The following is a 57671-nucleotide window of genomic DNA, read 5'->3' as shown; positions in this document are numbered from 1 at the left end:
TTACCGTTTGTGAATCAATTTTTGGATCAAAAACCAAGCCTCGGATCGCTCCGGGGCTTTTAAATTAGTTCAATTTATTTAAACGGTTAAAAATGCTATAATAAAAAGAACCTAAAAGATGTTGGGCCGCTTGCTTCCACATCTCTATAGGTTCTTGGTCGCTATTTCGAACGTTTATCAAATAATTTATCCAGAACACGCTGGATTAAGTATGCAATTACGCTCGAAAACACGCCAATTAAAAATTGGCCAATCGTATTGAACAGAGTTGTCACCCCCTGTGGCTTATAGAATGCGCTGGTCAACGCTAAGCCATTAATAATTTTACTATTAATCTGTAAATAAAAAAAGCAAATTCGATAATATGTTCTCGTTGACAGATATGCCTATGCTGGTATAATATTAGTTTGTATTGAACGGGGTTATTATCCCTATATTAAGAAGCTTGGTCACTTCTTAAACACCGTTATGTCAATCTTTGGTGTCGTTTGTCTAGCTCGTTATCGCTAGTGTCTTGCTCTGTGTGTTGCTCATACAGAGCTTTTTTGTATAAAAAATAAGCCCACCCCAAACGGAGTGAGCTTTGTTTGAGATACACTATAAGGGCATCTACTATTAACAAAACAAGTACCTACTAAAGGCAGGCACCAGGAGGCGATTCCATGAAAGAATCATTGTGATATTGCTAAGTATATCACGAGAAACAGTTTAACACTTTTCCAAATTTCATGCACAAAAATAAGCTCGAACATCACTGCCCGAGCCATTGTAGAGAATATTAAATAATCAATCCTCTTTCTCTTATTTTATTATAACTACTTTTTTATAAGCTGTACAGCATGGATTAATAATATATCCGTTAATCATATAGAAAGATTTTTTAAAGCACAAAAATAAGCCTCTGATTGCTCGGGGCTTTGGTATAAGTTGAAGTTTTTTATTTTCTACTCATCTTTTGAACTTTCTTCATCTGAGACATTACCACCTACAAATAAAGAAACCAAACTAATTACTGTAAAACCGCCAAAAATAGTTCCGGTAACCACATGGTCTTTATAAATCAATATGCAACTGATGATAATTGCAACTATTCCTATTATAAAACCCATCCAATCCCTTCGTTTATGATCTTGACGAGAAAACTCGAGCGTTTTACTTTCTAGATTTCTACGATATTTAGATTCATCAACACCATTTTCAATAATTAATTTTGCAGCACCTGGATCTAAGTTTTCATACTGTTCTAAATAACGAGGGTGGGGAATCGGGCCAGAATACATTTCTAGTTTGGACATTGTTATTTCTTTTTGATCGTCAGGCATTTCATTGACCTTATCAACAACCTGGTCCACATCATTACTACTTTCTCGTTGTGAGTTTGTACCCTTTTCTTCGTTCATAATTGTTTAACTCTCCAAACAAGTCGTCACCTATTTTTTGGTAATCTTTTTTTATTTTCTCATAATCGTTTTTTCTATTGACGTCATAAAAAGACAAATATTCTTTTAAATTAGCTTTTTTTCTTACACTTTTATTCGCTACCGACACAAAAACTTCTCTAAAAGAGCTAAATAAGTTATCGTTAACACCGCGAAAAAACTTTATATATAAGTTACCCATGGCTATTCCTCCCTTAACTAGCTATATTCTACCATAAGATATACTTCAAAAGGAAAGCATTTTGCACAAAAAAATAACGCCTGCCGGGTTGATGGCAGACGCGATACACATAATAATAATCTTTGGTAGGGGTTAAACTACCAAGAAACATTATATCATTAATATTTTAGTTTTTGACCAGCAAAAATCATATTAGCGTTCTTAATACCATTCTTACCTTGTAGATAACTAGTGGATACACCAAGCCTTTTAGCAATCACTGACAGGTTATCACCAGATCTAACGGTATAAACTCGTGTAACAGGTTTAGCTGCATTCTTGACTGTTGTTACATATTCTAGAGTATTAGAAGCTGGACCAGTTACAAGATACCCATATCCACCTGAACGTGGCTGACGTACCCAACGATAACCACCTTGGATAATAGCACGATCGGTTTTAACCACGCTACCAGCTGGTAAAGTAGTTAATACACTCGAACTAGTTGAAGCACCCTTACGGAGCTTAACAGCCGTTTTAAGCTTATAAGTTACATTATTATTAACCCATTGTGCTCGTGGCTTTGGTTTAGGCTGTGGTTTTGCAGCTATTCCTTTAGCGCCGCCAGTATAAAAGCCAGTAAAGTCATAAGAAACATCAGTCCGTGAACCATTGATCCTAAAGTTAGATGAATATTGCCATGCTGCTGCATCGTCAATGCCTGGTTGATTAACACCATATGCGGCACACCAGAATGAACGTGCAATTGTTTTACTGCGGTCAATGCGAGTAGTGAACCAACTTGTATTAGAATAGATTGCAATGTTAGGATAACCTTGCTTATGAAGTTCATCTGTAAAACTGTTGATATAACTGGTTAGTTTTGACTTATTATGTGTTAAGTTCCCAGCTTCAACATCAATAGCCATGATTGAGTCATCACCAATACCACGTGCTTTAGCTTGTTGCACATAATAGCGACACTCACCACGAGCGTCATTGTCAGACGTTGCTCTTAGGAAATGATACGTGTGAACGATCAAACCAGCAGCCTTAGCGTTCTTAATTTGCTTAGTTGCTTTCGGGTTAACGTACTTTGTACCAGTTCCACCCTCGGTCAACTTAACGATAACGGCTTTAATGCCTGATTTTTTAGCAGCTCGAAAATATGCTAGAGTGTCTGGCTGATAACTTGCAACATCAATAAATTTTGGATAGCTCATTTATTTATCCCCCTTATCATCGCTGTGATCATAGTCCTTTTGTAGTTTAGCTAATCTATTTTTTAACCAACTAGGAATTGGAATACCTGTTTGTCCTAAGTTTTCTGAAATGCTGATTGAATAATTTAGGATATAAAATGCTACAACTATATCAGCATAGCTTTCATAACCCATCGCAGTCATCAAAGGATACAAAACTAAAATAATCAAGATTACTAATCCATGTTTGATCAACCCGTTAAGCCCCTTAGTGCTTTGCGTCTTAGCCATTGTATCCGCGGCTAGGAATGATTTAGCATATCCAGTGAAAATGTCCAGAATAATCACAATTAGAAAAACGATTATCATTTTGTTATCGACCATACTTCTCATGTTTTGAAACAATAAATTGTGAAACGGTACTGTTGTTACTGGTGTCAATTTAATTCCTTCTTCCTTTTTTCTTAATTACATGACATCTTCTGGTGCTGGGCTCCAAGGAGTGGGTGTGTTACCAATTTCTAGCTTAGGTAGTTTGATATAAACGTCTAATGGACTATTAGTAGTATCAAAATACATGACAATTGTCTTCTGCCAAGGATGGCCAATCTGTCCAGTTTGACTGATACGAGACCATTCACTACCGACAGTACCTACTACTGGGTTTCTGCTACTAACTTCTAGACCAAACTTTTCAATATCACCGATACCTTTAATATCAGCGCTATAAGACCAATCTGAATTATCTGGTACTTTTCCCTTGCCATAATTCCAAAGATACATGCCAAAATTATCACCAATGCCTTGTGGAACCGCAATATGCCACATGTTAGTAGTGTCATCAAAAGGTTCTACCGTTACCTTCGCTCTATTTGCGTGATAGGTAGTTTCAAGTGCTTTAGAATTTAGGAAAAGATTTCTCCCATAAACTTGCCTACCATTGCTGAACACCTTGTCGACTGTCTTGCCATTAACAACGCACGCTTTACCATTAATAGTTGGCATTTAATCACCCCTCAATAAAGTAAACACCAGACTTGTCAGCCAATGAATCATACTGTGATTGGGTAACGACATTGATTACTGCGTCTTTACCGCTTTCACCTGTGTCACCCTTAGCACCAACGAGCGAGGTCAGCCACTCATCGACACTGCCGTGAAAGCCAGCATTCACAGCAACCTGATAAGCAGAAAGACCTTGTTCTCCGGTTTCGCCTTTATCGCCAGGGTCACCCTTTTCACCAGTGTCACCCTTGATCCCTTGTGAACCACTTAGGTCAGCAACATAGGTGAATCCTGTTCCGTTCCAAACGTAAAGCTTGCCATCGTCTGGGTCATTGACATCACTTGCAATCATGGTGAAGTCACCATCAGAAAAACCATCACCATTCATTTCAGCAATGGACGGGAATGTCTTCACAATTTGGAAGTCTTTCCCCGGATCTCCTTTGTCGCCAGTATCGCCTTTATCTCCAACGAGAGAGGCAAGCCATTCCGTTTGTGATCCTTGATAACCATTGATTACTGCAACTTGGTAAGCAGATAGGCCATCGTCACCCTTTTCACCTTTAAGACCATTGGCAACTGCGTCGGAAACTTGCTGTTTGAGTTGTTCGCTTAGGCTACTGAATTGCTGAACGAAATCATCGACAGTAATGCTGCTGACAATTCCCCCAGACAGACCAGTGACGTTCTCGTTGATTCGTAATGCTAGAAATCCCTCACTAGGATAGATTGCAGTACCACCATCTACGGTGTCCCACAATTCAATCAGATAGCTTCCAACTGGCAAATTAGACAATTGACCACTAGTGATAACAGCATGATTGTCCGTGATACTGGCACTTATCCCCAGCAGATAGCCAGAGTCGTTTTTGATTCTGACCTTTGCGCCTGATGTTAAAGTTGCTGCGCTACCATCATCGAACGCATTTAAGTGTATTTCAGTTGTGGTATCAGCAAATTTGAACTGCTTATTGCCGTTGCCAAGATATAGTTTCCTCATGGCTTATTTGTCTCCTTCCTTCTTTCTGCACAAAAATAGCACCTAGCTTGTGCCAGATGCCTTACTACTATATTCATAAAAATTAATTGATTATCTTTTACCACTCTCTCACGTCTATAATTGAAGTAATTCAATTTCTTTTTTTTACATTCTCTAAACTGTTGATTTTGTTTCTAATTTGGTCTGATTTTACTTGCAATTCAACCATCCTTGACAAATCGCTGTTTTATTGTCCACGGTTTCTCATCTGCCATATATACACCTTCTTAACCTTTTAGCTCACTTTCATCAGCGACTGCTTCATCTACTTTAGGGTCGTCATCTGAGCCATCAGACGCCACGCTGTCATCATCTGTGGTAGAATCATCCACATCTTCGCTATCGTCCCCAGAATCGTCTGTGTCGACTTCTGGCGGATAGTTAACATCGTCAGCTTCAACTTCAACCTTGCAAGCATTAAGGCTAATGCGATTCTTAAATTCGTCTCGCTGTTGCATTTGGTCGATGTCAACTTGCGTAAATTTTTTCTGATAAGCAATGCTAAAGTCCCATTTCTGAGTAAATTCTACTTTTCCATCGGGGTCTAAAGCAATGTACATTTGTGGAAACAATACCAAATAATACATGTCAAACTTGATCGTTATCAAACTAGGGTCTAACCAAACTTTTGCGAAATTATCTTGATTGGCACAATCATTTTCGCCACTGAATAAATACAGATATAAAACAGGATAGCCTAGCTCATTGCGTTGCACTTCTTGCAGTACGTCAAGCAATGTCATACTATTCCTTTTCGTGTATAGTTTATCGAACTCATTTTTTTGTGCTTGCGTAAATTTAACCAAATTAACACCCCCTTAAATGTGGTAGAACAAGTCACCAGATACCCAGTAATCACTGCTTTCATCATCTGGCACAGCGTCCCAGCCTAGACCACAAGACATTTCTGCAGTCTTCTTGTCAGCGCTAAAATTAATATCAACTGTGCCCATATCAACGCCACCAGACCTTCTAACTGCACAAGATAGCCATCTGTCATCAACTGGCTTTGCCCAGTCAGGCAGTGTGAAGACAACCGTCCCTTGCTTGCGGGTGCCGCCTTTGATATTGAACGCTATTTCAATCTCACCTGGTGCTACCTCGCGAACATAACTACTAAAGTGTGGGTTTTGAATGTTATACCAACCATGCCACATATCATTTTCGTTTAAATAGTGCCACATTAGTTCACCACTGCTAGCGTTTGTGGTAATGAAATCTACGCCTTTGCTTAACAAACTATTACGTGTGCTATCATCATTAGGACACCATACACCGACTTTCAAACCAGCCTGATGTGCTTTTAAGACATTGCCATTGGTTAGATTATCAGCCGAGTACTCAACGTCTAAGCCACTATTAACACCTAATTGTTGAGCTTGCGAAATTAGGCCACTAGTCAAGTCACTTGTTAAATATTGAACCTCAACTAAAGGCATGCGTTTCTTAACTTCTTTTAAGCTGTTGTAATCGAACGAAATAAAAATCATTTCGTCTTCAACACCAAATTGTTTAATTATATTAGTCAAACTATCAAAATTATCAGATGTGTAAACTTCTCCTGCATCTTTTTTAATTTCAATAATCGGTATCAATTGCCTTTCTTTACATATAATTAAAGCCTCTTCTAATGTTGGGATGAGTAAGTCTGAATCTCGCCAATGCTCAAAGAATTCGTTACCTACATCAATTCTCAATTTTCTCAGATCATTGAAAGTAAACGAGGCTATCACGCCTGTTCCATTTGTCATTCTATCGACTGTCCCATCGTGCATCACCACCCAGCGCCCATCGCTGGTTGCATGAATATCAATTTCGACGCCAGCAAAGCCAGTCGTACGCTTGATTGCAGGGAGTGAGTTTTCAGGAGCTTGTTTTGTGTTTCCCCGGTGAGCAAAGAAACGTGTGCCCTTCCTGAAAGCTTGGTGGTGGTGTGAGTCTTCTGGTGCTGGTGACCAGTCGGTAGCTTTAGTGCCTAGTTCGATTTTGGGACGACCAAATTTTAAATTTTTTCCCTTGATTCCTTTAGACTTCACTCCAATACTGCCTATGCGGTTAGTCCCTTCAGGTATTGTAATCGTGTTACTGATACGCTTCCCATGGAAACTATCACCTGTTTCAAGAGCTCTACTCCAGCAGTTATAGGTGCCAATCTTTTCATCATCTTTATAGAAAGTCATATTCATCAACATTTTGCTAAAACTAGATACTGAGGTTACCTTATCAACATCAAACTGAAAAGACAGCGTGAGGTGCTTACCCACGAAGGCAGCGATATCTATGCTCAAGTCATTATTATAAAATGTGATTTCGTCATTTGTCGACCACACGTCCGAATTGGTAAGCAAATTAGTCCCGCCGATTTCTAAGTCATCCACTGCCTGCTGCGGTTTCTTGTCCATCGCGTCTAGGCGGTCTTTCAATATGTTGTACGTCTTGCCATCTGCCTTGGAGACACGGGCGTCTTTACTTTCGTTATCCTTGTCCTGACCGTTGATTTGGGCGTCGAGACGATTCTGAGTGCCGTTTGCGATTAACTTAGCGCTTTTGCTATTATCATTAGCTTCCGTAGCAATCACACTACTAATATCAACACCATCTGCCATTGCCTCACGTATGTCACCACCATAACGCGCTGCTTTATAATCACGAATTGCATTACTTCTAATTTGTGTCCGTGAATCAACTTTTTTCTTATCATAGTCATTAGGGAATTCTATTTCTCTTTTTAAATTTGTCACTTAAAAACCTCCTAAATAAATGCCTCATTGTAGGACTTATCCACGTCAAGCGATATTCCATTAAACGTATTGTTATATTGCCAAGCGTCTGCACCTTGTGGTGGTGTAGAAACACCCCAACTAGCTATCCATTTGTACTTAGACTGTGATGTGAAGCGTGTGCCCATCCACGAGCTTGAGCTATAGTCGGCCGTATTAGTGTAGCCAGCGTCTGACAGAACTTTATTAAACGCTTTAACTTCATTAGTCAGCGCCGTTTTATCACTGGATAAAGTTCCAGCTTCAACATCACACGCCACGATGGTGCTTTTAGAAATGTTGTTTGCTTGAAGTTGCTTAAGATACCATCTAGCTTCATCTTGCGCATTAGCAACACTGGTTGAAGTGAGATAATGGTAAGTCCCGATGAACTTCATGCCGGCATTGATTGCATATCCTTTTTGGTTGGTAAAATACCCATTTACATAATCAGTTCCACTTTCCGAACCTTGCGTTAGCTTGATAATCACACCTTTAATGCCTTGCGAATAAAGTGTGTCAAAGTTCTGCTGGGTAAACGCGCTTTGATAGTCTGATATATCCATGAACTGTGTGCCGGCTGTCCAGCTTCCTTGATTAAGCTTGTCGATTTGATCTTGCAATTTTTTAATGTCTGTCGATGTTGCCTTGTTCTTGACTTGTTCAGAAATATTGGCAAGCGACCACTGATAAGCATTCAGCTTATTAAGAAAGTTGCTACTTTCAGCATTACGTTGTTTGTTCAACATAGCTTCATAAGTGGAACCATTCATCGCATTAGCGCCTAATGTGAGTGATGAATTAGCGACGCTCAAACAATCCAATGTTAGACCAGTTATGCGTTGCTCCATGTCGATGCCTTGAAGTTTGTTATTGACATGTACGGTGTCCCCACAATCAAGCATAGAAAATTTGCTGGGTGAGATAAATGCCAAATCGACATAACCGACTTGAAGCTGCATGTTGATGTTAGCTTGGCTTGCAAGGAACTTTTTGCCTTTAGAAAGTAGAGCACTTGTAGTCGTCACATCGTCCCACACCTGCGTGGCTGTTTTCCGTCCAAATTGTGCAATCAATGCTTTATCTTCCAAAAAAAGACTGCCGTTGTTGACACTTGAAATATTCAACCGAGGATAGGCAACTTCTGCGTTGTCTGAACTAGCTTCGCCCTCTGCTGGTTCCTGTGTGGCTCCTAAAGGCTTTAGCACCGTCACAACACTTTGCGCATCAACTGAACGAGCTAGTGAGACCATGTTTTGCGTTAAAACAATGCTTTGCTTGTTTGTACTGCCAATTTGAGGCATGTAATCTAAATAGAGGCCATCATTCTCATGACGGACTCTGATTTCGCCTCCAAGGCGATCAATTAACTTTCCTTTGATGTTTTCATATGTGTCTTTGGTCTCGTCGATAAATCGATAGACATTATCGGTGCTATTCGTGACAGTGACCTTGCCCAATTTAATTTTCTTGAAATCTTCGACTTGCTTGTTATGTTCATCCACAAGCCACTTTAGAAAGTTCTTAATTGTGGTGTTGTGAAACTCTTTAAACGGCGGTGTGCTGTCGTGTAAAAAGCCTTCTAAGCTCTCACATGTCACTTCTTTACTAATTGCCCCGGAACTATCCATTTGGTCATTTGAAGTTAAGACACGCCCTTCAAAGATCATAATTTGAGTGTCCGGTCGGTAAACCCTAACAAAAGATTGGTATGGAAAGATGTTCGCATACTCTCGATGTGATGGATCCAGTGAAAATGTAAAACTTGGGTAGCTATCCACACTTTTAGTGACAACTGCCGACATCAACCTCCGACCACTTGATGTGTCCGAGTTTAGAGAAAATTCTTGTTTAGCATTCAACCCTTGCCTTAATATTATCCAAAAGCCACGTGCCACTAAATTACCTCCTCTGTCCAGTCAAGTTTGAGCGTACCGTTGCCGGTGACTTTAATGTGATTCTCACCGGGTTGAAGTTGGACGTCCATGTTATCGGTCATGCCTGCTGAAATGGGACAAATGACACCATCAATATTTAACCTAAAGTCTGAACTGGCGTCGCAAATCAAGTTAATTTGCGCTTCGCCGGTGTTGACCAGCACAATGCTTTCAGATCCACTTATGTCATATTCAGTTGGTTGCATGACTCCATTGATAAGGTCAAATGTGTCCCAAAGCTCATTATATTCATTCGGATGGAACAAAAACGGATAACACTGGAACACAACTGCAATGGTTGAGTATACAGATCCTTCTGTGATCGTAGGCGCGGCTTCAACTTCAGCTAAATAAAAACGGTAAGGATCAGCGTCGTCAATTAACTTCGTCTTGCCCTTTGTACCCATTAACCAATCGGTAATCACGTGGTACATATTTTGTGTTGCCATATAATCAAGTCTGCCTGTATATAATCGGCATGAAACAGTCATTGTTCGCTCACCGTACGAGTTGTTGCCGTATATATCTGACAGGTCAATCAAGCCATTAGCATATGGCAATTGAACTGTGACCTTATTTTTAGCAGGCAAAGTAACAGCTTTATCGGACATGACTTTCAACCCAAAATCTGATGAATGATGCCCATTAAAAGTAAAGCCGTAATCTTTATTAGATGTTGGCATTGATTGCTAACCCCCTGTCATTAAACTGTTGACGTTGGACACGCTGAACTGATCCATAGTTCTCATATGCTTTTGAAAAACTTTGGCCGTCAACTGTGACACGCTTGTCAACGATAGCATCCAACTTCTTGCCGAGGCTATCCAGTTTCTCACCATAATCGTGCATGACGATCTCTTGATTGCTTGATTGACTGTTAGAACCAGTCAAGGTTGGCTGTGTCATTGTCCCATTAGAAGCCTGTACACTTCTAACCACACCGGCAATCTTGGCACTCAACGAATTAGGTGCAAACGCTGCACGCTCATTCAAGGCATCCATCAACAAACCATCAGCGCTGTCTTTTCGTGCATTGACTACATACTCAGGGTTATGTTCAGACAACCAAGCTAATTGTGGATATTTGGGATGTCCGCCCTCGTTGTAGCCGTGCCCATTGCCTAGAAACGACAGGCTAGAGCCATAACGCTTTTTCGCATAACGTAAAGCAGCAAGCAAGTTATCATACCCGTTAAAAATGTTGTGGTGTCCTTTAAATGCATTGGCGTAAAATGTAGTGCTAATTGTTTGCATCAAGCCTTTAGCAAGGTCACCAGTTTTATTGTTATTATCGCCAATATTACCCTGCACCGCTTTTTCATTACCACTAGATTCAGTAGCAATTTGACGTAAAACTTTGTTAACCATAGCTGTACTAGTTGATAAGCCATTAGCTTTCAAGGCATCTTTCACTTGGCCTTTCCAGCGTTGTACACCAGCGCCTTTTGGTGCATCTTTGTCTTCATCGTGTTTATTCTTCAACTTCTTGAGCATTTTAACGAATGCGCCAGAAATACCTTTGACTAAGCCATGACCTAAGGCCGGTGTAACTTTAGTAACCAATTCCGAGCCTCTGATACGTCCCATCGCATTAGTTACGATATTGCCCAGCGATTTAATCGGATGCTTGATAAAATTGACGATACCGTCCCACTTATCTTTAACCCAACCAGTCAATGAACTAAACCAGTTCTTTGAACCACCTGCATAATGTGCGATAGATTCACCAAACATCGAGCGAGAGGCCTCATGTGGGACGACTGTTTCGTCGCCTTCCAAATTGACATAAGCATTCTTACCAGTGACTTTATAAGCTTGGCCACCCTTGAGGATAGCCTCTTCACCGTTGCCGTCATTAACTTGTGCAATACCACGATAGCCAGAACCACCAGACTTCAATTTCTTGATTTTATGGATAGCGTTTTTAGATCCACCAAAAGTATGAATAATTGAATTAATACCGCCGATGCCTTTGTTTAACCACCCAATAGCGCCATTAATACCATTCTTAATATGTTTTTTAATCGAATCTTTGATACTTTTGAATATACCTTTGACGCTTTTACCAAAGTTTGTGAACTTGTCTTTTAAGACACCGAGCTTACCACCACTCAATTTATTAAGACTGTTATACATACCTGCAAAATGATCGTGAGCTGTTTTCTTAATACTTGCTCCAGTTCTTGACAGGTCACCTTTTAAATTGCCCCAGTGACCGTTGACAACATCTTTCATTGTCTTGGTAAGATTTTGGTTTACTTTAGAACCATTTTTAAAATCTCTATTTGCAGTTTTCCACATTGATTTAGCTGCCGAATTAGAATTCTTTTTCATATTTTTAAACTGATTGATGATTGCATTTTTGCCGTCACCAGTTAACTTTTTAACGCTTTTCCAACCACTTTTGAAATGACTTTTAGTTGATTTCCATTGGTATCTGGCGTGTTTGATTGAATTTTTTCGCATGTTATTAAAACCGCTAACGATATTATCCTTGCCGTTTTTAGTCCATTTTTTTACATTATTCCAACCGTTGGAAAAATGTTTTTTTGTACCATTCCATAGATTCTTAACGTGTTTAACGGCACCACGATTCATTTTCCCAAACCATTTTGTAACACCTGAGAAAATACCTTTAGCCGACTTAACAATGCCATTAACAAACTTGCGGAACTTTTTGTTGTGCTTATATAGTTCGACTAAAATTGCAATGACCGCAGCGATTGCCGACACGATCAACACAAACGGATTGGCCTTTAGAAAGTTGAACGCAAGACGTATGCCCCTACCAGTTGTTTTAGCAACAGTCACTAAACCACGCACCGTTTTTTTAGCAGCTTTAGCAGTGACTTTAGCTGACCATGTCAACGCCTTTTTAATGCCACCACCGGCTTTTTTAGCGTATGTGGCAAAGGTTGAAATAGCCTTGCGAGCCGGCTTCGTTTTCACATTAAGTTTATAGGCAATTTCACCGCCTAATTTGCCAATAGATTTTGGCAATCTTGTTAATGCACCAACTGCCGACGAAACGCCGGACAAGACTTTGCCTGCACCCTTTAATGCAAAAATGGAAGTACCAATGTATCCAATAGCCTTACCAACTAGTGACAAACCTTTTTCATGCTTTGATAAGTTAGTTAGAACTTTTGCGATAGTCCCTAACGGCCCTTTGCCAGATTTTGCTTTATCTGCTAATTCCCCAAACTGTTTTGCCACACCGCTTATAATATCTGCAAAAGTATCAAAGGCACTTTTGGCAATGATACCAATGATTTTGCCTAAGGGCTCATAAACTGCCGATAAATTATAAAACCATTCATTCACGGCATCAGATATTTTATTAATTGTGCCAGCAATGCCCTTGAAATTCATTTTCTTTTTAGTTTTATCAGCACTATCTCCGGTGTCTGTAAAGCCTTTAATTATTCCATCAAACAATGATGACCAAACGCGAACTGTTGCACCTGCAAACATACCAAAAAAATTTGACACTGCTTTAGCGACTGGCTTTAATGCTTTGCCAACAGATGAAAAGCCTTTGCCCATATCATCAAAGATGTTCGCAACCTCCATATCGTCCATTGGTGTAACAACATTGTCTTTGAAGGCTTTTCCAAAGTCTTTGAATGCCTCTTTAATAGGCTTTACCGAACTAACTACTAGGCCAAAAGCTTTTGATACACCACCAGCAAGACCATTAATTGCGCCGGTGATGTTACTTTTGCCAACCGCATCGATCATCGCTTGCACGCCATTAACCACTTCAGACTTCAAGTTACCAAAAGCACCCTCAAAGGCAGCAGTGCCTTTAGCATACTCTTTAGCCTTGTCAGTCATACCGAGCTCTTCAATCGCTTTATTAAACTCTTTAGCACTGATCTGTCCGTCTGCCATTGCGTCCCGGAAATCACCGGTATAAGCACCGTTTTTCTTCATTGCCTCTTGTAATTTGCCAGAAGCACCAGGGATTGCGTCGGTTAGCTGATTCCAGTTTTCTGTGGTCAACTTACCTGCACCAGCGGTTTGGGTCATGACCATGGTGACGGATTTGAAATCATCCTTCGTTCCGCCAGCAACCGCAGTTAGGTTCCCGGCTGCCTCGGTTAGTTTCTCGTAACCTTTGACACCGTTCGCAGCTAACTGAGCGGTTGTGTTGGAAACATCTTGTAGATCATATACTGTCTCATCAGCATATTGCTTAACATCTTTACCAACTGCTTTAATTGTCTTACTACTTTTACCAGCTAACTCCATTGTAGCTTGGAAGCCTTGCATAGCGTCAGAAGCATTCATTGCTTCCCCAGCTGTATCCTTTAGGTATCCACCAATAGCAGATACACCTTGCAAGACTGCACCGCCAATAAATGAACCCTTGATGATATCCTTTAATCTGCCAAATTTGTTTTTTGTTTCTTCGGCCTCATTCTGGATATTACGTAAGCCCTCACTTGCGTTGTCGTTCAATTCAAGTTCAGTTAAATACTTTGTGGGTATGCTATGCAAAAGTTTCTCATAGTCGATGACTTCATCTTCCTCAGCCATCGCTTCGAGCTTAGTTCGGACACTCTTAGGCAACTTTTGAAGTAATTTATCGAAATTGACAATGCCATGCTCTTCGGCATCAGCTTTTAAGTTGGTAGTCTTTTTCTTCGGAACTTCGTTGATCAGTTCATCGAAATCAATAACTTCGCCTTTTTCAGCTTTAGCCAATAATTTGGTGATCTCTTCTTCCGGCAAAGCTTCCAGTAATTTGTCGAAATCAGTAATGCCTGCATCTTCGGCATCTGCTTTCAAACGCGTTATTTCTTCGTCAGGGAGCTTTTCAAGTGAGGCCTTAGCGCTTGCTACTTTCTCACTTAAATTACTGTCATCGGCCTCTAGTTTTTGTTTAACAGGATCTGAAAAATCATCTTGGACTTTCTTAGAAGTTGAGCTTGATTTATCAGATACCTTTTCAGCATTCGCATTGAAATCTTCACTTAACTGATCGCCAGTGCCTTGACCGATTGATTCAAGGCGCTTGTCAACTTTGTTAGCCTCTTGCATGGCTTTATCAACGGCCATGTCTATATCAATTCTTATTCTTCCATCGCTTGCCATGTCTAACCTCCTTCCACTGCACCGACAATCCCAGCAAATATATCATCTTGTGATTGTGCTTGGTCTTCAACGGACATGCCTTCGGTTAACGCATAATAATCTTGTAATTCACGTATGTGCTGAACCTCTTTTTGATCTTCAATATCGTTTGTTTCTGTTTCACGAATCTGAATGATTTGCTTGAACAATGTCTTATCTGTCAAGCCGTGCAATAAGGCCTTGAATTTGTCCCAGTGCATTTTGCCCTGTTCTTCGACTAAATCAATACCGTACTGTTGCATAAAACCCGCATAGATCATTTCAGCATCCTGTATATAAGAAAAAGACCGGTTAGGTGTATCGCTACCCACCCCGGTCTGAAATTGTCCGTATGGATCCTCATTAATGTAATCAGTCACAATCTGCACCGCTTCAATTAAAAAGTCAGTATCTTCATTATCAACCACATGTTCAAGCGCTTCTTGCCCATAGAAAGACTCAAAAGCAAACAGCACTTTGTCCGATTGACTTACATCATCATCGTCCATTAACTTATAAAATTGTAGGACATTATCGAAACACAGGTTAGGCACATACACATGACCGTTATGTTTGATCTCATCTTGCGAATTGTCCGTTAGACTTAGCACTTACATCACCGCTTACTTTTAGCTTTACCGTTTTTCGTGTATTCTTTTTCTTTGGCACGACGAGTTTCGCGATTATCATTTGCCAACAATTCATCTGCCTGATCGCGTAAGATACCGATAGCTTTCATGATTGCCATGGTGTCTGAATGGTAATGTTCAAATATCTGCTGACCCGAGCCTTCACCTAAATAACGGTCAAAGAAAGCGATCGCACAATCACGCATTTGACCCATCATGCCATTATATTTATTTTTCTGCTCGTCAACTGAAAGATCATTAAATTTAGAATTGCCGTCTTTGTCTTCCTTCATCAGCTCATCAACATCTTTCAAGATCTCATCAATTTGAGTCAGTGTTTCAATGGCTGCTTCACGAAATTCATCGTTAAAAGCAACCGTACGGTTTTGACCTGCAATAGTAATCTCGGCTTCATTTTGAATCTGCTCGTCAATGTTAAGTTTTAAAACCATTATTTTGATCTCCTTTTTCGTCTCACTTCTACTCGTCTCTGTTTTTTTATTAAATTACTTTTCTAGCTTGGTCTCCCCGACCACGCCTTGGTCGACGATCGGGGTTGTTATTTTCCCGAGTCATCGTCCGGATGTTTGATGTCCGGCTTACCGTCAAAATCAGCGTTAAACGAGAATGTCTGCTTAGCCCCTGGTGCACCACCAGAAGGAACGATAGCAGACATGTTAATAACACTAGTCAATACTGTACCGTCTGTTGCAGTCCAGCGGAACAACGTCTTCAAATCAGAACCAATTGAATATTGCTTAGACACAACATAATCTTGACCTTCATCACCTTGTTTGCGGTGCCCCTTAAATTGCAATTGCAAACGCTTAGCGGTAACATCAGTTGTTTGCCAGCCTTCTCCATCATAATATTCATCATTGCTAGATGTTTCATTGTACGAAGGTGTAGCATCATTAACACCACCAGCAATAGGAACGAACTTTGCTTCCTCGACATCATCTAGTGTCTTGTGGGAAAGAACGTCAATTTCGTATTTATTTTCATAATTTAGGGTAAATTCGCCAGTACTTGTAGGCATTTCTTCAGCCATATTTTATTCCTCATTTCTATATTTGTTTTTTATGATCGTGACCCCGATTTCAAGGCCACATTTTACGTTTTGAATATCAATCGTTAGCTCTGCCGGCTCGGATTGGACTTCAATACCCACAAACTGAAAGCCTGCAGGTTGGGATTGCCCCTTTAAAGCCAAACTACTCAAGTCATCTAAATAGTTGCTGATCTTGATTAATTGGTCTTGCGCTTCTTGCAAGGCACTATAATCACCTACGGGAACCTGCCTCACGATCTCAAAATTATAAAGGACTTCTTGCGTACCTTCAAAGTCTTCATCGACAATATGCGAACCTGGCAGGCGAGTTAAGGCAAATTGCGTATCATTCTGCGGGTTAAGGAAGCCGGCGACTAATCGAACCCCTAAATCTTGTTGAATCTTATTAGCTAACTGTTCTCTTAAATCCGTCATTGTTTCCACCCCGCTCCACTGATAAACGCTTCATTGCATTTCTGCATTAAGTCTTTACGTGCTTTTAACCGTAAATCCCATCGCTTACTTGTTCCCAATGTCGTGTAATTGTGAACTTTATGCCCACTAACAACGCCATAAAACTGTGCTTTAGCGTACGGCATAACATAATCAATATATGAGCCATCTGACGCCATGACTGAGCTTTTGCGCAAGTTACCTTCTAACCTGGGTACAAACTGCTCCATCGCTTGATGTGCGTCATTCATATAGGCTTTACGCCCTCTAATAAGTGCCTGTCGGCTTAATTTACGATGCAAGCCGGTTAGGTCTACATGTACCTCAATAGCCATTTAAAGCACCTCCAGCTCATACGACCACAGTTCGTTACTAAACGGTTGGCGGTTATCTACAATCTTCTGTACGGTGTATTCTTCGCCTTCAAATGTGATCTTGGAACCAATGTTTGCTTTCGATAATTTAGGGATCGGTTGAGAGATGTGGTTGTACAAAAAAACAACGGCATTGGCAACTATCTGCCTGTCGTTGTTCGTCCCTGTATATATCGTTTGTGGTTGAAAGACTACTTTTTGAATCGTGATCGGATCATCGTATGTCGGTTCCGGATAAACCCCGCTCGATTGACCTGTGAATCGTTTTAAAGTGATCTGTTGTTTGGCCATACTTGTCGGTATCAATAGCATGAGCTAACACCTCGATACATGAGCCCTGTTTGAGCTAGTAAAGTGTATGCTATTCCATAAATACCTAAACGTCCTGCTGTGGACTTAGGCCCTCTACAGTAGTACGACCAACAGAAACACGCTGTACACTGCTTTGAGATATTTCATAAGGCGTTGTTAGCCCCGTATAATTTGAAAAACTGATCTGTTGAGCAAGAGCGCGTTTGAATAAATCCTTACGCCACTTTACATCACTTTCAAGGTCGTTCATACGGTAAAAGCTCTTGGTGGCAATGTCAAATAATGATTCAGCAACGACCTCTAATTTATTGAATTTGTCTTCAGTTAGATCATCAGCAATAAAACCTAACGCTTGATATTCTTCAAATGTTAAATAAGCCATTCGGCACCTCCTCGAAACCGCCAGAACTAGGCGTTCTCATTGTTCATTTTGTGGGCGATCGTACGTTTAAACTACTGAAACGCACTTGGAATGCGCCTCATAGCACTGTTATTTAGTAGCTTTATTAACAGAAAAGTCCACGGTTGTGTTATCGGTGAAAGTGACCTTTGCACCAGTAACTACGCCGTTCTTATCTTCGTTGATAACACCGACTTTGATTTGCTTGGCGTCAGCACCTTTAGGTCCAGCGACTTGTTGCATTTTATTCAACTTTTCGGATGTGATTAAATCATCTTTTTCCATTCAACTGCTTCAGCCATATATATTCACTCTTTCTTATTATGTTAATCTGGCAGCGCCGACCTTAACCTTGCCGACTGTCGGCGGTGTTATTTTCCCGAGCCACCATCACTTTTTGGTGTGATACCTGTATAGATACCAGCTTTAGCATTATCCAATACGATTGCATCATAGTAGGATAAGCCCTTGATCGTGTACCGGTAACCGCTGCGGTCTGTTTCTGGTGAAATAACTGAAACGTCATCATATTTTACAATCGGTGCAATAGCAGTTAATGGAGTTAAGGCAAAGTTAACTGTGCCCCCAATGTCCAAACCACTAATGCGATCTTTAGCCACGCGCAAAATCGGAACACCGCCGTCAAGCTGTGCAACACTCCGATCAATGCCGTTGATGTTTTGTGTATTTACAGAAAAGGAACGGGCGATGTCCTTTGCATTTTTCAAGGCTTTATAGAAGCCAGCAGATGCAAATAAGACATATCCGCCTGGGATCTCATGATCAAGCATATATGCTTCAATATCGTCGTATACATCCAACACATTTTTAGCCGTAACAGTATCAGTAACGTTTTTACCAGCATTATCGGCTAAGACCTGCATTGCCACCTTGTCACGGCGCGGGATAGTTACCCGGCGTTGATGTTCAGAAACAACATTGGCAACTTGGTATGCACCGTTTTCAGATGTGTCCAACTCATCAAGATCGTATCCAATCCAGTCTTCATGTGTAAGTTTGACTGTTTCTTTAGTCATGTTTACCTTGGAGCGAGTATTATCGCCGTTACGTACATATTCTTTAGGCTGCATTAAGCCGTCCATTTTGTTGATCCGTACTTCATTGACACCCACAAAATCAGCAGCAGTAACGCTCTTAGCGCCTGCCATTAGTGGTTGCCAGATTTGAGATTCGGCAGCAAACTTCTGATCAATTTCTGCCATATCTTTACTATCTAAAACAATACTCATAGTTTAATTCCCTCTTTCTATTTTTCTCCGCTCATACGTTGAGCAATCTTCTGAACCATAGTCGGTTCATTGCCACCATTGCCACCGCTGGGATTACCTAAAGAAGTAACCTGAACACCTTTAGGCCCATCGGCTTCCTGGTTGCTTTTGGTATCGAACAAATATGAATCGTTTTTCTGTACTTCTTCTAACTGGTCATTAAAGTTTTCAAGTTTACCATCTTTTCCCACTGTGACCTTGTCCAAATCCAGTAAACCAAGCACGGCTTTCGGGTTACGCGCTTTTGAGTCACGTAATGCTTCGTTGATTTTGAAATCTCTGCTTTGATCAGCCAGTTTCTGTTGCCACTCTTCATCTTTGTTCTTGTTTGCTTCTTGGAGCTGGGCTAGTTGATCTTGAAGCTCTTTGTTATCCTTGGACGACTTCTTAAGGTCCTCTAATTGGCTGTTATGGTCTTCAAGTTGTTCTTTTAAGCCGTCACGTTCAGTCGTTAGCCTTTCAACTTGATTGTTAGCATCTTGAACGCCCTTACCATGTTCAGCCATGATCTTATCAATCGCTTCGCCTTCAATACCTAGATCCTTTAGAAACTCTCTTTTCATGTGTATAACCTCCATACGTTTTTATTTCCCAGCAACGACTGGGTTTTGGTTGCATGAAAAATAGACCTTTTAACGACATGCCCAGGTCGAATATTATTTGTTTACGATACGTTCACGACCATATTGTCGATTCAAGAAATCATTATCTTTGACAATATCTCGTAACTTGCTCTGATAACCGCGAATACTTGTCTTTAGTTTACGTTGAGCCTTCTCATCACCCAATTTATTTGCCATTTTTAGCTTTTCCTTTTGGTGGCGAATAGACCGCTCATAGTACCGTTGCTTTTGTTGCACATCCATCTTTTGGCGTGCTTCACGCGGATTATATTGCTCTTGAAAGTTATGCGATACACCTTTGATATATGGGTAATGTTGGCAATTAATACCCATCGTCCCTGCAGGTTCGCCATAACCATAATCATATATGGATGGATAGGCTCGCATATAACGCGAGTCAGAGGTTGGCACTAAACAGACTACTTTTCCTTGAATATGTGAACAAGCTTCACGTGCAGCCGGATGACTCGTCATTGTAGCTAGTACCGTATCGAAATCTTTCATCGATTGAATACGGACATCGTTGAATACTCGGGAGGACGTCGACGTTAAAACAGTACGTGTATAACCCTCTAAGCTCCATTGATGCCCGCCTTTGTCAATTAAAGATGTTTTCATACCTTTGTCCTGCCATTGCATAATATTGTCTGTAAGGGCACGCTGTGGTGTTTTACGTCCTGTCTGTATATCCAAGGTAGTACGATTAACAATATCTTGGAACGTCCGCATTGCTGCATTCTCGCCATAATTAGTAGTGAGTAGTGTTTGATTAACGTTATTATCAATATCAAGAAAAGCTTGATGTGCATAACTCTTAATAATCTGCCGTTGAGTTGAACTGATCGGCTTGTCTTTCTGTTGCAATATATTAGCTAACTGACCATTCATTTGCTGCGCGATTTGTAAGCCGTTATCTTCGATTAAACTTTTAATTTGTTGCTCGCTCATATTAACCGTTTTAGCAACCATACGGACGACTTCTTCAGTAAGCCCGCCCATTTTCTGTAACATAGCGAAACGCCACGCTAAGGGGTGCTCTCTGTCCATTAACAACGAACGTGTGTCTTTAGTTGCATCAATTAACAGATAGAATAATTCTTGTTGTAATCTGGTGTAATTATCAGCTATCTTGTTGGCCTGATGATTCATCTGGCTCATCGTTATCTTCTTCGTCATCAGTACCACCTCCACCAAATAATGCACTTTCTTGTAAAGCATCTGGAGTTCGTTCAGTTGATTCTTCGTTAGCTTGCTCCATCCACTCTTTAGCCGTCTTTTCGTCAAGCTGATAGTTGCGGACCAAGAATTGAACGCGTGGCATCATACCATCATCGACGGCTTGCATGTCTTTATTAAATTGTGCCTCCTGGTCTACAAATACACCGTCGTTGAAATCAACAATTGTTTCGGTGCTGTCCACATCACCAGTCCATAAAGGAATACCATTGCTGAATAAGGCACCATTGCTTGCTGTATATAAGATAGCTCGCACTAGTGCTTTAATTTGCTTATCAACTTGTGTCAAATAAGACGAGCGTGTCTGATAGGTCATAGAATTATTAGATACAACCTCAGTAGCTGTCTTAACGCCCTCACCATCAGCAGTAAATGTGCCTTGTGATAAGCCTGTTTCATTTTCAAACTCACGCATAAAGAAACTCATAGTCGCTTGGTATTGCACATTGCGGATAGGCTGTGTCAAGTCAGTGATCTTCATCTGTGGATCGCCGTACATTGCCTCATAGATATCTGTACTCTTATCGAACATCGGAGGGTGCATCTCTTGCTGACCATTTCCGCTTGCCATTGGTCCGCCCGGCCTTAACATCTCGGAAGGCACTGCAATACGACGCTTGCCAATTTCTACTTCGTGTACAAACTGATCGTGAGTCATATTAACTGCGTCAACGGTATGCTTAGCATTGTCAATAATGCCCAAACCTAAGGGACTTTCAGGGGAAATATTATTAGCCCCTGGTGTTTTAAAGTATGCAAATAGAGGTGTTTCTAGGCCAGATAGTACACTAATTGGCTGTAAGCCCTTATACTTCGGTAACTTATCTAACGGGACATTAACGCCAATTTGTCCTTTATCCTCGGACTCATACAGCTCGTTAGTAATCTGATAGTTGTAGCCACCTTCTTTTGCAGGTATCCATTGGTGAAACTCTAACAACGTGTAATAAAGATTCTTGTTGCCATCTTGTACAGTTGTTTTATCTGCAATTGCTGCTTCGTTAATCTCGGTCACATTCGATTGCAATGGATAGAATTGATCGGCCTTGATCCACGATAATTTGATCTTATCATTTTCCACATATGGGCGGATAGCAAACCCACCTAATGCGATACCTTGCTCTAATTGTTCTTCATATGTTGTATAAAAGTCATTATCAGCCAGCACTTCATCAATTAACTCATGTGCTTTGTCATTCTTAACAGCAGTGTCATCATCGCCGTTAGAAACACTCTCTTTGTTGTTAACTGCCACTGAACATTGCTCGTTAAAGATAACTGAAGCCAAGCGCCTTGCAGCCATCTTAGTAATGTTCAGACTAGATAAACGACGCTCACATTCATGACCGTAACTATTGCGGTACTTTACTTTTGGAAAGTCGTTGCGATAGTATCGCTTAGCCTCCGAGATACGTATATATTCATCTGGCGAGATCGATATACGGTCATCGTCTGTAATGTTAGTCAGTGATTTAATCACGCCCACCTTAGCGCCTCCTTTCCGAAATAGATTTTTAATGCTGTCAATTAACGACATAGTTCACCTCCTATTTTTAGGGATTATTCTTTAGTTTTATAAATATAAACGACCCTTTGTTAATTACTCCAAAATAAAAGCTTATTATAACGATATTCTCAAGGGTCCATTTGTTAGTAATAGACCCTACCACTTCAAGCCAAGATCACGTTCAGCATCACGCACAAAGTATTGGAACTGATCCGCACAATGATCGTTTTCTTTTATGACTTTAGGATCATCGCTTTGCAGTGTCTTCTCGTCCCATTGGTATCGCTTGTTTTCTTCGTAGAATATTTTATTAGCTTCTTTTTTGAGCATAAAAAAACGACCATGAGCTAATAAGTCCTGCACACGATCGACCATGTCAACCTTTTTTAGTTTGTTTACTTTGTGCCAATGGATAGCATACTTAGCATAGAACTCATTATCCAAGGCACCTTCAGCTGAGTCCATTGTCATTCTCATAGGCGTCATACCATACTCTCGCCCATTACGATCGATGAACGCTTTTAGATCTTCGGCTAACTGAGTAGGCGATTTCTTATAAGCTTTACCAGCAGGAGAATAGTAATAATTATCCAGTAGTATCACGTTGCCTTTAGCAGTTAAGCCGTAACAACCGCACGTAGTGGCAGAAGTTTCGTGTCCTGTATCGACTGAATAATATAAGCCTAGTAAACGGTCATCACTGGGAAACTCATCTATGACATGAAATAAATCAATATTATAAACGTTAGTTCCTAAGCCAACTACTTCGCCCAGATACATCCAACGATAATAGTCAGGATCATTTTGTTTAACTGCTTCTATTTCTTCAAGATAGCTCTTAGCTAGAATATTAGGCAGTGTCACATCTTTATATGTTGAATGATCAACGTACCAATCAGGCATGTTTCTTCTGCTTTCGACAAACTCATTGATCCAATCATACGGGTTCTTAGGTGGGTTATAGCTGTAATACGTTTCAACCTTTAAATCGTTTGGGAGCTGTTTACGTGTGAATGAAGCTCGCACTGTGTCGACTTCTTCCCAGCTATTGAATTCGGCCAACTCTTCAAACCATAGCCAACGAACGTAACCTTTTGCAATCATGAACGACTTCAATTTCTGTGGATCATCAACACCACTAAAATAAATTGCCGTCCCTGTTGCCTTATGAATAATCTTATAAGGTGATTTCTTGAACTCAAACTGGTTATTAACATGTAACATGTATATCGCCCATTTAATTTGTTCATAAACGGACATATTGATTGTGTTGGCAACCTTGCGCATTACTAAGGCATTAGCATATGGGTCTTGCAGAAACTTATAAACAATATCCAAACTAATTGCAGACGACTTAGTAGAGCCACGACCGCCTTCTAACACCTTATTAGAGGCCTTGGAAAACAGCACGTTGTTAAAATGGGGATTGATCATTGCATCAACATCCACATCAATTACTGTTGTCATCCGTGTTCCTCCCATCAGTTCGGTTAAAGTTCATAATAATGTTATCCTGTACATCGCCATCGGCTTCACGTTTGGCTTTCAGCTCAGTTAAATCAGCATCAGCTTTAAGCTTACGTATCTGCTCGGCCGTCATCGGGTCCATTGCTGGATAACGTTTCATCAGCTCTTTACCAGCACTTAGCCTAGTTTTTAGATCAGCCGGAGTTTCTACCACTTCCACGCCTTTAGGAGTGGCGACAGCACTTTTTTCACTTTCTTCACCACGCAAGATACGAGAATACAATTGAAGTACCTCTTCAGCTTTAGCGATTTTGGCATCTTCCATCTTTTGCATTCGCTTGTCGATAGCGTCTTTCATATAAGGTTTTCGTAGGTTCTCACTACCCGCCATTGCAGCCGTTCTTTTAGAATACCCTGCCTTAATAGCCGACTGAGTGGCGTTACCAGATTTAACATATTCATTTACAAACTTTTGTTGTTTAGCTGTTAGTTTCATGTCATAACACCACCACCTTTCAACTATGTATTTCTACAAGACGATCCTAATAACCAACCACGCCATCAATAGTCCACCATAGAACATTGCCGTGAACAGTGCTATAAGTGCCAATGACACCCCTATGCATTTGAATAAGCTTTTCATAGCAACCTCTCCTACTTTCTGTTACAATGACGTCAAAGGACAATAACATGTACATTGCTAACGATCAACGTTTAACTCCTAGGTCCTTTTGCCATTGACTTAACTGGTCAATGGTTTTTTATGTGCACTAAAAAAGACAGCCCCAGCGGACTGCCTAAAATATTATGTATGTCCCCGGTCAGGGACTAGCCTCTAACCCAGCTGACGGATATAACAGTAGGTGGAATCGAACCACCTGCGATAATCAATTATAAGTTAAGGAGCCAATCAATGTCTATCACGAATTATGTGTTCACGCCTACCAGGCACTGTTACGGTTAGATCGTGCTAACCACGCTAACGAATTTTCGTAGGAGGAAAATTTCGTGTTCTTACAAAACAACTTAATTAAGCCTTTTTGTATATTACAAATATACAACATTTTTAAGGGCATTTTGTCTCGTTTTTGTCTCGTTTTGTTAATTCTTTTTGAACTTCGTCTATAAAGGCGTCTTTTCTTGCGTATACTCTTCCACGAGATAAGCCAACTTTATCAGCAATTGCCTGCGCATTATATCTTTTTACTTCCGCAAAATAAAACTCATAGATAATATCGTAGGTAGCTCTATCTAACAGCGATCTAACTTGCTTGTCCACACATTGCTTTAGAACTCTCTCTACGGCATTTTTATTTCGCTCTAGTTCAATTAGCTTAGGGTCAGATAAAACTCGGCTAACCTCATTCTCAAGTGATTCATCGCGTACATTCTGAGCACGTCCGCCACCGATATTTTCATCTGAGTAAGCATCGAATGGATATCTGAGTTCTAGCTCACGTCTGCGTCTATCCCGTTCATAATCTGGATATCTCTTGATTGCTTGAATCGCTTCATCTCTTGTTGCCAATATATTTCCTCCCTAAAATATTCTAACTCTGCGTTGTACTTTAGTCTGATACATCTTTGGTCCGATTCTGCGGTAGACTATCTTTCCTCTTAGAAACTTAAACATCTTCATCATGCACATCTCCCCAAGTTAATACTTGATATTCTGCTGTTCCTCTATTTATCTTGTTATGAATCGTTTGAGTTGTAACGCCTAAATAAAGCGCTAATTCACGCATACTGTCGAACTTGATAGTTCTTCCATCTTTAACTAAATAACGTGCTCTACCACGTCTCTTAAGTATCTGTCGTGCTTTCTGCATATCATACTTTTTAAACAACGTCTGCATACTCTGATGACTAATTTTATGTTTTGGTGTCGATAGCTTGCTTGCAACTTCATCCTGACTTGAGCTCGTCTCGATTGCCTTAATGAATTGTTCACGTGTCACATCTATCTTTTGAGGCCGTCTCGTTGTAGTCATATCGTTGTTTTGCAACACCGTATAAATCATTGACGTTGTCTGATAACCCATTACTTTAGCTATCTCTATCGCTGGAACACCTTTATTGTACTGTTCAATAATAAAAGAATCTCGTTCTTTCTTAGACACATTTTTCAAATTAAGGTTGGACTGTCCTCTATAAGGCTGTCCACCTCGTTCTCTGATAATCACATCCTTGTCCTTGAATATCACACGTACCTTTTTAGCTTGTGGACAATTATCAAGTTCTTTCTGACTAATATCTCCCCACTTGCCAATTCCATATTTATTATCCCAATAATGTGTTAGATCAAAGATTGATTGTCTAACCTGCTCTCTTATCACCATCATATTTCTCTCCTTTCTACAGTGCTAGCAATGACATTTCTGCATGACTTAGCATTTTTTCATTAGCTAATCTGAACATGTCCTTTTTGATTTCGAAGCCATAGGCACTGCGATTCAATTCAGCAGCTGCTCTTAGTGTTGCTCCACTACCTGCTACAGGGTCGATAACCACATCACCTGGATCCGTAAATATTTCAATCAACCGTTTCAAAACTGGCACTGGTTTTTGTGTCGGATGTATCTTTGGATATGAGTTATCAATATCCCAATGAAACCAATTCATTATCATCTGACCGTCATTATTGAACTTTGGTAATTTGTCACGATATAAAACTAAGCCATACTCACAGCCGCCTACAATCTTCATATTGGCTTTTAGTGCTTGCGCTGATGACTTTTTGATAAACGTCAAAGGAATATAATGCTGAAATCCATACTGCTTGCCATAATCAATAACCATCTGTAACTGTTCAAAAGCACAAAACACAACCATGGCCGGTGCTTTATTCCTGCCCTTTTTTGGTTCTTTAACCAACATATGAGAACAGAAGTGCATGTATTCTGCTATCCTGAAATCAACATCTGTATCAAAGAATGTTGAGTTAGCTTTTTCACTTTCCCCATTCTTATCATCTCCACCGTTATACCAAGCTGGGTTACTTGCATAAGCCTTATTAGCCAAGTTGTAAGGAATGTCTGCAATAACCAGCTGTGCTTTTGGTATGCCATAACGCTTATAGTTCTGAAAATGATCGTTGAATAATTCTACTTTCGTTGTTTTAGGTCTATGCTTTTCCATATTTTTCACCTTTTGTTTTATTTTATTATCCGGATAATGCCTTGCCTTGAGGCTCGAACTCAAGCATGTACCGTTGCAAGGCTTAGCTAGTTCGGATACAAGAATTAAATATAATTGAGGTCTATTCACATCCTTGTTAGATTTCCGCCCTAGCTATGGCTTGCAGACTTTTGACGGTCTGCAAGTCTAATTTTGATTAACGTGATACCTGATCAATCGGCTTTGGGTATTCCCATTCTCTTTGAAACCTTAGCATTTTTAGTCTTCTATGCCGTGGTTCGTTTTTTCTGCCAAGTTGGCAAGAGATAGAAGACGAGCAACGTCTTCTGGCTTGTGACCGTCATATTCAGGTGACTCAGGTAACTCGCGTACACCATCGAACAAATACCACTGTGAATCAGGATAATGATAGGTATACTGCCCTTCTGGTGTCTCAATTCCGCATAAGAAATACCCTGCAAGACCATTACCATCTGACTGGGTATGCGTGCGCCATGATTGATGCGGGTATGCTTTTAGCAATGCCGCAAATAAAACTGCACGGTGAAAATAAAGATCGCCAAAGGTGTGACTTCCATCATAAATCTTGTTGGTCTGGTCGCCTTCTAGTTGCTGATGAATCTCCCAATTTATTTTTCTAATTTTCTTACTTGGTGCCATCGTCAGTCACCTCAATTTTCTCGAACATATCATCGTCAAGCCCATATTCCTTGAGCTCATCAGTGGTGAATTGTTGAAATTCATATTGATTGTTACAGCTATCGCCCTCGCCTAGCAATCCTTTGTCACCTTTGTAATAATAGCGCTTCGTCCTTTCGAACGGTGCTACCTTCACATTCCAACGCTTCTCTGGTATCACTTCAATAAGTGAAGGGTCAGCCCAGGCACGAGCAAATTCTATTTGTGCTTCATTTTCTTCTGCAGATGTCATACGAATAAACAATCGATTATTCAATAAGGGGTATTCAAGGAATTCATCGTTAATCGCGCTTATTGCTAAATAAAGTGTTGTCCACTCCTTATTTAATTTATCAAATTCCGCTTTCTCTGCCTTGGCCATTTTGACTTTCCGATAAATCATGGACTTAGGAATTTTTATTTGTGACACATATTTCGGGTCAGTAAAGATATATTTTCCTGTTTCTGTTTGCTCATCTAAAAATGGCTCATTATTCTCATCAAGCAATTCGCCTAAATCTTTATTTTTGATCGTTACATATTCCATTTTCTTACCCTCCATTAGTTTGCTGACTTCGATAAAGTCAGAACGTTCATCTCGTTTCACATCTCCATAAAAAAGTGTCACATCTCCGAGTAACGTAATGTAAGAATTGCTCTTGAATTTTTTCCAATTGTTGTACTCAGTAGGCTTTTCGTCCATATAATCCCACCTAATACCCTTATCTACTTTCTCAAAATATTTCATCAGCCAGTCCCACTGTTCCTGTGTCCGTACTCGGTAATATTTAGTCATTAGTCGCCCTCCTTAAAATAGTTCATCATGCCAGCGCTCAATAATTGCTTGATAGATGGCTTGGTCCTTCTCTTTTTCAGTCAGCCTATTTCTGGCTTTTATGGTTTCAAAATCTGCACATGCGTCCATATCATAATATATGTCAATTACAGACATTGCCTCTAATTGGCTGGTAAGCACTAACCAGTCATACAGTTTCTTTTGATCTTCAGTCATTGAAATTCCTCCAGTTCGATCTATTGGCTAGATCTTGCAAATTTTCCATAATATTTTTTCTCAGCTTTTTTTCTGGCATGAATCGCTTCTATCTCGTTAGCAAATGTCCCAAACTTTATTTCTTTGCGGTTAACTACAATTCTTGCTATGAAATTTCCACTTGGAACTTTACTAACGCCTGTCGTTCCACTAGTGTTATTCTTCGAAACTCCAAAGTTTCTTGCGTTATTTTTAGGACTTATCATGCGCAAATTTTCAAGTCTATTGTCTTTGATGTCCCCATTTATATGGTCAACAACCATGTTTTTAAAAACTCGTTGATGTTGCTTTAATATGAAACGGTTAAGTCTAACAACTTTCTGATCTATTGTTGCTACCAGATATCCGCTTTTATTTGGGATCCAACTATGCTTAGTTACAGCTCCCCAGTCCTCTAAACTAAACTTAAATTCTGTTCCATTACTCGAAATTCCTAAACAATAACCATTTAATACTTGGTATTTTGTTTTTATCTTTTTACCAACTTTATGTGTGGTCCCATTAAGATGGATTCTAAGCCAGTGTTTATTACAATATGGCAAATTGTTTTTATATCCAGTTGACATATTTAAGCAATTCTCGACAGTGCATTTTTTAAATTTAACTGGTGTATTTTGTTTATATTTCATCTAGCTCAACCTCGATTCTCGGATTGTCTGAGTAATATTTATGCAAGTTAAGGTCTACTATTTGGGAATCATCTTTCCATAAAATTCCGTTAAAAGAATCAAGTGTGGCCTTGCATAGGTTGTCAACATCAGGCTTAACTGTTGGTCTAACGTGCCCTGTCGTCCGTCTGAGGTGTTCTTTCTTACTGATAGACTTCTGCACTGCACGATAAAACCAAATCTCAACACTCAATGCCTCTTGGATAGGCACAACATGTTTTGCTAGAGCTAACAAATGCAATTGCTTCTTGAAGTCTGCCGTTTTCTTCGGATCATACATCCGCAGACTTCTTCCCATCCGTACCGCTCGGGGCCTTTCTTGTGCGACTGGCTCGATTTCGAAAACTAGTCTCATATCATCGACCCTTTCCGTTGTACCTGGTCATCCACAAAAGCATGACTGTTCCAACCTCGCCGTCTGGGCTTGGGGTCAACTGCGGTAGTTTTATAGACTGGCCCCAGATCGTATGGCTCAACACTTGATCTAATTAATGTGTGTGCGTTTGGATTCCAATTGATAATGTGTTGATCTGCCTTATTTTTTCTCATGTTAGCCCTCCTAATTTCTGCGATAGCTTGGGACATCGCTAAAATCTAGAACCTGCGCCGGATTTGTCGGCATTAAGCGGTCAATGATCTTATTGTTATAAATCTTCTTCAATTCATCGCCTGTGTAGTTAGTTGTGATAATCGTTGGTTTAAATTCACGCTTTTCGGCAATGTTGAAAAGCAACTCTGATATTGTCTGATTGGCAGATGTGACCCCATTTGTTTTTAGACTGCTTTCAGTCCCTAAATCATCTAGTACAAGTAGATCAACTCTGCCGGCATTAACTTCAAACTCATGCAGCTCATCACCGACTGAGTACAAATCATCTGAACGTGTGGTATTATCAAATTTCTTTGACACAAGATTTTTCATTTGTGCAGTAGATACGAACATACAAGTTTTCGCAGCTCGGATATTTTTACCAACCTCGGCTAAAATGCACGAAGCAAGTAATGTTTTACCGTTCCCTGATTGCTTACTGTACAAGACAAGGTTTTTATTGTTATCATTTGCATAAGCAGCAGCAACTTGTTGAGCTCGTTTCTTTAGGTCAGCCATCTCTTTGCTTACTGGTACAACCTCGGTAAAAGTGTGCAGTAAGACATTTTGGTTATTGACTAGCGAAAGGTGTTTAGCTTGTTTCTGCTGTTTTTGTACTAGATAAATTTGTGTCCAATACTGATCTTGCTTTAGATGCCTAGCAGTAACATCTCTTTTTACTTTGTGACGTTCTCTTCGTGCTTCCCATGTGGGTGTTCCGTCCATATTCTCTCCTTCCTACCAAGGTAAGTTGTCAGCTACTTGTCCACCACCGTAATCCTGTGGACTAGAAGCTTTGCTTTGATTCAGATAGCTTTCGAATTTAGTGCCAAACAAGGTTTCTGGTCTGAGATATTTAGCCATATGATTATCAGTTTTCCACTCAGCTACCTTGTTATCGATCACTTGTTTAAAATCATCTAACTTAAAGCTTTCGTTATACCTAGCTTTGATCAGAGACTGGGTTTTCTTTCCACTCGCTCGGTAACTAGTACCTGCTTTTTGGTTCAAATAGTCCACAATTTCTTTATAAGGGAGAGGTGGTTCGGCTTTAGCCGGACTATATATCTTACTAACCTTACCTAACCTATCCTTACCTAACCTAACCTGTGGTGACGAGTCGTCCACGTCACGTCGACGGAACGTATACGACCCGTTGACGTCTTCATCTAATTGCTTCTTTTCCTCTCCGTAAATCGTTGTATTGTAGGTGTCTTTACGAATATAGTTATGGATTTTCCAATCTTTTATTACAACTACACCTGATTCAAAAGCAAAAACGAATTGTTTTGTAAAAAGAAGCTTTAGATCGTCGTCACTTGCGCCAACCATTCTTCTAATCGTTTTAGTGTTAGCAATAAATCCATCGTCGTCAGCGTGCATATTAAGATGAAAATAAAGTGCTTGAGCTGATAATGGCATGTCTAGAAACATATCTGTATCAGTAATCTTTTTGCTAAACATTCTTCTTTGTGCCATTTAATACTCCTTTCTAAAAGGGTAAATTTTCATCATCAGAAGCTTGAGGTGTTGGTGCCTGCTGCTTCATCTGTGCCATTTCTTCGATACTGATTGGATCGCCCTCTTTGGTGTTCCAGCCACATTCTGAACAAGTACCACTAAAATGCTCACCTTTATGAGTGAAGTACTTATCTCCGACCCATTCACCACGATCCGCTTTAGGACGATATACTTTGCTTCTTTGTCCATTGGCGAAACAATTGGGACAATAGCCTATACAGACAAGCAAGCGGTCAAACATCTCTGTTAATTCCATTGCCTACCTCCTAAAACGGCATCATGTCATCAGTAATATCGATTTGTTGACTATCATCTTTAAATGGATCATTTACCCCACCATCATCTGTATTTTGAGGGTTGTATGGATCAGGGCGATCTTGTTTATTTTCCTTCGGGTCAAGCAAGTCAAAGCTATTAACGACAACGTCAGTTGTATAAACAGTCTTGCCATCTTTATCCTGATAGCTTCCTGTGCTGATTCGACCTGTAATGCCGATCTGTGAGCCTTTATGAGTGAACTTAGCTAAGTTGTCAGCTCGCTTTTCCCATACTTGGCAACGAATAAAATCGGGATTGTCGTTATATCCATTGACTGCCAGTGTGAAACTTCCTACGCTTTTGCCGTTACTTGTTTGTCTAATTTCAATGTCTCTGGTGAGACGTCCGACAAGGTTTGTACTATTCATTTGATATCCTCCCGAGATGTAATTCTCTTGCTATTTCTTCCGTGACTTTAATTGGTTTGATATGGTACAGTTCTGAAAAGTTATTGATACCTAATTCGTGTTGCTCTGAATGATGTTCTCGGCAAAAGGTATTGATATACATGCCAACGTGATTGATCGTCCTGCGATTTCTGCCAGATCCGACTGCTTGGTAATGAGCAATGTCAGCTTTCTTACCGCAGATAACACAGCGTTTGTTTTTGATACACAGCATCTGTTTAGGAAAGTCATTTGGTATGCTGTCCCAAGTTTTTGTCTTGAATGGTATGTCCTCTTCAAATAAGAAATCTAATATCGTTAATATCATTTGGTTTGCAGTTGTCATTGAACAGTTTGAAAGACTGAATTCTTCAATTCCGAAAATCATTTGAACTGCAAACTTAAATTTTGCTTTCCAATACTCTGGAACATCACCTGTGAAGTCACATAAGTCATTGATCAAGGCGTATATTTTTTTGCGTTGATCTGCTGAAATTGTGCGTCCATCGTCAATTTGAAACATTACTCTAGGCTTTTTACCATCCGATAAACGATTGATTTTTCGTAAGTCCGTTTCTTCATCGGCAGTGATTTCAAAACGATCACCGCTAATTTTTTCTAGCGTCCCATACTCCATCAATCATCACTTCCTACTTTTCAACTTCTTCTAATTGTTGCCCATTGTTTGTATTGATATATTTTTTCTCATAAGCTTCAGCTGCTTGCAGATATGCGGCCGCTTTAGCTTTTGGAGTTGCTGCCTTACCTTCGAGCGATTCAGTAGCTGCTTTTTTGACTGCCTCTTGAATCGCTGATTGCTTAACACCCAACTTGTTAGCCATTTTTTCAACTTTGCCTTTGGTTAGCTTATTCATGTTAGCAATCGTAGTTTTATCTTGGTCACTGGTTTGTTGCCTTGCCTTAGGCTGTTGGCGTTTGTCTTGTGGCTTATTTGCTTTACGATTATTTGTTTGATCGTGATAACTGTTTGTATCTGGATCCTTGTTGTCATCGATCAAGAACAAACCATTAAGCGCATATTTTCTAGCGTAAGATGATGCTGTCCCAGTTATCTGGGAAGCATCCATGCCTTTCTTACTTTCTGATTCTCGAGCGTAGGCTGTGATCACTTGAGGCTCCTCATCTTTGGCCTTAAATGTGGCTACTGCTTTGATATAGTGCCAATCTCCAATCAGAACAGGCTCATCTGTCAGTACCAATGTTGCTTCATTTTCGGTAAGCAGCGGCTTGACTGCGTTCAGAATATCTTCTGCCGATCGATAGGCATAACCACCAAACTTATTCCACTGTCCTTTTGGTGCTACCAGCTTTGATTGAATATTCAATAATGCTTTGCTCATGCTTGATCCTCCTATTCAGATAATTTAATAACTGCTTTCTCTCCAGCCGGTTCAACGACAACACCATCAACAATTTCACCAGTCTCTGGAAGAATAACTTTGCCATCTTTGACAATTGCATCTTTCTTAAGTTGAGCTTTATTGATTGAATATTTTGCCTTGACGTAATCAGTGCCTTTCAGTTTTTCAACGGCTTGATCATCGTTATAGTTCCATTTTGCCGGAACTTTGCGAGTAGATAATCTGCCATTTGGTGTGCTTAATTTCCACTTTGGGTCATTTTCTTTTTCGGCAAAAATATATTCGTTTAACAAGCTTTCAAAGTAATCAATACTTTCCTTAGCATGTTCATTTTCATGATCCAACCATTCTTGGGTCCGTTTAATTTGCTCGTCTGCAAGCTGTTTGTTTTGTTCAGTAAGCTTTCTTAATTCTTTTAACTTTCCAAGTGCCCAACTTGCTTTACTTGGATCATCAACGGTAAAGCCTTGGCTTTCTTCAAGTGCGTTAAGCTCTGCTATTTCATTACTCATATTCATATCCTCCTATTGCTTTAACTGTTTCAATCGCTGTGTCAATATCACTCACACGTTTATCTATTGCATCCTTGCAGTATGCAACTAAGCAACTCAATGGCACTAATCCATCTTCAGTGATCCATAACTCGCTTTCAGTTATCAAGTCGCCTTTGTAGTCATGTATTAAGTCCGGCTCGTGTGGTTCATTGTATATTGCAAATTGGCGTTGCCACTCGCTTGAATGTCTGTCTTGCTGGTCTTGAATGCGGTCGAAATTGATATCAGTCACGGCTAAACTCCTTTTCAAAAGCCTCGTCTAAGTGCCCTGCTGCGTTCCACCAAACGGAATTTTTAGCATCATCAGAAGTATCGTCGTTAGCGATCCGCAAGCCTTCACAAAGGACGACCATTTCGTGATTACTCAGAAAACCCGGACAACTGCCCAGAAACTTCATGATTGAATCTGCTTCTTTAGCTTTCATGTTGTTCCTCCTGTTCCTGAGCAAGCCTGATATTTACTCCCAAATCATCAATCTGCTCATCTGATAATTCATTGCCGTACAGAGCAATCAACGCTCTCATGAATGAAATACGTTCTGCTGGTGTACTCTTTACAGCGATTTTGTGTTTTAATCTTTCATATTGCTCGGTTGCTGTCATAATCTGTTCCTTTCTGGTATAATTACCGTGTAAAAATTTTTCATATATTACTTACTCACGACTGGCATCGTGGGTATTTTTTTGTTCTCCCCGACAAATTCGGTTGATTTCAGGGATAACCTTAATCAGTCCGATTATTCCGCTCAAAATGACGGCCACCGCCATAATGCTTACTACTACTTGCTGAATCAGTATCCAGTTCATACTGCTTTCTCCTTTTCTGCCATCTGTAGTCGCAACCGTCTAGGATAACGACTAGCAGTACAATTAAAGCTGTGATTAAAATACTCACTTCCGCCACCTTCTTTTGATATACTCGGTCGTGCCTAGGATAATAAAATATCCCACAATTGCGACTGCCAAGCTTTCCATCGGTGTCATGACCTGTTCCTTTCTGGAATATATTCATCATTCCAGATCATATAATTGTCCCTGATCCACTGATTGAACTCGTCCACTGGATAACGGACTAGGCCATCAATTACTACTGTGGGCGGACCAAGTTTCATGATCTTAGCGAATGTTGTCTCTGAAACATTGAGATACTTAACCATCTGCTTTCGTTTCAAGTATCCTGGTGCAATCTGTCCGCCAAGAATAGCGTTGACTTTTTCATTGGTTAGCTTTTCTACTTTGTCCGCTAACCTAGTTGCAACCAAGTCTTCCAGTTCTGCCATGTGATCACTCATTTCATTTAAATTAATTGATTCTATTTAGCGTTTCATTAATCGTATAATTGAGTTATCTCAATATAAGGTGGTGATAAACATGTCGGGCAAAAATCAGCACGTCGTACCCAACAAAAATGGTGGTTGGAACGTTAAGGGCGAGGGAAATTCGAAATCTACTCTACACACAGACACAAAAGCAGAAGCCGTTAAAGCAGGTCGTGAATTTTCGATAAATCAACATTCTGAATTAGTTATTCATGGTAGAAACGGACAAATCCAGAACAAAGACAGTCATGGCCATGATCCACATCCACCAAAGGGCTAATTGTATTTAGGTGTTAACCTGATACGATAACCGTCAGCAGGAGTTATATCCGTTAATGTAACTTCTGCTATTTTTTTGCCTTCTTCGGTTTCAACAACCAACTTGCTATAAAAATCTTCATTAAGAACGCGAACTTTTTCTTCACTCATTTTTAAGCCTCCTCGTTGTCTTCGATAGTTGGTGAAATCCCTACTTCTTTTAATTTCTGATAGATGAACTCTTGCCCTTTTTGTGTCCACTTACTTGTATTTCTGATTTGGTCCATACCATCACTGTCTACATATCCAAATGGTTCAACATGTGTATATCCTTTATCCTGATATTTTGCATACAAGAACCAAGTTTTGCCTTGACGATATTGAATGCCTAGCTCATGTAAGAGATTGTTAAACTTTTTGGCGCCCATACCATAGTTCTTAGCTATTGCCGTTGTCGTTTCTAGCCCAGGATTTAGCAACATTTTTTTGGTGTATTCAACGATCGGTTTTTGTTTGTCTAACTGATCTTGCTGATCGGCTGCTAAGCGTAACGCGTCTGAATAAGTCTGTGGGATTTGAAATTGAGTAGTAACTTGTTGCTCTTCCATTTGGTTAAATCGAGTGATATAACTTGCTGTAAAGAGATTGCCTTTCTTGCCAGTCATCTTATTAGCCACAAATTCACAGCCCTTTTTAGTTAGCAAGTAGCAAGGATAAGTTTTGTTATTACCTTCAACTCTGAAATTAGCTTTAATAAAGAAATCTTGAGAACGCAGATTTGCGTTTTCAGAAATGTCGCTTTCATATTTATAAACATCTCTCATTAAATCTGAATGGCGTTTGCCAATCATCTTTGCAACTTCGCGACTTTCAATAGTTGACACATTGTTCAATACTTGTAAATTATTCATTTGAACCTTCCTTTCTATTTTCGTTCTTTTTTGGGAACGTTAATTGTAAAAAAAATGCCTAAGTCGTTTTTGGTATATCCAAGAATATCGGCAATCCGAGCCAACTCATCAGCGCCCAAGCTAACAATTCCGTTCTCACGCTTAGCATATGTTGCACGATTCCAGCCCATTTGTTGAGCCATGTAATCTTGAGTATAGCCTTTAGCAATTCTTTCAGCTCTCAATCTCTTTAAATCAATTGACATGTTTTTTCACTTCCTTTCGTTCTCGTTTGGGAACAATTATATTATGCTCTCCTCGTTCTCGATTGTCAACACCTAAAACAAAATTATTTTCAAAAAGTTTATTTTGAAATAAGCCTTGTTTCCATTTGGGAACGATGATATAATGAAACTATCCTATAAGTAAGGAGGCAAAAAAATGAGATCTAATGATGAAATAATCAACGTTTTAACTGATCTAAAAGACCAACAGCAAATAAGTATTAGCGAGCTTGCTAGAAACGTAGGCATGGCAAAATCAGCTTTATCACGTTACTTTAATAAAACACGTGAATTTCCATTAAATAGAGTTAACGATTTTGCAAAAGCACTTCATACAACACCAGAACATATTCTAGGTTTTAGTGAAAGTGATATGATCGCTACTATATATGACCAACTTGAAAAGTCACGCCAACAGATCGTTTACGATTGCGCTAAGGAACAGCTACACGAGCAGAACCACCCTAACGTGCATAATATAGAAGAATCTAAACAAACCTATACTATTGACGTTTTAGGTGCTGTATCTGCTGGTACAGGAGAGTGGCTAGACGGTCAGCAGCCTGAACCGGTGACAGTTGAAGGGCCACTACCGCATTATGACTTTGCTGTTAGGGTCAACGGTAACTCAATGACGCCGACATTCAGCGACGGTGAAATATTATTTGTGGATAAAGTCGAATCGGCGAGCGATGTTAGAAATAACCAGTTTGTTATCGCCGAGATCAACGGGAATGCTTATGTCAAGAAGTTGTTTGTTTCAAACGAGGGTGTGAGATTGATTTCTTTGAACAAAGATTACAAAGACATTATTATTCACGATTACGATGAATATCGCATTATTGGGACAGTTGTTATATAAAAAATGCCCTAGCCAAATTTAGGGGATCCGGCTAAGGCATTGATGATGTGTCCAACTCAAATATAACACAGAGTTGGGCACGATACATAATAGATTTAAATGAATACATATTTGTCCGGCTCACGTTGACAATAAAAGCCGTGGGAAAAATATTATATTGGAGGAATTACAAATGGCAAAGAAAAAAGTAACTGGCGAAGACGGAAAAACATATTATGTAAAGGTTAAAAAACCTTTTTATAAAAGAATTTGGTTTTGGGTTCTAGTAGTACTTGTTGCGTTTATATTTGCTGGATCAATGGGCAGTGATGAAAGTGACACATCAAGCGCTTCATCTTCTAGCGACAAGACTGAAGAAAAAACATCAAGCGATTCTAGCAAAACAAGTGAGAAAAAAGATGATGTACCGGCTGAATACAGAGCAGCTCAACGAAAGGGACAAACTTACGCCGACACCATGAATATGTCAAAAGCAGGTATTTATGATCAGCTAACTTCTGATGCAGGCGAAGGTTTCCCACAAAAAGCTGCACAATATGCAGTAGACCACATCAAAGTCAACTATAATAAGAATGCCTTAGAAAAAGCCAAAGATTATCGCGAAGAGCAAGATATGTCCAATGATTCAATACATGAACAATTAACTTCAGAAGCCGGCGAACAATTTACATCGCAGGAAGCTGATTATGCAATTCAACATATAGATGATTAATAAAAAACACATCTCGCCCCGACCAGAGTTTGAGATGTGTCTATACACTATAAAGGGGTGCGGTGCACCCTTCTTTTTTATATTATCACAAAAAGGAGGTGGTGCCTACCCTGCTTTGACCCACAAGCAAAGGAGGATAATCATGCGGAATAAAAATATTAAATCATATAAAAAGAAAAACGGCACAACTGCCTATAAATTTAAAGCATATCTCGGCACTGATCCAGTGACGGGCAAACGGATAGAAACTACTCGGCGTGGCTTTAAATCAGCGAGAGAGGCGCAGAGAGCGCTCGATAGATTGCGAGTGGATTATGACACTAATGGATGGCACAGACGCAATGATGGACAAATTAGAACGTTTGGCGAACTATTCAGTGCATGGCATAAAGTTCATGCTCAAACAATCAAACTCTCAACTGCCGGACAGCAACAGAAATTATATGAAGCCGATTTAAAAAACGACTTTGATAATATCAAGCTAGATAAACTGACACCTCAATATATTCAGAACTTCTTTAACGATTTTGCAAAAACTCATTCAACGATCAAGAATTGTGCCGTTCTGCTCAAAATGCCCCTACAATATGCAGTTAAAATGGAGATCATCGATAACAACCCCTTTGATAAGGTAGTGCTCCCTAGGGGGCAGAAATCCCAGTTTGAGGGAACTGTTAATTTTTATACTCGCGAAGAACTAACCTATTTTCTGAAGTGTGCTGAAAAAGTAGATCAAAAGCTATATACCTATTTTTGGTTGCTTGCCTATACGGGAGCTAGAAAAAGTGAGGCTTTGGCTTTAAATTGGGACGACATCAACTTTGACAAAAAGGCTTTAAGAATCGACAAAACATTGGCATACAATCCGATAAACCGAGATCTATTAGTACAGGATACCAAAACGAAGTCATCGGTTAGGACTATCTCATTGGATCAGCAAACAATTCAAGTTCTGAAACAGTGGCACTTGCATCTTAAGAAACGAAACTTTAGGCTAGGTCTTGGCAATACTGGCATCATCTTCCCTAACAAATTTAATCGCTATACCACGACTTCAGTGCCTCAACAATGGCTTGAAAGAATATACGGGCATTTCCCACAGAAACAAATAAGGGTGCATGGTTTCAGACATACACACGCTTCGTTATTGTTTGAAGCCGGTGCATCAATTAAGGAAGTTCAAGTCAGACTAGGACATGGAAACGCAAGCACGACAATGGATGTCTATGCTCATGTACTAAAGTCGAGATCAAATGAAACCGGGGAACGGTTTGCCAAATACATGGATAATTGAGTTTGGGTCATTTTTGGGGTCAATATATTTTGAACGTCTTGCAACGCTGATATATCAACGTTTAGATAACATTATTCTAGTTCAAGAGCAAAAGAAAGTGCTGCTAACAGATATAAAGGAGCAGTTTCTGCTCTCATGATCCTTGGACCCAATCCAACCGCAGAAACATTTTGCTGCTTGAAAAATTCAATTTCTTTTGGTGAAAAGCCACCCTCTGGTCCAAAAAAAGCGAACAGAGTTAGTGTTTGGCCGTTTTGCTGCTTTTTGCTCTCCTTGCGAACTACTTGCAAGATCCGTGCCAGCTGGCTAGTCTCACCTTGTTTGGCAGATTCTTCATAAGCTACTACTTGATAATCTGCCTGCCATGTTTCTTTAAAAACAGCCGTTATATTTTGGCAAAATAAGACCTCAGGGATGACTGTTCGATGTGATTGCTCAGCAGCTCCTTGAGATATTTTTTTCAATCTCACTAATTTTTTCGCGGCTTTTTTGTCATTCCACTGGGCAACAGATCGTTCTGAATTATAAAAAATAAAGCGGTCTGCTCCCAGTTCAGTACCTTTTTGTACAATTTTTTCAGTTTTGTCACCTTTAGAGATCCCGCATACGATCGTCGTTTGAACGGGTAATTCTGGATCATGGACAATAGTCTGGATAATTTGGCCCTTAGCATGACTATGGTCAATTGAAAGCAATTTAACAACTTGAACTTGCCGATCAGGCCCAATGATCTCAAAGCGGTCGCCTACCTTATCACGCATAACATCAATTGCGTGGTGGAAGATCTCTGGTGGTAAGAAGAATTCTTGGTCAGTAATATTTTCTTTAACAAAATAACGTTGCATACTTGTCTCCTACTACTTATTTATCTTGCGGTATAACGGCAATAACGCCATACCAATCTTTCATTTTTAGTGTTTCCTTAACAACAAAGCCATTATCTTGTAACGTTTTCTCGATCAATGGTAATTTATCTGCAATAATGCCAGACAAGATCAACGTGCCTTGGTCTTGTAAATGAGCTGCAGCTTGCGGGATCAATGGGACTATGATCTCAGCTAAGATATTAGCTACGATCAGCTCTACTTGACCAGTAACGCCATCAAGCAAACTATTTTTCTTTAAAGTAATATCTTTGGCAAGTGGATTTAAATTAAAATTTTCTTGAGCTGCTTTGATAGATTCATCATCAACATCGTAAGCATCGACCTGCTCTACCCCTAAATATTTAGCAGCAATACTTAAAACTCCTGAACCCGTGCCCACATCGATCATTTTTTTCTGACCATGCACACTTGCTTCCAAAGCATGCAATGCAAGGATCGTTGTTGGATGAGTTCCTGTTCCAAATGACTTTCCAGGATCCAAACGGATGACCTTGGTCTGATCATCAAAGTCCTGAATGCTCTCCCAACTTGGAGCGATCGCTAGGTAGCGACTGATTCGTTGCGCATGATAATATTTTTTCCACTCATTAGACCACTGACTATCATCTAGGTTCTCTGTTCCAATTTGATATGTGCCAGGATCTAAGCCATATTCTTTCAATCTTTCAAGCGCAGAAGTCAATTTCTCTATCAAAGGTGCAGTTACTTCATCATTGTCAAAGTATGTCGCTAAAACGATCTGTTGAGTGGTCGGTGCATCATCAATTTGAATACCGCCAGCACCATTTTCCAATAATAAATTACTAACAGCTTCCTGTGCTTGAAGGCTGCAACGAACATAAAGCTTTGTCCATTTCAAATTACATTCTCCTTATCAATATTAATTTCATAGTCAGGATAAATAGTTCCGTACATTATTCTACAGGAACATCAGCGTTTTTGCACAAATAACTATTGAATTTTACAATCATTAAGATAAATAAACTAAAGTCTAATAATATTTGCGTAAATATTACAAAATTAATTGCAAGCGGCTTTTTTTTTGCTAAACTTAACTATAGGATATAGTAACAGTTATTTTAATAAGGAGTGGATTAAATGGCAAAATACAAAATGATCCTGGATCTAGATACTGGTATTGATGACGCTTTGGCCATCGCGTATGCATTAGCAACACCTGAAACAGATTTGATCGGGATCATCGGTTCATATGGTAATGTAGTGACTTCTCGTGGTGTCCAGAACAGTCTAGACCTTCTAGAATTATTAGGGCATCCAGAAGTTCCTGTGTACATGGGCGCAGATCATTCCTCAACCACAGACCATTTTGACGTAATGCCTGTTAGTGCACAGATCCATGGTGTAAACGGAGTCGGTGAAGTTTCTTTAAAACAAGCTGACCGCCAAGTCGAAACTGGTTCAGGCGTTGATTTTCTAATTTCAGCTGCACATCAATATCAAAAAGACCTTTTATTAGTACCCACTGGTCCATTAACAAACCTAGCCGCAGCTCTAGACAAAGATCCTGAAATTGAAAATTTGATCGGTAATGTAACTTTAATGGGTGGCGCACTAACTGTTCCGGGAAATGTTACCCCTGTCACCGAGGCAAATATCAATCAAGATCCCCAAGCTGCTGACCGCGTATTCCGCAGTTCGCTTCCCCTGACCATGGTCGGTCTTGACGTTACAACACGGACTTTGCTAACTACTAGAGAAACTCAACAATGGCGGGACCTAGGAACAGTTGCTGGGCAAAAGTACGCTGAAATCGTCGATTTTTATATTGATGCCTATAAAGTAACAAGCCCTCATTTAGGCGGCTGTGCCTTGCATGATCCACTAGCTGTTGCAGTTGCAGTCGAACCAGATCTTATTTCAACCATTTATTTAAACATGAAAGTTGATACAAAAGCATCATTTGCCGGTCGAACAATCGGTGATGAGACTCGGATCAATGATCCTGCCACTCAAACACAAGTCGCAGTTAATGTTGATAAAGAACGCTTTGTACAAGAGTTTATGACAAAGTTAACCGAACTATTCAAAAATAATTAGTATAAAAGCAGGTGGTTACATGAATTGGAAGTATGTTGGAATTTTCTTATTTGTAGTTTGGCTATTGCTAACTATAAATAAATTTTTAAATTTAAGTCGGCAGAAAAGTTTCTCTTACAAACGTGCATTTTTTGGCCAATTAGAGTGGTATAAAAATTTTCGCAATTGGTTATTTATCATTGCACTAGCATTAATAGAGGTCTTTGCTTCACTTAAAACCATCTTTTTATTGTTTTTGATTGCTGCGCTAGTATTTTTAATTCTGTGTTTGCGTAACTTAAAATTTAGGATCGGTCCACCTTCCAATTCTATTTGGTTATCTGGTTTAAATTTAGTGCTGATTATTTTTTCCAGCGTTTTTGTCTTTTTTCTTTAAAATAGAAAAAGTCCTTATCCCCAGTTGAAGTACCCCATAATTGTTAGAAATACCTTCTAATAATTATGGGGTACTTTACATTCTTCAGATTAGCGTAATCGGTACTTTTTAATACAAACAAAGTTTCTGACGGTGCAACGTCTGGAAAATCTCGTCACGTCTGGTAATTTTATGATTTAACTTGTCTGAATTGATCTGATTGGTAAATGAATCTATTCGTCGGTTAGAGTCACGCAAGTCATAATAAGTTTGCACAACTTGGTCATATTTTTCCAGTTCAGAAGTTTCTAGAGTATAATTATATTCATTTTCAAAAGTTCTGAGATCAAGTGGAAGTCGCGGTTTTAATTGCGGTTCTTGATCAGGGACGCCTACTTGAAGCCCCAAAATTGGAAAAGTTAACGGCGGAAGTTTTAAAGTTTCAACCATTTTCGCAGAGTCATTAACGATACTTCCTAAAAATACCGTTCCCAAACCTAAACTCTCTGCCATAGTAGCCACACTTTGAACTGAAAGTACAGTATCATCATATGCCTGGAAAAAGACATCGGTATTGTGTAAACGCCCATCATCATTACGCTGATGTTTCCGGATCTGCTGATTGCGATACAGATCAACTATAAAAATAAACAAGTCGCCATTTGCCCCAACATAATCTTGCTGACAAATATTTCTGATCACCCTTCTCTTTTCCAGATCCGTCACATGTATCACAGAAGACTGTTGCAAAAACGACGAAGTGGCAGTCTGACGTGCTGTTTGCATCAACAGCTCAACTGTCTTTCTGGGCAATTTTTGCTCCTTAAAAGCTCGGATCGTTCTTCTATTTAAAAGTAAACTTTTGGTTTGATTTTTTTTATCAGTCAACTTATCCCAACTTTCTAACAGTTATAATCGGGTAGGAGATAGTTCACACTATCGACCTCCCACACCACCGTACGTACGGAACCGTATACGGCGGTTCAACAACTTAAGCTTTTGCTTTGAATAGACTGGTACAGTTTGGACAGATTTATTAGCCCACGCTGTGCCAGTCTTTTATTAGTTATGGTCATCAACAGTGTTTTACTGTGCGCGTTGCGCCAGTATCCCTTACGAGTATTGACGTAGATTTTCGCCTGTTTGGGTGTCAAGCCTAGTTTAATCAATGCTTTATAACGGGTTCCGATATTCTTCCACTGTTTCCAGATATACTGGCGGATGCGCGAGCGCAACCATTTGTCTAGTTGTTGGAGAAAGGTTTTCATCTTCCCAATGGAATAATATTGGATCCAGCCCTGCATTTTCTGCTTAATTTCATGCAGAATCCTATCAAGGCTGACGCCTCGGCTTCTCTTGGTGATTCTTGTCAATTCCTGTTTAATTCTCTGTTTAGGTTTTTGATGAGGACGCGGGTAGGCGCTATTGCGTCCCACACCCAGCGAAAAACCTAGAAACTTCAGTCTTAGTGGAGAACCGACTTGCGTCTTTTCTGCATTCACTTCAACTTTGAGTTCCTTTTCTAAAAACTGGGTGATGCTTTTGAGAACCCGTTCACCCGCACGCTTACTTTTAACATAGATATTACAGTCATCCGCATAGCGTACAAATTTATGTCCTCTTCTGGTCAATTCTTTGTCCAGCTCGTTCAGATAAATATTTGCTAGTAATGGTGAAATATTGCCACCTTGCGGTGTACCTTTAGCGGACTTCTCGAAAAATCGACCATTCATAACACCACTCGTCAAGAACTTACGAATCAAATGCAAGACCCATGGCTCACTAATGTAATTTTCAACAAATTTAATTAGTAAATCATGGTTCACATTGTCAAAATAGGACTTTAAATCAAGGTCGACCACGTAGTGATAACCCTGATTATAATAAGCAACCACCTTTTTCACAGCACTTTGTGCACTGCGGTGTGGTCGAAAACCATAACTATTATCTGAGAATACTTTTTCAAAAATAGGAGACAGTTGCTGTTGTAACGCCTGTTGAACCACACGGTCAACGACCGTTGGGATTCCTAACTGACGTTTCGAACCATCTGGCTTAGGAATCTCAACTCGTTTGACAGGTTGGGGTTCATAGCTTTCGGTTCGCAAGGCCTCGATTAGTTTTACGTTATTCTCTTTCAAGTATGGGCCAAGTTCCTCAACGGACATGTCGTCAATTCCTCCAGCCCCTTTATTACGCTTGACATGGACAAAGGCCCGATTTAAATTATTCCGGTCTAAGACCTTCTCACGTAATAAGCCATTTTGAGTTCTCTTTTCACCAGAAACAACGCTACGCGCTCCTGTTTGCTCTGACCCTTCCAGGGTTACCCTCCGCAGGTAGTCAGCTTTATTTTCTGTTTTCTGCGATTGTCGTATTGTTTCCACCTCCAGGATGAATCAAAATTATTGTTGTTCAGCCCTTCACCATTACTGGCTACTATGGCCTCGGCTGACTTCTGTCATGGACAACTCAACATTACTATTGAGCCTGTTCCTGCCAGAAATAACTTCCAGCTTGAGAGAACTACCATGACAGACCTCCCCGGGTAAGAGCAGTAGCTTTCGCATCAAACCGTTGGCTTTACTGTGACGGTTTCGAGTGGTCAGGGACTTCGATTTGTTAAGCAATCTCATCCCACCGTTTCCAGCCTTTTAGCCACTTCTTGTTCATCGATTCGATGTTTCGTCTAGGACTTCCTTCAGATTCTACCTCACGATAGACACCCTTGTCTTCGACTCGTGATACCGGCCACTACGGCTCACAGCGGACTTACACCGCCTAGTTACTGCCCATGCCGGGCGCACTTAAAAAAACAAATCATTGCAGCAATGGCTGAACCAATGATTGTTTTTTTATTTCTCATAAAAATATCTATTTTACTTCGACGATCTTTACAGACATTTTGCCAGCTGGAGTTTCAATTTCAACTTGGTCCCCCAACTTATGTCCGATCAGCCCTTTAGCAATTGGAGAATCATTGGATATCTTGCCGTCAAAAGGATCTGCCTCAGCGGCGCCAACGATTTGGTAAGTTTCAGGTTCATCATCATCTTCCTGAAAAGTAACTTTTTTACCAACTGCCACTTCATTTTTATCGATCGCATCACTATCAATAATTTCAGCATAATTTAACATATGATCAATTTCTTTGATCCGTCCTTCAACAAAAGACTGTTCATCCTTAGCAGATTCATATTCAGAGTTTTCTGACAGATCCCCAAAAGAGCGTGCTATCTTGATTCGATCGATCACTTCAGCTCTTTTATTTGTTTTTAGTTCTTCTAACTCTGCCTCTAACTTATTTTTACCTTCCAGTGTCATTGGAAATGTTTTTTCTTCAGCCATTTTTAAAAATCCCTTCAATTCAAAATTTTATAATTTAATGATCCCATTTAAATATTTATTATATTATCGACTATGGGCGCTGATAACTAGCGCCTAAATCAGTATAACAAAAATATATGCTAATTCAATTTAATATATTTTGCAAGTCTGACAATCTCGATACAAGAGAATATTTGCACTAACACATCTAAAAGAAAGCACAAACTGCAAAATACATGCTGTTTGTGCACTCGATTAACTTTTTCTTTAATTTTGGGCTTCGCGAATTATATCTCTAATTTTTGTAACTAGCAGATCAATTGCAACTTTATTTTCTCCACCCTCAGGAACGATCACATCCGCATAACGTTTAGTTGGCTCAATAAACTGATGATACATTGGTTTAACAGTTTTAAGGTATTGATCGATCACTGATTGTAATGAACGACCGCGTTCCTTCATGTCACGTTGGATCCGCCGAATTATCCTGATGTCATCATCAGTATCAACAAAGACCTTGATATCAAGCAGATCACGCAATCTCGGATCACTTAAAACGAAAATACCTTCTAAAATGATAACCTCTCGCGGATCAACCCGTTCAGTTTTATCACTCCGTGTAAAAATTGAATAATCATAAATTGGTTTATTGATCGATCTCCAGTGTGACAAACTTGATAGTTGAGAAATCAATAAGTCAGTATCAAAGGCATCAGGATGGTCATAATTAACAGCCTCTCTTTGTGCAAGACTCATATCACTTTGGTCGCGATAATACGAATCCTGTTCAAGCATGAGGATCGAATGTCCATGTAATTGATTGAATATTGCATGAGAAACTGAAGTTTTCCCACTTCCAGACCCACCGGTCACACCGATAATAATTGGTCTTTCTTTCTTACTTTCCGCTGCCATTTAATATAAATCTCCCATCTTACTTATTTTTATTTTCTATTTTGGAAATTATCTCCTGATGTTGCTGATAAGTTTGTGAAAAGTATACTTTGCCGGTCTTTGTATCCGCAAAGAAATACAAATAGTCCTTATCTTTATCTTTAGGAGATAAAACTGCTTTAACAGAAGCTATGCTTGGGTTATTAAATGGGCCAGGGCCAACTCCATCATTCTTGTATAAATTATACGGAGAATCCACTTTTAAATCTTTGTATGTCACAGTTTCCTTGTGTTTGTTCAATGCATAAAGAACAGAAATATCTGTTTGGAGTTTCATATCTTCATCTAAACGATTTTCAAATACTCCGGCGATCTTAGCACGATCTTGATCACTATCGCCTTCACGCTCAACTAAAGAGGCTAGTGTCATAACTTTTTGGACACTTTGTTTTTGATTTTTAATTTCCGAATAATATGGTTTCATTTCTTGATCGGTCTTTGCAACCATTTGCTCAACCAACTGTTTTAATGTGGTCTTTTTAGTAACAGTGTATGTTGCTGGATATAAATACCCCTCCAAATGATAGCGAACTTTCTTGGCATTTGTGGCTGATGAAAGCAAGTCCGGATACTTCTTTTGCAACTCGCTAGTAAACTGCTTATCGTTTAACAGCGCCAAGAAATCCTTTTGAGAAAAACGTGTGCTCTGTTGAACAGATTTGGCAATCGTTTCAGCTGTCACACCTTCCCTGATCAAAACGCGGCCAGAATTCAATGGTTCACTGGCTCCGCCTTTTTGCAAGTCATGTGCGATCTGATTAAGGGTCATTGATGGTTTTAGTTCGTAATAACCTGCTTTGAAATTTGCTATTTTCTTGGATTTGACATAATAATCAAACACAAAGCCGCTTTTAACGATCTTTTTTTCTTCTAAGATCGACCCGATTTGTTTACTCGTGCTTCCAACTGGTACTTTTACTTCGACCCTTTTATTAGATTCTGGCGCTAATGGTTTTAGGCCTGATTTAAAGTAGCTATAACCAGTTACTGCCACAACCACTAACAACACAACTATGATCGATACTACTGTCCAAATAACACGAGATGCTACCGTATTTTTTTTGCCTTTTGAATCCAACATCTAACCTCCTAGAAAAACTCTCCAAATTAGTATACCAAACGACACACCGAATGTATATAGCCCTTGATTTAACAATGTTTTGTTTTTATTTCTTTTTATCTGAAAAAACAACTAAGTTTTTCTTTTTTACCGCAAAAAACCACGGCTGTTTTAAGTAAAATGATATTGAGATATCGTAATATCCTAACTCACTCACATTAAAAAGCCATGGTCTTTGCTTTAAACTCACGAAATAAAAGCATTATTTTTAAATTTTTGTTAAATTATTCACTACCTAATTAACGAACTGTTACTTCTAATTCTTCTTGTAATTTCGTAATAGCCCTGTCAAACTCAGCTGTCACTTCATCATCTTTTAAGGTAGCCTTCTTATCTTGATAAACAAGTGTATAAGCTAAGGACTTAAAGCCTTTAGTAATATGCTCTCCTTGATAATAATCAAACAATCGGACATCTACTAGGTGATGACCACCATTAGCCCAAATAGAATTCAAAATCTGCTGATTTGTGATCTCATTAGGAACAGCAAGAGCGACATCATGAGTGATAGTTGGATATTTTGAAATTTCTTGGTATACTAATTCACCTTTTGGTGCAGCAATTATCTTTTCCAGATCCAGCTCAAAAACATAAGTCCGTTTTAATTTATATTCTTTAGCCAAATTAGGATGGATCTCTCCGACAAATCCTAACAGCTGGTCATTCAGATAAATATCTGCAGTTCGACCTGGATGCATTTCTTCGTGTTTGGCAGTTGCTTCAAAACGAATACCCTGGGTAATTCCTAAAGCAGATAGCAAAAACGTTATGATACCCTTGGTCAAATAAAAGTCAACAGGTTTCTTAGAAGCATTCCAAGTAGCTTCATGGAAAAGCCCAGTCAGCGCACCAGCCACGTGTTCAACTTCACGCGGTCTTTCATTATCTTCATCTCTAAAGAAAACACGTCCCTGTTCATACAAAGCAACATTTTCCACTTTACGCGCACTATTATATGACAAGTCATCCAGTAAACCACTCAGCAGATTCATCCGCAATGTTGTGTGATCAGAACTCATTGGAAAATCAAGATTCGTTTGCAAAGCAGGTTCCATTGCAAAACGTTGCGCTTTTTTAGGTGTTGTCAAACCATAAGAAATAGCTTGGTCAAGCCCTGCACTTTCTAATAGACGGCGAGTTTCTCTAATTGCTTTTTGAACTTTTGTATATTTACCAGGAGTTGCTTCTCCAGCTGGAAGTGTGGCTGGTAATTTGTCATAACCATACAAACGGGCAACTTCTTCGATCAGATCTGCGTCGATCTCAATATCCCATCTTCTGACTGGAATTTCTACGGTATATACTCCGTGATCTTCCTCAACCCCGAAATCAAGTCTAGTAAAAATTTGCTTAACTTCTTGTGAGTCCAATTCTGTTCCAAGAACATGGTTGATCCGTTCAAGTGAAATTTCTACTTTTTTAGCACTTTGATCCGCGTGTTCTTCTCCAGCAACACCTGCGACTATTTGACCATCACCGAGCTCTGCAATAAGCTCAGCTGCACTATCTAATGCTTCTCTCACAGTTGCAACATTGATCCCCCGTTCGAATCGAACAGAAGCCTCAGAATGCAGCTTTTCTTTCCGAGCTGTTTTACGGATCCTGTGTCCGTCAAAAACAGCAGATTCTAAGGCAATTGTTTGTGATCGATCATCTATCTGAGTATTTGCTCCACCCATTGTACCCGCTAAGGCCACAGGAACATCACCATTAGTGATCACAATGTCGTGTGCACTTAACTTGCGTTTTTCATCATCTAAAGTTGTAATTTCTTCGCCTTCTTGTGCAAGGCGAACTACAATATTTTTGGTTTCTAGTTTATCGTAATCAAATGAATGTAAAGGTTGACCATAGTCCATTAAAATGTAGTTTGTCACATCAACCACATTATTTATTGGTCTAATACCTGCATTCCATAAACGTTTTTGCAACCATAGCGGGCTTTCAGCTACTTTTACATTTTTAATGATCCGCATCAGATATGTCGGAGCCAATTCTGCAGGGGCGTTTACTTCTACATAATCTGCGATTTGACTACCACTTTCCTCAGAAAGCTCTGGTTGAGAAAAACTGACCTTCTTATCGTATAAGGCTGCAACTTCATTAGCAACTCCCCGAATACTCAACAGATCAGCACGGTTAGGTGTGATATCGATATCGATCACATCTTCATCCATTCCTAAGTATGAAAAAATCGGTTGGCCCGGTATTGCATCTTGCGGTAAAACATAGATCCCATCAGCATATTTTTTCGGAACAACGCTTTCTGAGAAACCAATTTCTTGTAATGAACAAATCATGCCCATTGAAACTTCACCGCGCATTTTTGATTTTTTGATCTTATTATGTCCAGCGATCCAAGAGTTTGGTAATGCAACGATCACATTTTGTCCACTTTCAACGTTAGGTGCACCACAAACGATTTGATAAGGTTCTTCTTCCCCCACATCGACCTGGCAGATCTTTAAATGATCAGAATTAGGATGCGACACCAAACTGTTAATATGACCAACAACAATTTTCTTTTGTCCATCTTCTAAACGGGATACCCCATCGATTTCTACAGCACTTAATTCTATCTTATTAGCCAAAGAATTCGTATCAATATCTTCAACCGGTACATATTCATTCAACCATTTTTTTGAAACTTTCATTAAGACGACCTAACCTTTCTGAGAGAATTGTTCGAGGAATCGAACATCATTTAGATAAAACTCACGAATATCATTTACCCCATACTTCAACATGGCGAACCTGTCTGGGCCTAAACCAAAAGCAAAACCACCGTAAACTTCTGGATCGATCCCTGCCATTTTTAAAACATTTGGATGAACCATTCCGGCTCCAAGTGTTTCGATCCATCCGGTATACTTGCAAACTGCACAGCCTTTTCCACCGCATTTAAAACAGGAAACATCTACTTCTGCAGACGGTTCAGTAAATGGAAAATAACTTGGGCGCATCCTGATCTCACGCTCTTCGCCAAACAAGTTCTTAGCCAACTGCTGAAGTGTGCCTTTTAAATCAGCCATAGTTATATGTTTGTCGATAACTAGCCCCTCAACCTGGTGAAATTGATGTGAGTGAGTTGCATCGTCTGTATCACGGCGATAGACTTTACCAGGTGAGATCATTTTTAATGGTCCCTGAGAGAAATCATGCTTTTCCATAGTTCTAGCTTGGACTGGCGAAGTTTGCGTCCGCATTAAAATCGAATTTGTGATATAAAACGTGTCTTGCATGTCTCTTGCCGGATGATCTTTAGGTAGATTTAACATCTCAAAGTTATAATGGTCTTCCTCGACTTCTGGACCATCCACAACCTGGTATCCCATTCCTAAAAATAGTTTCTCGATTTGATCAATAACTTGTTCAAGTACGTGCGGCTGTCCTTGCTTAACTGGAACACCTGGCAAAGTCACATCGATTTTTTCTTTTTCGAGTTTAGCCGCAGTTCTTTCAACTTCTAATTCTTCACGGCGCTGTGTAATAGCTTCACTGAGTTCATCCCGAACTTTATTAGCAAAACTACCAACTTTAGGTCTTTCTTCTGCAGGCAGATCACGCATCCCTCGCAAAACCTCCGTGATCGGGCCTTTTTTTCCTAATACGTGGACACGAATATCATTAACCTTTTTAGTATCAGATGCAGATTTTATCTCTGCCAAACTATTTTTTTTGAGCTCTTCAAGTTTGTCTTTTAGATTCATTGTTTTCCCTTCCTTAAAAATTATTGAGTTATCGTTTAGCTAGCGGCTTGTACGCTCTTTTTGGTTGCTTAAAAAATGACACATAAGATAATAGCTAATAATGAACGTTAAAAATATCTGTTAAACTAACATTTTTGTTTGCCTATATTTGTCGAAAAAAGAAAAAAGCCTCCTCCCTATAAAAGGGACGAGGCTTCGCGGTACCACCCTTGTTTCATCATTAGCTGCAACTGCAACTAATAATAACACTTGGAGCTTGATAACGATCAGTACCGACCGTAACGCTTTTCACCAGCATTTAGCTCCCAGCGCTAACTCAGGAAGTGAACTTCAACTATTTTCTCAACAAAACGTTCTCAGTTAAGCGTTTTTTCCTGTGATGATCGATAGTCTACTTTTTTCCGTCTTCGTTTCAAATATTATTATCAGTTTACCTTTATTAAAAATGATAGTCAAGTTAGTCTGTACAATCGGCTAAAGTATACCATTTTTCTGCCCAGCCATGGACTTGACCAATAATTCCAGCCAAATCTTCACCCTGTTCAGTCAACTGGTAAACGTCACGACAACTATCCTCTAACGGAGTCTTTGTGACCAAACCTTCGTTTTCCAGTTCTTTCAACCGTTCAACTAAAACACGATCACTACATTTATTAACACTATTAGCAATGTCTTTAAAACGTTGCGGTCCTTCAGATAATAGAACATCAATAATCAGGCCGTTCCATTTTTTACCAAGAATACCGAAAGTCTTTTCGAAACGAGGACATAGTTTATAATCGCTATCTTTCTGGATTTCTACTGCCATAACAACTCACCTCCAAACAAAACTAAAACACTTATAGTAAACAAAAAGCCCGCATTTAAAATATTCGAGCTTCCTACATTTAACTTCTATTTTAATTTTACTCTTATTTACTTACTTTTGCAAAGCTTAACCGCTGTTTGACATTCGCTTCGATCTTCTCTGCTAAATGTCCACTGTATTCAGAAGTAGCAGAATACTTATCGACAGCTGTCACAACAAAACCCTCAGGATATTTAGGTGGACAAATAGTCGCACCCCACATGTGTTTGATAATAATATCCTTTTCTAGTGGACTAAGATCTGTGATCTTTTCCGCATTTTTTAAAGCGATCCGCGGATGGATCCATGCATGTGTTCCACGGTCAAATTTCGTAGTCCGCCAATCATAATAAAATAAATCATGCAATAATCCGGCTCGAGCAGTAGCCCTTGCGTTTAAATGTAATTTTTTAGCGATCCGATAGCTGGTATAAGAAACATCAATACAATGATCCAGTCGTGTTGTTGCGTGGTGTTGCTCATATTCAGAAAGCTTTTGGACGGCTGGTTCTTGCAACAAATTGCCCACATAACTCATATATTCAAGATCTTGTTTCCATTTGACATTCGTCATATTCGTCAAATTACCTCACTTGCTTGATAGATTTATTGCTCTTCACGGCATAATACTAGACCGTTAGTGCTAAACTTGCAAACTATAATTACTCAAAACAGTAATGTTAAGCTATTCTTAATATTCAGGCTCTTAGCGCAAACATCAAGATGCCAGCTGCTATTGCAACATTCAAAGATTCTGCTTGGCCTCTTAACGGAATGTATAGATTCATCGAGGTTTCTTCCAACATTTTTTGACTCAATCCATTTCCTTCATTACCCATGACTAAAGCAAAATCTGCATGCTGACCAACCTCATCATAGCTTCGTGCCTGATCATTTAGCTCACTGCCAAAAACTGGGAAACGATTTTTCTTGAAGGCTTTTGTCCAAATAGACAAATCACCCTCAATAATTTTTACATGAAATTGACTTCCTTGCATCGAACGAACAAGTTTAGGCTGATACATATCAACCGATCCTTCACTTAAAACAACACCCTTAAAACCGGCCGCATCCGCTGTTCTTACCATTGTTCCGACATTGCCAGGGTCTTGGATCGTATCTAAAAAAAGCCAAGCCCCTGTCATTTTCTCGGGTATTATTTCTTTTGTTTGGCCAATAATTACTGTTGCAAATATTCCTTGCGGACTAGGTGTTGCACTTAACTGTTGCGCAACTTCATCTGAAATTTCATATATATCCACTTCTTCAGGCATTTCTTGAGGATTTGCATGCTCTAATGCTGCTGGAGTTATCATTATTTCACTAATATTTTCATTTGCTTTAAGAGCTTCGTCCAGTAAATGCCAACCTTCCAGCAAATATTTTCCTTGTCTGCTTCTACCTTTTTTAGTTTGTAATTTCTTCCAGTTTTTAACTGTCTGGTTTCCAGTCGATTGAATATATTTCATCTTAACTTCCTACTTTTAAAATTATTTTTAAGCCAATTTCTTGGTAAAACGTAAAACTGCACATTTCTTTCCGTTTAAATCTTTTTGTGTTCCGGTAACTACTTGCAGTTGATAAATCTTAGCAATTTCTTTGATTAATTTTGTGTCTGCAGCGGTATCTTCACCCGTCAGCAAAATTGCCGTTACGGAATTACTTTCCTCTGCATAAAAAGAACGATATACATTGGCCTGGATCTTACTTAAAGCTAGATCACCAGTGAAAAAATGCGCACTGATCCTAGCAGCAGCTTCCATACAATTTAACGCAGTACTAAATAGATCTTCCTCGTTATGAAAAGACATACCTGGATTATGGAAAATATAAGTCAGTCCCTGTTCTGAAAAAGGAGCACAATCTAAAAGTCTGATCCTTCCTTGATCAGGATCATCTTTTGAGTATAGTAATAAGTACAAACAACTTAACTCCATTTCACGGCCACGCATATTCAATAACGGTTCTATATCATTTAATAAATTCAATTTGCTCTCTTGTTTCAATTGACGATAAGAAATAACTTCTATTCTTAGCGATGTATCCTGGATCTTATTTTTAACAGCTGCAGCAATGTGTTTTTCAATATTTCTACCCATATAAAGCTCATATATCACATTGCCAACAGCTTGATACTTAATATCCAAATTAACTCACCTCTCACTCATTCCTGCTTAATTATACAACGCACAAAGCAGTCGCGTATATGATTCTTACTTTTTAGCTTAGTTTAATTAAATCCAAGCTACAAAAAAACCCTACTCCACTATCGGAGCAAGGCCTTAGGGGTTGTATTAATTTGTTTAGGGGGACAAATTAAATAGTTGTCAATAAAAGCAATGCCTTTAATGTCAACGCAGTAATTATAGCATAATGAAAATTTAACAACAACCCTTTTCAAAAAATGAATATTAAAAATTTGTGATGAACTTTATTGCAAAAAAAATCCCGTCACAGCAGCGACAGGAAGAACAGATATATAATATGTGCATAGTCACCAGAACAACTGAAATATGTGATAGTTAGTAATAAATTGCTATAAAAAGTTTTGTTCCTTCGAATGACTATGTGAGTAGTATATACCTTCTCTTGCAAAAAAGCTATTACAAATACATTTCTTTTTGATTACATACTTTTCCAGGTTTCAATAATTTCAAAAAGTTCCTTTTTAAAGCCTAACTATAGGAATTACCTCCGTTATGACCGCCTACTAACCCAGTACGTTCTAACATTGTTCCACCATGTTTCAAACTATGTCCAAAAAATAATGCAGTTGTTCCAAATTTGTTTCTAATTTGGTCTAACGTTTTTTCAAGTACAACATGTTTTTCTTGTTTTTTTACAGAAGTAAATAAGTTTAATTGCGGATCTTGTGTAGTGATCAAACCACCAAAACTAACCGCAACATTTCTAACTGCTTCACCCTGCCAATTTTTTCTAAATAGCTTTAATAAGCAACGATTTAAAATACGGCCATCACTAGTGGGTGCAATTTTTAATTGTTGCGAGAACCCACTTGTTCCCATTTCTTCAGCTGAAGCATAAGAAAAACCAATACGTAAACTAACACACATCGTTTGTTTATGTCTTTTTCTCAACCGAGCCGCAACTTGCTCACCAATTTCTTGAATCACGACTTCAATTTCCTCTTGCCTATGATAATCCCTTGGTAATACTTGCGAATTCCCTAGACTATCACTTTTAACTCTAACTGGTTTTTCCAAATCAGTTCGATCGATCCCCCAAGCTAATGCAAGCAATTGCGTCCCCATTACCCCCATTTCTTCTTTTAATGTGTAAGGTGTGGTGTGAGCTAAATCTTTCATAGAGTAAATCCCCATTTTATGCAAATGTTTTTCCGTTCTTCTCCCAATACTCCACACTTCAGTCAAATTCGTGATCGACCAAATTTTTTCAGCAAAATCAGCATAACTCAATTTACCGATCAAATCAGTGGAATGTTTAGCAAAAAGATCTAGAGCTAGTTTAGCCTGAAGTGGGTTCTCTCCGATACCCACAGTAGTATATAATCCTAATCGTGCACGCACTGTCTCTTGAATCTGTCTAGCAACAGCTACAGGATCAGGGCCAAATAAGTGCCACGAATAGGTCAAATCAAGGATCGTCTCATCAATCGAATATGGGACACAATCAATTTCTTGAGTATACTGCCGAAATATTTCATTGATCTCAAGATTTTTTTCAATATATAAATTCATCCGTGGAGGAACTACCAATAAGTCATCATTTTTAGGCAGATCACGTTGCCGGCTAACATTATTAATTCCATACATTTTTTTGGCAACTGGTGAGGCAGCCAAAATAAGCCCTCCATTAGTATTTTCCTGTTCGGATAACACGACTAACGGAGCTTCCAGCGGATCAAGGCCTCTCTGCGCACACTCAACACTAGCGTAAAAAGATTTATTATCTATTAGAAAGAAAACACCATGCGGTTCCTTCGAATAATCCATAACAATCTCTCCAAACATTTGAGCTATATATTCATTATATGAACATTAGTTCGCTTTGTAAATATCTAAGTTGCTTTTTGGATATTCAAAAAGTTCTAATATGAAACGATAAAAATCATTCCATAATCAGAACTGATCATTAGATTGTTTTAATTCAAACCGCTGTACCAAAAGAGTAATTTTCATTAAGACGGCGGGTTACATATTTTACATGGCTGCAGTCCGCGTGCTTTAGCATCTTTTAAAGTGGTCGGGGTAAAGTGTCCACGACCATGAGGATGTGTATGGTATTTGTCTCCTGTAGGAGTTACATACACTCTCATGTTTTGTTCGTCATTTTGTTGGGTTTGTTCATTTTGTTGTACTTGATCATTATTGGCAGCTTTATAACTATCAGAATTAGGAGTCTGACCAGTATAGGCAGCACCAGAAACATTACTTGAACCATCTGCGTAGTTCAGCTTAACACCGTCTTGAACATTAAAAATAAAAACATTAAACGATATTTTGTTATCACCCACAGATCTGGCCATCA

Annotated in this window: 69 protein-coding genes; 6 read left to right on the top strand and 63 right to left on the bottom strand. The window is 39.4% G+C overall.

The genetic code is table 11. The annotated features are described in order from the left end of the window. Positions 1–944: 944 nt before the first annotated feature. The 45 genes from BQ5903_RS05855 to BQ5903_RS05635 form a co-directional block, all read right to left on the bottom strand. Positions 945–1400 (bottom strand): DUF2335 domain-containing protein, encoded by a 456-nt coding sequence (locus tag BQ5903_RS05855; protein WP_079579119.1) that lies wholly within the window; start codon positions 1398–1400, stop codon positions 945–947. Then, the gene (locus BQ5903_RS05850; protein WP_079579117.1) at positions 1360–1620 is read right to left on the bottom strand and encodes a hypothetical protein; all 261 of its coding nucleotides are present in this window, start codon (positions 1618–1620) and stop codon (positions 1360–1362) included. Before BQ5903_RS05850 ends, BQ5903_RS05855 begins: the two co-directional genes overlap by 41 nt. A gap of 158 nt (positions 1621–1778) precedes the next feature. Beyond that, positions 1779–2822, bottom strand: coding sequence for a GH25 family lysozyme (locus BQ5903_RS05845; RefSeq protein WP_172823830.1), 1044 nt, complete (start codon positions 2820–2822; stop codon positions 1779–1781). Next, on the bottom strand, positions 2823–3242 hold the full coding sequence (locus BQ5903_RS05840) for a phage holin family protein (RefSeq protein ID WP_154022020.1): 420 nt from the start codon (positions 3240–3242) through the stop codon (positions 2823–2825). 27 nt (positions 3243–3269) lie between these two features. Next, a complete protein-coding gene (locus BQ5903_RS05835) occupies positions 3270–3806 on the bottom strand; it encodes a hypothetical protein (RefSeq protein ID WP_079579115.1) in 537 nt (178 codons plus the stop codon). A 4-nt stretch (positions 3807–3810) separates the two neighbouring features. After that, a complete protein-coding gene (locus BQ5903_RS05830; RefSeq protein ID WP_231920925.1) occupies positions 3811–4602 on the bottom strand; it encodes a hypothetical protein in 792 nt (263 codons plus the stop codon). A 470-nt stretch (positions 4603–5072) separates the two neighbouring features. Then, entirely contained in the window at positions 5073–5651 is a 579-nt protein-coding gene (locus BQ5903_RS05825; protein WP_079579111.1) for a hypothetical protein, read from the bottom strand. Positions 5652–5663: 12 nt separating this feature from the next. Then, positions 5664–7586, bottom strand: coding sequence for a glycerophosphodiester phosphodiesterase (locus BQ5903_RS05820; protein WP_079579109.1), 1923 nt, complete (start codon positions 7584–7586; stop codon positions 5664–5666). An 11-nt stretch (positions 7587–7597) separates the two neighbouring features. Beyond that, complete coding sequence (locus BQ5903_RS05815) at positions 7598–9274, bottom strand: phage tail spike protein (protein WP_231920924.1); 1677 nt, start codon at positions 9272–9274, stop codon at positions 7598–7600. A gap of 227 nt (positions 9275–9501) precedes the next feature. After that, the gene (locus tag BQ5903_RS05810) at positions 9502–10224 is read right to left on the bottom strand and encodes a hypothetical protein (RefSeq protein ID WP_079579105.1); all 723 of its coding nucleotides are present in this window, start codon (positions 10222–10224) and stop codon (positions 9502–9504) included. Beyond that, positions 10211–14641 carry a tape measure protein gene (locus tag BQ5903_RS05805; RefSeq protein ID WP_079579103.1) on the bottom strand — a complete coding sequence of 1477 codons (4431 nt, stop codon included), beginning with the start codon at positions 14639–14641 and terminating at the stop codon, positions 10211–10213. Before BQ5903_RS05805 ends, BQ5903_RS05810 begins: the two co-directional genes overlap by 14 nt. Before the next feature lie 2 nt (positions 14642–14643). Continuing rightward, positions 14644–15270, bottom strand: coding sequence for a Gp15 family bacteriophage protein (locus BQ5903_RS05800; protein ID WP_079579101.1), 627 nt, complete (start codon positions 15268–15270; stop codon positions 14644–14646). Between the two features lie 5 nt (positions 15271–15275). Next, positions 15276–15740: a hypothetical protein gene (locus BQ5903_RS05795; RefSeq protein WP_079579099.1), complete on the bottom strand. Its 465-nt coding sequence runs from the start codon at positions 15738–15740 to the stop codon at positions 15276–15278. Positions 15741–15847: 107 nt separating this feature from the next. Beyond that, positions 15848–16339: a phage tail tube protein gene (locus tag BQ5903_RS05790; RefSeq protein WP_079579097.1), complete on the bottom strand. Its 492-nt coding sequence runs from the start codon at positions 16337–16339 to the stop codon at positions 15848–15850. A gap of 3 nt (positions 16340–16342) precedes the next feature. After that, positions 16343–16774, bottom strand: a complete 432-nt coding sequence (locus tag BQ5903_RS05785; protein ID WP_079579095.1) for a hypothetical protein — start codon at positions 16772–16774, stop codon at positions 16343–16345. Further along, positions 16771–17127: a minor capsid protein gene (locus BQ5903_RS05780; protein WP_079579093.1), complete on the bottom strand. Its 357-nt coding sequence runs from the start codon at positions 17125–17127 to the stop codon at positions 16771–16773. Before BQ5903_RS05780 ends, BQ5903_RS05785 begins: the two co-directional genes overlap by 4 nt. Then, positions 17128–17478 (bottom strand): putative minor capsid protein, encoded by a 351-nt coding sequence (locus BQ5903_RS05775; RefSeq protein WP_079579091.1) that lies wholly within the window; start codon positions 17476–17478, stop codon positions 17128–17130. It abuts the gene before it with no gap. 64 nt (positions 17479–17542) lie between these two features. Next, positions 17543–17860: a hypothetical protein gene (locus BQ5903_RS05770; protein ID WP_079579089.1), complete on the bottom strand. Its 318-nt coding sequence runs from the start codon at positions 17858–17860 to the stop codon at positions 17543–17545. 108 nt (positions 17861–17968) lie between these two features. Continuing rightward, positions 17969–18163 (bottom strand): hypothetical protein, encoded by a 195-nt coding sequence (locus tag BQ5903_RS05765; RefSeq protein ID WP_079579087.1) that lies wholly within the window; start codon positions 18161–18163, stop codon positions 17969–17971. 86 nt (positions 18164–18249) lie between these two features. Then, entirely contained in the window at positions 18250–19128 is an 879-nt protein-coding gene (locus BQ5903_RS05760) for a capsid protein (RefSeq protein WP_079579085.1), read from the bottom strand. 17 nt (positions 19129–19145) lie between these two features. After that, entirely contained in the window at positions 19146–19730 is a 585-nt protein-coding gene (locus BQ5903_RS05755; RefSeq protein ID WP_172823829.1) for a phage scaffolding protein, read from the bottom strand. Between the two features lie 93 nt (positions 19731–19823). Further along, entirely contained in the window at positions 19824–20966 is a 1143-nt protein-coding gene (locus tag BQ5903_RS05750; RefSeq protein WP_079579083.1) for a phage minor capsid protein, read from the bottom strand. Beyond that, on the bottom strand, positions 20911–22512 hold the full coding sequence (locus BQ5903_RS05745; RefSeq protein WP_231920923.1) for a phage portal protein: 1602 nt from the start codon (positions 22510–22512) through the stop codon (positions 20911–20913). Before BQ5903_RS05745 ends, BQ5903_RS05750 begins: the two co-directional genes overlap by 56 nt. A gap of 177 nt (positions 22513–22689) precedes the next feature. After that, positions 22690–24000, bottom strand: a complete 1311-nt coding sequence (locus BQ5903_RS05740; protein ID WP_079579079.1) for a PBSX family phage terminase large subunit — start codon at positions 23998–24000, stop codon at positions 22690–22692. Continuing rightward, positions 23984–24496, bottom strand: a complete 513-nt coding sequence (locus BQ5903_RS05735; protein WP_079579077.1) for a terminase small subunit — start codon at positions 24494–24496, stop codon at positions 23984–23986. The genes BQ5903_RS05740 and BQ5903_RS05735 overlap by 17 nt, the downstream gene beginning before the upstream one ends. 570 nt (positions 24497–25066) lie before the next feature. Next, on the bottom strand, positions 25067–25528 hold the full coding sequence (locus BQ5903_RS05730; RefSeq protein WP_172823827.1) for a hypothetical protein: 462 nt from the start codon (positions 25526–25528) through the stop codon (positions 25067–25069). 97 nt (positions 25529–25625) lie between these two features. Further along, a complete protein-coding gene (locus BQ5903_RS05725; RefSeq protein WP_154022018.1) occupies positions 25626–26342 on the bottom strand; it encodes a hypothetical protein in 717 nt (238 codons plus the stop codon). 13 nt (positions 26343–26355) lie between these two features. Beyond that, a complete protein-coding gene (locus tag BQ5903_RS05720) occupies positions 26356–27138 on the bottom strand; it encodes a DNA-methyltransferase (RefSeq protein ID WP_079579071.1) in 783 nt (260 codons plus the stop codon). Positions 27139–27396: 258 nt separating this feature from the next. Next, positions 27397–27798: a WDGH domain-containing protein gene (locus BQ5903_RS05715; protein WP_079579069.1), complete on the bottom strand. Its 402-nt coding sequence runs from the start codon at positions 27796–27798 to the stop codon at positions 27397–27399. Further along, entirely contained in the window at positions 27785–28612 is an 828-nt protein-coding gene (locus tag BQ5903_RS05710; RefSeq protein ID WP_079579067.1) for a hypothetical protein, read from the bottom strand. Before BQ5903_RS05710 ends, BQ5903_RS05715 begins: the two co-directional genes overlap by 14 nt. Before the next feature lie 12 nt (positions 28613–28624). After that, complete coding sequence (locus BQ5903_RS05705) at positions 28625–28828, bottom strand: hypothetical protein (RefSeq protein ID WP_079579065.1); 204 nt, start codon at positions 28826–28828, stop codon at positions 28625–28627. 20 nt (positions 28829–28848) lie between these two features. Then, positions 28849–29496 carry an HNH endonuclease gene (locus tag BQ5903_RS05700; RefSeq protein WP_079579063.1) on the bottom strand — a complete coding sequence of 216 codons (648 nt, stop codon included), beginning with the start codon at positions 29494–29496 and terminating at the stop codon, positions 28849–28851. Continuing rightward, positions 29486–29890, bottom strand: coding sequence for a RusA family crossover junction endodeoxyribonuclease (locus BQ5903_RS05695; protein WP_079579061.1), 405 nt, complete (start codon positions 29888–29890; stop codon positions 29486–29488). The genes BQ5903_RS05700 and BQ5903_RS05695 overlap by 11 nt, the downstream gene beginning before the upstream one ends. A gap of 204 nt (positions 29891–30094) precedes the next feature. Beyond that, entirely contained in the window at positions 30095–30850 is a 756-nt protein-coding gene (locus BQ5903_RS05690; protein ID WP_079579057.1) for a P-loop NTPase family protein, read from the bottom strand. Between the two features lie 12 nt (positions 30851–30862). Next, a complete protein-coding gene (locus BQ5903_RS05685; RefSeq protein WP_079579056.1) occupies positions 30863–31603 on the bottom strand; it encodes a conserved phage C-terminal domain-containing protein in 741 nt (246 codons plus the stop codon). Positions 31604–31616: 13 nt separating this feature from the next. Next, positions 31617–31901 carry a hypothetical protein gene (locus BQ5903_RS05680; RefSeq protein WP_079579054.1) on the bottom strand — a complete coding sequence of 95 codons (285 nt, stop codon included), beginning with the start codon at positions 31899–31901 and terminating at the stop codon, positions 31617–31619. Positions 31902–31911: 10 nt separating this feature from the next. Then, positions 31912–32331, bottom strand: coding sequence for a single-stranded DNA-binding protein (locus BQ5903_RS05675; RefSeq protein ID WP_079579052.1), 420 nt, complete (start codon positions 32329–32331; stop codon positions 31912–31914). Beyond that, positions 32324–32986, bottom strand: a complete 663-nt coding sequence (locus BQ5903_RS05670; protein ID WP_079579050.1) for a putative HNHc nuclease — start codon at positions 32984–32986, stop codon at positions 32324–32326. Before BQ5903_RS05670 ends, BQ5903_RS05675 begins: the two co-directional genes overlap by 8 nt. Before the next feature lie 13 nt (positions 32987–32999). Beyond that, positions 33000–33710 (bottom strand): ERF family protein, encoded by a 711-nt coding sequence (locus BQ5903_RS05665; protein WP_079579048.1) that lies wholly within the window; start codon positions 33708–33710, stop codon positions 33000–33002. 11 nt (positions 33711–33721) lie between these two features. Then, positions 33722–34243: a host-nuclease inhibitor Gam family protein gene (locus BQ5903_RS05660; protein WP_172823826.1), complete on the bottom strand. Its 522-nt coding sequence runs from the start codon at positions 34241–34243 to the stop codon at positions 33722–33724. After that, the gene (locus BQ5903_RS05655) at positions 34236–34517 is read right to left on the bottom strand and encodes a hypothetical protein (RefSeq protein WP_079579044.1); all 282 of its coding nucleotides are present in this window, start codon (positions 34515–34517) and stop codon (positions 34236–34238) included. The genes BQ5903_RS05660 and BQ5903_RS05655 overlap by 8 nt, the downstream gene beginning before the upstream one ends. Next, positions 34510–34710 (bottom strand): hypothetical protein, encoded by a 201-nt coding sequence (locus BQ5903_RS05650; RefSeq protein ID WP_079579042.1) that lies wholly within the window; start codon positions 34708–34710, stop codon positions 34510–34512. The genes BQ5903_RS05655 and BQ5903_RS05650 overlap by 8 nt, the downstream gene beginning before the upstream one ends. Continuing rightward, positions 34700–34888 (bottom strand): hypothetical protein, encoded by a 189-nt coding sequence (locus BQ5903_RS05645; protein WP_079579040.1) that lies wholly within the window; start codon positions 34886–34888, stop codon positions 34700–34702. Before BQ5903_RS05645 ends, BQ5903_RS05650 begins: the two co-directional genes overlap by 11 nt. A gap of 121 nt (positions 34889–35009) precedes the next feature. Further along, positions 35010–35180 (bottom strand): hypothetical protein, encoded by a 171-nt coding sequence (locus BQ5903_RS05640; RefSeq protein ID WP_154022017.1) that lies wholly within the window; start codon positions 35178–35180, stop codon positions 35010–35012. Positions 35181–35265: 85 nt separating this feature from the next. After that, on the bottom strand, positions 35266–35565 hold the full coding sequence (locus tag BQ5903_RS05635) for a helix-turn-helix transcriptional regulator (RefSeq protein ID WP_079579038.1): 300 nt from the start codon (positions 35563–35565) through the stop codon (positions 35266–35268). 91 nt (positions 35566–35656) lie between these two features. Between BQ5903_RS05635 and BQ5903_RS05630 the strand changes: the two genes are divergently transcribed. Beyond that, on the top strand, positions 35657–35884 hold the full coding sequence (locus BQ5903_RS05630) for a DUF2188 domain-containing protein (RefSeq protein ID WP_056971148.1): 228 nt from the start codon (positions 35657–35659) through the stop codon (positions 35882–35884). Here BQ5903_RS05630 and BQ5903_RS05625 read toward each other — a convergent pair. From BQ5903_RS05625 to BQ5903_RS05615, 3 genes are read right to left on the bottom strand one after another with little or no spacing between them, the layout of a single operon-like run. After that, entirely contained in the window at positions 35881–36033 is a 153-nt protein-coding gene (locus BQ5903_RS05625; protein ID WP_169790223.1) for a hypothetical protein, read from the bottom strand. The two genes, BQ5903_RS05630 and BQ5903_RS05625, sit on opposite strands and share 4 nt — an antisense overlap. A gap of 2 nt (positions 36034–36035) precedes the next feature. Continuing rightward, positions 36036–36773, bottom strand: coding sequence for a Rha family transcriptional regulator (locus BQ5903_RS05620; RefSeq protein ID WP_079579036.1), 738 nt, complete (start codon positions 36771–36773; stop codon positions 36036–36038). 14 nt (positions 36774–36787) lie between these two features. After that, positions 36788–37018, bottom strand: coding sequence for a helix-turn-helix domain-containing protein (locus BQ5903_RS05615; RefSeq protein WP_079579034.1), 231 nt, complete (start codon positions 37016–37018; stop codon positions 36788–36790). A gap of 175 nt (positions 37019–37193) precedes the next feature. Here BQ5903_RS05615 and BQ5903_RS05610 point away from each other — a divergent pair, with 175 nt between their 5' ends. The 3 genes from BQ5903_RS05610 (at position 37194) to BQ5903_RS05600 (ending at position 39904) form a co-directional block, all read left to right on the top strand. Next, on the top strand, positions 37194–37898 hold the full coding sequence (locus BQ5903_RS05610) for a helix-turn-helix domain-containing protein (protein ID WP_079579032.1): 705 nt from the start codon (positions 37194–37196) through the stop codon (positions 37896–37898). A gap of 172 nt (positions 37899–38070) precedes the next feature. Then, positions 38071–38610: an Ltp family lipoprotein gene (locus BQ5903_RS05605; protein ID WP_079579030.1), complete on the top strand. Its 540-nt coding sequence runs from the start codon at positions 38071–38073 to the stop codon at positions 38608–38610. A 142-nt stretch (positions 38611–38752) separates the two neighbouring features. After that, the gene (locus BQ5903_RS05600; RefSeq protein ID WP_172823825.1) at positions 38753–39904 is read left to right on the top strand and encodes a site-specific integrase; all 1152 of its coding nucleotides are present in this window, start codon (positions 38753–38755) and stop codon (positions 39902–39904) included. 71 nt (positions 39905–39975) lie between these two features. Here the strand turns inward: BQ5903_RS05600 and BQ5903_RS05595 are convergent, their stop codons facing one another. Both BQ5903_RS05595 and prmA read right to left on the bottom strand, forming a co-directional pair. Next, on the bottom strand, positions 39976–40749 hold the full coding sequence (locus BQ5903_RS05595) for a 16S rRNA (uracil(1498)-N(3))-methyltransferase (protein WP_010496058.1): 774 nt from the start codon (positions 40747–40749) through the stop codon (positions 39976–39978). A 16-nt stretch (positions 40750–40765) separates the two neighbouring features. Then, positions 40766–41650 (bottom strand): 50S ribosomal protein L11 methyltransferase, encoded by an 885-nt coding sequence (prmA, locus tag BQ5903_RS05590; protein ID WP_056988036.1) that lies wholly within the window; start codon positions 41648–41650, stop codon positions 40766–40768. Positions 41651–41889: 239 nt separating this feature from the next. Between prmA and BQ5903_RS05585 the strand changes: the two genes are divergently transcribed. Both BQ5903_RS05585 and BQ5903_RS05580 read left to right on the top strand, forming a co-directional pair. After that, entirely contained in the window at positions 41890–42849 is a 960-nt protein-coding gene (locus BQ5903_RS05585) for a nucleoside hydrolase (RefSeq protein ID WP_010496066.1), read from the top strand. A 19-nt stretch (positions 42850–42868) separates the two neighbouring features. Then, entirely contained in the window at positions 42869–43225 is a 357-nt protein-coding gene (locus tag BQ5903_RS05580; protein ID WP_010496068.1) for a hypothetical protein, read from the top strand. Between the two features lie 108 nt (positions 43226–43333). On the opposite strand, the gene BQ5903_RS05575 is transcribed toward BQ5903_RS05580, so the two are convergent. From BQ5903_RS05575 to BQ5903_RS12500, 13 genes are all read right to left on the bottom strand, one after another. Further along, positions 43334–44092: an NADPH-dependent oxidoreductase gene (locus tag BQ5903_RS05575; protein ID WP_079579026.1), complete on the bottom strand. Its 759-nt coding sequence runs from the start codon at positions 44090–44092 to the stop codon at positions 43334–43336. Positions 44093–44187: 95 nt separating this feature from the next. Continuing rightward, positions 44188–45582 carry a group II intron reverse transcriptase/maturase gene (gene ltrA, locus BQ5903_RS05570; protein ID WP_079579659.1) on the bottom strand — a complete coding sequence of 465 codons (1395 nt, stop codon included), beginning with the start codon at positions 45580–45582 and terminating at the stop codon, positions 44188–44190. Positions 45583–46078: 496 nt separating this feature from the next. Next, entirely contained in the window at positions 46079–46552 is a 474-nt protein-coding gene (gene greA, locus BQ5903_RS05565; protein WP_010496074.1) for a transcription elongation factor GreA, read from the bottom strand. 246 nt (positions 46553–46798) lie between these two features. Then, a complete protein-coding gene (udk, locus tag BQ5903_RS05560; protein WP_010496075.1) occupies positions 46799–47446 on the bottom strand; it encodes a uridine kinase in 648 nt (215 codons plus the stop codon). Between the two features lie 19 nt (positions 47447–47465). Then, positions 47466–48566, bottom strand: a complete 1101-nt coding sequence (mltG, locus tag BQ5903_RS05555) for an endolytic transglycosylase MltG (protein ID WP_079579024.1) — start codon at positions 48564–48566, stop codon at positions 47466–47468. 278 nt (positions 48567–48844) lie between these two features. Then, entirely contained in the window at positions 48845–51259 is a 2415-nt protein-coding gene (gene pheT, locus BQ5903_RS05550) for a phenylalanine--tRNA ligase subunit beta (protein ID WP_079579022.1), read from the bottom strand. 9 nt (positions 51260–51268) lie between these two features. Further along, complete coding sequence (pheS, locus tag BQ5903_RS05545) at positions 51269–52315, bottom strand: phenylalanine--tRNA ligase subunit alpha (protein ID WP_056971954.1); 1047 nt, start codon at positions 52313–52315, stop codon at positions 51269–51271. A 457-nt stretch (positions 52316–52772) separates the two neighbouring features. Further along, positions 52773–53123, bottom strand: a complete 351-nt coding sequence (locus BQ5903_RS05540; protein WP_056971955.1) for a winged helix-turn-helix transcriptional regulator — start codon at positions 53121–53123, stop codon at positions 52773–52775. A 103-nt stretch (positions 53124–53226) separates the two neighbouring features. Then, positions 53227–53736 (bottom strand): HD domain-containing protein, encoded by a 510-nt coding sequence (locus BQ5903_RS05535; RefSeq protein ID WP_010496096.1) that lies wholly within the window; start codon positions 53734–53736, stop codon positions 53227–53229. 124 nt (positions 53737–53860) lie between these two features. Further along, positions 53861–54631, bottom strand: a complete 771-nt coding sequence (locus BQ5903_RS05530; RefSeq protein ID WP_010496097.1) for a TrmH family RNA methyltransferase — start codon at positions 54629–54631, stop codon at positions 53861–53863. A 27-nt stretch (positions 54632–54658) separates the two neighbouring features. Beyond that, positions 54659–55309 carry a hypothetical protein gene (locus BQ5903_RS05525; RefSeq protein WP_010496098.1) on the bottom strand — a complete coding sequence of 217 codons (651 nt, stop codon included), beginning with the start codon at positions 55307–55309 and terminating at the stop codon, positions 54659–54661. A 528-nt stretch (positions 55310–55837) separates the two neighbouring features. Continuing rightward, positions 55838–57142 carry a Y-family DNA polymerase gene (locus BQ5903_RS05520; protein ID WP_172823862.1) on the bottom strand — a complete coding sequence of 435 codons (1305 nt, stop codon included), beginning with the start codon at positions 57140–57142 and terminating at the stop codon, positions 55838–55840. 179 nt (positions 57143–57321) lie between these two features. Continuing rightward, entirely contained in the window at positions 57322–57669 is a 348-nt protein-coding gene (locus BQ5903_RS12500; RefSeq protein ID WP_331200001.1) for a hypothetical protein, read from the bottom strand. Positions 57670–57671: the final 2 nt, after the last annotated feature.

This window comes from Ligilactobacillus acidipiscis (assembly GCF_900116935.1).
GTDB lineage: Bacteria > Bacillota > Bacilli > Lactobacillales > Lactobacillaceae > Ligilactobacillus > Ligilactobacillus acidipiscis.
The sequence above is the reverse complement of the archived record's forward strand: the minus strand, read 5'-3'. Positions and strand labels throughout refer to the sequence as shown.

Coding starts and splice junctions, on each gene's coding strand:
- BQ5903_RS05855 (WP_079579119.1), bottom strand. CDS start 1,400: ATGAACGAAGAAAAGGGTACAAACTCACAACGAGAAAGTAGTAATGAT.
- BQ5903_RS05850 (WP_079579117.1), bottom strand. CDS start 1,620: ATGGGTAACTTATATATAAAGTTTTTTCGCGGTGTTAACGATAACTTA.
- BQ5903_RS05845 (WP_172823830.1), bottom strand. CDS start 2,822: ATGAGCTATCCAAAATTTATTGATGTTGCAAGTTATCAGCCAGACACT.
- BQ5903_RS05835 (WP_079579115.1), bottom strand. CDS start 3,806: ATGCCAACTATTAATGGTAAAGCGTGCGTTGTTAATGGCAAGACAGTC.
- BQ5903_RS05815 (WP_231920924.1), bottom strand. CDS start 9,274: ATGATCTTTGAAGGGCGTGTCTTAACTTCAAATGACCAAATGGATAGT.
- BQ5903_RS05810 (WP_079579105.1), bottom strand. CDS start 10,224: ATGCCAACATCTAATAAAGATTACGGCTTTACTTTTAATGGGCATCAT.
- BQ5903_RS05805 (WP_079579103.1), bottom strand. CDS start 14,641: ATGGCAAGCGATGGAAGAATAAGAATTGATATAGACATGGCCGTTGAT.
- BQ5903_RS05795 (WP_079579099.1), bottom strand. CDS start 15,740: ATGGTTTTAAAACTTAACATTGACGAGCAGATTCAAAATGAAGCCGAG.
- BQ5903_RS05790 (WP_079579097.1), bottom strand. CDS start 16,339: ATGGCTGAAGAAATGCCTACAAGTACTGGCGAATTTACCCTAAATTAT.
- BQ5903_RS05785 (WP_079579095.1), bottom strand. CDS start 16,774: ATGACGGATTTAAGAGAACAGTTAGCTAATAAGATTCAACAAGATTTA.
- BQ5903_RS05780 (WP_079579093.1), bottom strand. CDS start 17,127: ATGGCTATTGAGGTACATGTAGACCTAACCGGCTTGCATCGTAAATTA.
- BQ5903_RS05775 (WP_079579091.1), bottom strand. CDS start 17,478: ATGCTATTGATACCGACAAGTATGGCCAAACAACAGATCACTTTAAAA.
- BQ5903_RS05770 (WP_079579089.1), bottom strand. CDS start 17,860: ATGGCTTATTTAACATTTGAAGAATATCAAGCGTTAGGTTTTATTGCT.
- BQ5903_RS05765 (WP_079579087.1), bottom strand. CDS start 18,163: ATGGAAAAAGATGATTTAATCACATCCGAAAAGTTGAATAAAATGCAA.
- BQ5903_RS05760 (WP_079579085.1), bottom strand. CDS start 19,128: ATGAGTATTGTTTTAGATAGTAAAGATATGGCAGAAATTGATCAGAAG.
- BQ5903_RS05755 (WP_172823829.1), bottom strand. CDS start 19,730: ATGAAAAGAGAGTTTCTAAAGGATCTAGGTATTGAAGGCGAAGCGATT.
- BQ5903_RS05750 (WP_079579083.1), bottom strand. CDS start 20,966: ATGACGAAGAAGATAACGATGAGCCAGATGAATCATCAGGCCAACAAG.
- BQ5903_RS05740 (WP_079579079.1), bottom strand. CDS start 24,000: ATGACAACAGTAATTGATGTGGATGTTGATGCAATGATCAATCCCCAT.
- BQ5903_RS05735 (WP_079579077.1), bottom strand. CDS start 24,496: ATGAAACTAACAGCTAAACAACAAAAGTTTGTAAATGAATATGTTAAA.
- BQ5903_RS05725 (WP_154022018.1), bottom strand. CDS start 26,342: ATGATGGTGATAAGAGAGCAGGTTAGACAATCAATCTTTGATCTAACA.
- BQ5903_RS05720 (WP_079579071.1), bottom strand. CDS start 27,138: ATGGAAAAGCATAGACCTAAAACAACGAAAGTAGAATTATTCAACGAT.
- BQ5903_RS05715 (WP_079579069.1), bottom strand. CDS start 27,798: ATGGCACCAAGTAAGAAAATTAGAAAAATAAATTGGGAGATTCATCAG.
- BQ5903_RS05710 (WP_079579067.1), bottom strand. CDS start 28,612: ATGACTAAATATTACCGAGTACGGACACAGGAACAGTGGGACTGGCTG.
- BQ5903_RS05705 (WP_079579065.1), bottom strand. CDS start 28,828: ATGACTGAAGATCAAAAGAAACTGTATGACTGGTTAGTGCTTACCAGC.
- BQ5903_RS05700 (WP_079579063.1), bottom strand. CDS start 29,496: ATGAAATATAAACAAAATACACCAGTTAAATTTAAAAAATGCACTGTC.
- BQ5903_RS05695 (WP_079579061.1), bottom strand. CDS start 29,890: ATGAGACTAGTTTTCGAAATCGAGCCAGTCGCACAAGAAAGGCCCCGA.
- BQ5903_RS05690 (WP_079579057.1), bottom strand. CDS start 30,850: ATGGACGGAACACCCACATGGGAAGCACGAAGAGAACGTCACAAAGTA.
- BQ5903_RS05685 (WP_079579056.1), bottom strand. CDS start 31,603: ATGGCACAAAGAAGAATGTTTAGCAAAAAGATTACTGATACAGATATG.
- BQ5903_RS05680 (WP_079579054.1), bottom strand. CDS start 31,901: ATGGAATTAACAGAGATGTTTGACCGCTTGCTTGTCTGTATAGGCTAT.
- BQ5903_RS05675 (WP_079579052.1), bottom strand. CDS start 32,331: ATGAATAGTACAAACCTTGTCGGACGTCTCACCAGAGACATTGAAATT.
- BQ5903_RS05670 (WP_079579050.1), bottom strand. CDS start 32,986: ATGGAGTATGGGACGCTAGAAAAAATTAGCGGTGATCGTTTTGAAATC.
- BQ5903_RS05665 (WP_079579048.1), bottom strand. CDS start 33,710: ATGAGCAAAGCATTATTGAATATTCAATCAAAGCTGGTAGCACCAAAA.
- BQ5903_RS05660 (WP_172823826.1), bottom strand. CDS start 34,243: ATGAGTAATGAAATAGCAGAGCTTAACGCACTTGAAGAAAGCCAAGGC.
- BQ5903_RS05650 (WP_079579042.1), bottom strand. CDS start 34,710: ATGAAAGCTAAAGAAGCAGATTCAATCATGAAGTTTCTGGGCAGTTGT.
- BQ5903_RS05645 (WP_079579040.1), bottom strand. CDS start 34,888: ATGACAGCAACCGAGCAATATGAAAGATTAAAACACAAAATCGCTGTA.
- BQ5903_RS05635 (WP_079579038.1), bottom strand. CDS start 35,565: ATGGCAGAACTGGAAGACTTGGTTGCAACTAGGTTAGCGGACAAAGTA.
- BQ5903_RS05630 (WP_056971148.1), top strand. CDS start 35,657: ATGTCGGGCAAAAATCAGCACGTCGTACCCAACAAAAATGGTGGTTGG.
- BQ5903_RS05625 (WP_169790223.1), bottom strand. CDS start 36,033: ATGAGTGAAGAAAAAGTTCGCGTTCTTAATGAAGATTTTTATAGCAAG.
- BQ5903_RS05620 (WP_079579036.1), bottom strand. CDS start 36,773: ATGAATAATTTACAAGTATTGAACAATGTGTCAACTATTGAAAGTCGC.
- BQ5903_RS05615 (WP_079579034.1), bottom strand. CDS start 37,018: ATGTCAATTGATTTAAAGAGATTGAGAGCTGAAAGAATTGCTAAAGGC.
- BQ5903_RS05610 (WP_079579032.1), top strand. CDS start 37,194: ATGAGATCTAATGATGAAATAATCAACGTTTTAACTGATCTAAAAGAC.
- BQ5903_RS05605 (WP_079579030.1), top strand. CDS start 38,071: ATGGCAAAGAAAAAAGTAACTGGCGAAGACGGAAAAACATATTATGTA.
- BQ5903_RS05600 (WP_172823825.1), top strand. CDS start 38,753: ATGCGGAATAAAAATATTAAATCATATAAAAAGAAAAACGGCACAACT.
- BQ5903_RS05595 (WP_010496058.1), bottom strand. CDS start 40,749: ATGCAACGTTATTTTGTTAAAGAAAATATTACTGACCAAGAATTCTTC.
- BQ5903_RS05585 (WP_010496066.1), top strand. CDS start 41,890: ATGGCAAAATACAAAATGATCCTGGATCTAGATACTGGTATTGATGAC.
- BQ5903_RS05580 (WP_010496068.1), top strand. CDS start 42,869: ATGAATTGGAAGTATGTTGGAATTTTCTTATTTGTAGTTTGGCTATTG.
- greA (WP_010496074.1), bottom strand. CDS start 46,552: ATGGCTGAAGAAAAAACATTTCCAATGACACTGGAAGGTAAAAATAAG.
- udk (WP_010496075.1), bottom strand. CDS start 47,446: ATGGCAGCGGAAAGTAAGAAAGAAAGACCAATTATTATCGGTGTGACC.
- mltG (WP_079579024.1), bottom strand. CDS start 48,566: ATGTTGGATTCAAAAGGCAAAAAAAATACGGTAGCATCTCGTGTTATT.
- pheT (WP_079579022.1), bottom strand. CDS start 51,259: ATGAAAGTTTCAAAAAAATGGTTGAATGAATATGTACCGGTTGAAGAT.
- pheS (WP_056971954.1), bottom strand. CDS start 52,315: ATGAATCTAAAAGACAAACTTGAAGAGCTCAAAAAAAATAGTTTGGCA.
- BQ5903_RS05540 (WP_056971955.1), bottom strand. CDS start 53,123: ATGGCAGTAGAAATCCAGAAAGATAGCGATTATAAACTATGTCCTCGT.
- BQ5903_RS05535 (WP_010496096.1), bottom strand. CDS start 53,736: ATGACGAATGTCAAATGGAAACAAGATCTTGAATATATGAGTTATGTG.
- BQ5903_RS05530 (WP_010496097.1), bottom strand. CDS start 54,631: ATGAAATATATTCAATCGACTGGAAACCAGACAGTTAAAAACTGGAAG.
- BQ5903_RS12500 (WP_331200001.1), bottom strand. CDS start 57,669: ATGGCCAGATCTGTGGGTGATAACAAAATATCGTTTAATGTTTTTATT.